This window comes from Ruminococcus flavefaciens ATCC 19208, from assembly GCF_000518765.1.
Taxonomy (GTDB): Bacteria; Bacillota; Clostridia; order Oscillospirales; family Ruminococcaceae; genus Ruminococcus; species Ruminococcus flavefaciens.
In genome coordinates this window covers 57,672-109,648 of sequence record NZ_KI912494.1, presented here as the reverse complement: position 1 = coordinate 109,648, position 51,977 = coordinate 57,672, and the positions used below count along the sequence as shown (strand labels likewise).

Genomic DNA, 51,977 nt, shown 5'->3' with positions numbered 1-51,977 from the left:
GTTGTCTTGGAGGTTGTTGTAGCTGATGTTGTAGTTTTGCTTGTTGAAGTTGTTGTCTTGGAGGTTGTTGTAGCTGATGTTGTAGTAGTTGTGCTTGTACCTGTAGTAGTTGTAGTTGAAGTTGTTGTATAGTCTTCACCGAGGAATCTAACCTTGCCGTCAATTGCCTCGTTGTTTACACCGATAGTAACATTCTTCTCCCAGTCTTCTCTTGTACTTGGATAATAAACGTTTTCTATACCGTCACAGCCGTTAAATGCATTATCAGCAATGTTTGTGAGCTCTTTAGGAAGATATACATCTTCAATACCAAGCATCTTATAGAATGCATACTTAGGAATTCTCTTGCCGCCGTCAACTGTGATGGTGTTAAGAGACTTAGGAATATATCTTGTCCAGCCGCCATAATTGGTTACTGTGAAATATTCCTCCTTGTTTCCGTTGAGGAAAAGATCTGAAAGCTGCTGAGTGCTGCCATCTTTATTTACTGAAGCAATATCAAAACCTGCAAATGGAAGTGAAATTGACTCAATCGAATCACAATCACTGAAAATATGTAAACCTATCACCTTATCATCGCCTGCGATATCAGCCGACTTGAGTGAGTTACAGTTTTCAAATGCATAATCACCGATAGAATTTACATTCTCGGGAATTACAACACTTAAAAGACCGTCACAGTTTGAGAATGCATTTTTACCGATAGATTCTAAACTGTCTGAGAACTTGACATCCTTGAAATCAGCATCGCTGCAATTTACAAATGCGCGGTCTCCGACAGATGTAAGCGTATCCTTGATTACTGAATTTTTAAGTGAAGTACAGCCTTCAAATGCAGATACACCAATAGTTGTTATATCGTCAGGAACATTGATTTTTTCCAAGCCGTTCATACGGTAGAATGCATAATTAGGAATACGCTTTCCGCCTAAAACTGTAACAGTCTTTAATGACTTAGGAATATATCTTGTCCATCCGCCATAGTTTGATATAACGTAATAATCCTTATCGTTTCCGTTAAGGAAGTAACCGGATATCTGCTGTGTGCTTCCTTCAGCATCAACATCTTTAAGTGAGAAGCCTGCATAAGGGATCGTCATGCTCTCTATAGTGCTGCACTCACTGAAGATATGATTTCCGATGCTGTTAGCACCGCCATAGATATCAGCCTTTACGAGGTTGTCACACTTAACGAAAGCGTAATCACCGATTTTCTGAACACTGTCAGGTACTGTGATGTCTGTTAAGCCGTCACAGTCTGCAAATGCCTGTGCACCGATAGATGTAAGTGTATCAGGGAATGTAACGCTCTTGAACTCAGCTAATCTGCATCCGTTGAATGCGTTGTCACCGATTTCTGTAAGAACATTTGTTAATGGCGCACTCTTGAGTTCCGAACACTCTGCAAACGCACATGTTCCTATGTAGGAAATGTCATCAGGAATGATGATCTCTTTTACACCTGTAAGACGGTAGAATGCATAATTAGGTATCTTCTTGCCGCCGAGTATCGTGATCTTCTTGAGTGATCTCGGAATATATCTTGTCCATCCGCCATAGTTTGATATAGTGTAATAATCTGTTGTATCACCGTTAAGGAAATATGTTGAAACCTGCTCCTTGCTATCTTCAGCATTTACAGCAGCAAGAGACGAGCCTGCAAATGGTAAAGTGAGCTCAGCTATTGACTTACAACCACTGAAAATATGTACTCCGATACCATCTTCGCCGCCGTAGATAACAGCAGTTTTAAGTGATGAACAGTTATTGAATGCATAAGCACCGATAGTCTTTACTGTCTTGGGAACAGTAATGCTTGTAAGACCGACACAGCCTGAGAATGCATACTCGCCTATCTTTGTAAGCGTTGTCGGGAACTTTACATCCTTGAATAATGCGCTGCTGCAATTGTTGAATGAATAATTACCAATGCTTGTAACGCCTTCAGGTATATAGCCGTCTGTAAGTGATAAGCAGCCGTCGAATGCATGATCGCCTATAGCAACAATGCTGCTTGGGATAGTTATGGATTCTACACCATTGAGACGATAGAATGCATAATTTGAAATTCTTGTACCGTCTTTGATAGTGATCTTTTTGAGTGCTCTCGGAATGTATCTTGTCCAGCCGCCATAGTTTGTTATAACGTAATATTCCTTATCGTTACCGTTAAGGAAGTAACTTGATATCTGACTTGTTACCTCAGGATCATCAGCTGACTTCGGATCTAATCCTGCAAAAGGAAGTGAAAGCTCAGCAATTGATTTACAGCCGCTGAAAATATGTAATCCGATTCCGCCTGCACCGCCGTCAATAACAGCTTTTTCTATTGATGAACACTCATTGAATGCGAATTCACCTATAGTATTTACTGAATCAGGTATAACAATATCTCCAAGGCCCTTACAGTTATTGAACGCATACTTACCGATGGATTTAAGAGTTGTCGGGAAATCAACATCACCAAATGCAGCCTTGCCGCAGTCGCTGAATGCATAATCACCGATACTTGTAATACCCTTCGGTATAAAAGCATTTTTGAAAGATGTACAGCCTGCAAATGCATAGTGACCGATCTCGGTAATAGTCTCAGGTATAACTATTGATTCTACACCGCTGAGACGGTAGAATGCATAGTTGGAAATTCTTGTACCGCCTAAAATAGTGATCTTTTTGAGCACATTAGGGATATATCTTGTCCAGCCGCCATAGTTTGTTATAGCGTAATAATCCTTCTCATTACCGTTAAGGAAGTATGTGGATATCTGACTTGTTACCTTAGCATCATCACTTGACTCTTCATCAAATCCTGCAAAAGGAAGTGTGAGCTCAGCAATTGATTTACAGCCGCTGAAGATATGTGAGCCGATACCGTCAGCACCGCCATAGATAACAGCTGATGTTATTGATGAACAGTTATTGAATGCAAATTCACCAATTGTCGTTACAGTCTTAGGAACAGTAATGCTTGTAAGACCGACACAGCCTGAGAATGCATAATTACCGATAGATTTAAGAGTTGTCGGGAATTTTACCTCATTGAACTCTGCATTGCCGCAATTGCTGAATGCATAATTGCCGATGCTTGTAACACCTTCAGGTATATAACCGTTTGTAATAGATGTACAATCTGCAAATGCATAGTGACCGATCTCGGTTATGCTCTTGGGAATAACAATAGATTCTACACCACTGAGACGATAGAATGCATAGTTGGAAATTCTCTTACCGCCTGTGATATTGATCTTCTTGAGTGCATTAGGGATATATCTTGTCCAGCCGCCATAGTTTGTTATAGCGTAATACTCCTTCTCATTACCGTTAAGGAAGTATGTGGATATCTGACTTGTTACCTTAGCATCATCAGTTGACTTTGCATCAAATCCCGCAAAAGGAAGTGTGAGCTCAGCAATTGATTTACAGCCGCTGAAGATATGTGAGCCGATACCGTCAGCACCGCCTTCAATAACAGCATACTTGATAGCTGAACAATCATTGAATGCAAATTCACCGATTGTCTTTACATTCTTGGGAACTGTGATTCCTGTAAGGCCTTTACAGCCTGAGAATGCATAATTTCCGATAGATGTAAGGGTTGTAGGGAAGCTGACCGTCTTGAAAGCAGCACTTCCGCAATTGCTGAACGCATAATTGCCGATACTTACAACGCCCTCAGGCATATAACCGTTTTCAAGTGAAACACAGTCAGCAAATGAATAGTTGCCGAATGATTTGATGGTCTTTGGAACAGAAATGTTCTTTACGCTGCCGATACGATAAAATGCGTAATTCGGAATTCTTGTTCCGCCTGTTACAGTAACAGAGTTAAGTGACTTTGGAATATATCTTGTCCAGCCGCCATAGTTTGTAATAACGTTATACTCTTCCTTATTACCGTTGAGGAAGAAATCCGAGAACTGCTGTGTGCTTCCGTCCTCATTAGCTGCTGCAAGAGAATGTCCCATGTAAGGGATAGTGATATCTTCGATAGCTGCACAGCCGCTGAAGATATGATTGCCCATACCATCTGCACAGTTTTTGATAACAGCTTTTTTAAGTGAAGTACAATCACTGAATACATAATCACCGATCTTCTTTACTGTATCAGGAACTTCGATCTCTGTTATGCTTGTGCCCGAAAATGCATATGAACCGATCTCAGGAACTGTCTTCGGGATAACGATATCATTAAATAAAGTACAGTTACAGAAAGCAGCATCTTCGATAGCTGTAACAGCCTCAGGCATTACAAGCTTGCCTTCCGGATATCTTATTTCTACCATTTTTTCCTGTACGTAATCATATACGTCATATGATACAGTAGAGAATGAAGAACAGTTTTTAAAAGCATTCTTGCCGATGCGCTTGATCGACTGCGGCAGGTTGACAGACTCCATATTGCTGCAGTTTACAAACACATTGTTGCCTATGCTTGTTATTATGCCGCCATCTTCTTCGTCACCTGTGTTTTCGATAACTACATATTTAATGATGGAAGGATCTCTGAACGGTGATGAGCCGAAATCATACATATCGCCGTATCCGCAGGCATAAAGATATCCGTCAGGATAGAGCATATATGAAATATGTTCACCAAGAGAACCTGTCTCGGCAATTACCTCATCCTTATCTGAGGAAAGTGCAGGAAGCGTACCTGTAACAATAACTCTCTTTGTTGTTGTAGCCTTTGTAACAGGAGCTCCGGTTACATCAGGATGTTTAATACCGGGTACATAACCGTCAGGATTGCCCTTATCGTCCAGTTTAACATCAGCTTCGATAGTTTTATCTATCGGACTGTTTTTTATTACTATCTGACCGCTGCCAAGATTTTTACCGTTATGTGTTACAGAGTAACTGTACGTACCGGGCAGACAATAGAATGTAGCATTACCGCTTCCGCCGATAGTCTTCTCCTTGTCGTCAAGCTTGACTACAGCTCCCGGTATATACCCTCCGTCTGAACTGCTTATAACATTGAATGTTGCCCTGAATCTGTTATAATCACATTCGCCTATTCCAAAACCGTTTTCAGAAGAGAAATACAGATTTAAGAATGGAAGGTTTATTGATAATTCGAGAAGATTAATGGTATTCTTCTTTCTTAATACACAAAGATCAAGATTTACCTTTACGACAAAATCTGTTGAAGCTTTGATACAGAATTTGCAGGCATGATACCAATCACCTTCACCGCTCTCTATAACCTTATCAGGCGGTTCATTCATGTTCTTCTCATATTGTTCATATATTTTGCCAAGATCTGCCTCTGCTCGGACACGTAGTCCGGCTTTCGCATCAATGCCGATAGCCGCGATATGCTTGCTTACAACTTCAAAATATATTTGTAATTCAAGACCTGCATATACTTCGCCTGTGATTTTCAGGCTTGCATCTATGTTTTTCTCATTAAAAAGCTGAACCGGCTTTTCAACTTTACCATTTTTATTGATATAACCAAATATATTGTCCCATTTAATTGTTAATGTAATTTTTCCCGAGAATTCAACAAAAACGCGGGGATTAACTTCTACAACAGTACCCGGAACAGAAAGCGGGATCAGGATTGTAGCAATTGATGCCGAAAGCGATCTGTTTCTTGCAGACGAAGACTCATAAAAACCGCTTCCAGAGAATCCGTCGGTAATTGTTAATGTAGGAGTGATCTTTACCGTAACTTCAATATTTGTTGTTGTGAACTTCTTATAAAAATTGAAGTTAAGAGAGATAGTAAGCGAACCGGAAGTTTTGTCAGCTCGCTTTACACTTCCGTCGTAATACGGATCATTTGGCCGTGTATCTCCGGTTTGTGGATCAAGTATAGAATCAAGACTGAAAGTTTTGCTTATTTTAACATCATATTTAGCTTCATTTCTTGGTTCTTCATACTCAAAATCAAATGAACCGTCCTCATTAATAACAACGTCACCGTTTTCATCAACATTAGGGAATGATACTCCTTCATCAGCAGTCGAAGTATCAATCTTAGCCTTTGAAAGCTCACCGTTGCCTTCAATCTTGATGAACTCGAAAGCGTCTTCGATATCTTCATCGTTACCTGATACAGTTACTTTATCACCGTCTTTTTCGACGTTTTCAACATTTACTGCAATGATATTGTCGTCATCAGGCTGAATGAAGAACAACTCTCCCTCCTGAAGTGAAGCGACCGTCTCATCTGCATTTTCAAATACGAAAACATTGTTGTCATAGTCGGCAGAAACAAGTGTATTCTGTTCCTCCGAGCTTTCCGCCTTGACTGTGTCATCGTTGAGAACGAGGAAATTAGTTGTATCATCTTCATCAAGATTAACTACCTGTTCCTCATCAAAATCGTTTATATCTGTCGCAATAATCTCCTGGATCTCCTTTGTATATCTGCTAAGAGTATACGAAGTTCCAACGGGACGGTTCAGCGCATCAAAAAGCTGAGCCTTTACAATGTAATACTGCGGAAGCTTGGATGCATCAATCTTGAGTTCGCTGTTGACAAGCTCGCCTGCTTCAACAGTGGTCTCAACACTGAGGACATTTTCCGAAGTTTCATCATTGATGAATGAAACCACGATCTTTGCTTCCGTATGCTGGGGAGATGATACACGTACTGTTCCTGTTTCGCTGTCAAATTCCAGAGCTGTGATCTGGAACTGAGAATTACAAGCTTTTTCAGCGAGCGGATTCTGTGCTTCATCTTTTGCAGCCGCTTGTTTTAAAAGGTTTCCAAGCGAATTGGTTGACTTAATGTCAAAATCGCCTGAGATAGGTTTTTCCTTCGTCGTGGCTGCATTTGCTTCTCGACCGGCATTGTTGAATGCCTGATTCGGCAGGACAGCCGAGGTACACATTACTGCACTCAGCACACCTGCTATTAGTCGGTTTCTAAGCATTTTTCAACATTCCTCCTTGACATAACTATTTGGTATTATATACCAAATATATATTATAAGGCAAAATATACAATTTGTCAATAAACTTTTTAGTTTATTTGAATTTATCTGACCAAAAATTGCGATTTGCAAAATAGTATTTTTGGCTTTAAAACCGTAAAAAGCATCAGTCCAGAAGTTCAATCGACCTCATATTGCGAAAGGTATATGTATAAGCATATACCCCCATAAAAAAGCAATTTTCTTGCCGTATAACATAAAGCAAAAAAATCCCACACATCAGAACCTTTTTTGTTCCGACCTGTGGGATATCATTTTTTGATTATATCAGCAAAAACCGCTCTAAGCATTGAAACATCACCCTGAGCCGCCTTTATGGTCGCAATTGCAAGCATATCTGCATCACAAAGCGCAAAATCAATATCATACTCTGCATTTCTGACAAGCAAAGCTACAAACAACCTTAATGTACGTCCGTTTCCCTCACGGAATGGATGGAGCATATTAAGCTCATGATACAATTCGGCTACACTTGAAACAAATTCTTCATACTCCATACCGCAAAAGAAATCCTGAGCCTTCAAGCGTTCAAATCTCAGCCTTCCCAGCCTTTCAAGCTCGGTATGATCGCAGAAAACAGTCCCCTTCTTTGAGATATTTATAGTACGGACAGTTCCTGCCCAATCGTACAGATCGCCAAAAATAAGCCTATGGATACCTTTATAGAACTCAAAATCCACATCCTTGAACAACAATTCTTTTTCTGCCTTGACAGAACAAGATGTGACGATTATGGACTCCGCTTCATACAAAAGCTCCTGATCTCTTATATCCAGCTTATTGATCAGGACCGTCGTATCGGGATAGCAGCTGTCCTGACAACCTTCAATGCTGTATACAGCCATTATGACTTTGCAGCGCACTTCTGTGCGACTATTTTTATAAGCTTATCATGGGTGATCCTGTTGTCAGCATACTCCTTTATAAGCTTGATAGCTTCCTTGCTGAAGCCCAGTCCTTCCATTTTAGCAGAAGCGACCTGATTTTTGATCGCCTTTTCAGTTGAAATACTGTGCATTTTATCAGCTCCTTACCTACACATTATAACCGAAACAAATGTATATGTCAATAGTTTATTATGTGCATAAAGAGGAATATAAACGAAATTCATTGTAAATGCTGAAAAAGCAGCTTGCGTACTATTTTCATGCCTTTTTGGTTATATTGTCATTAAGTATTTTTCTTGCAATATGAACCGTGAAGAACTCTATCAAAGGTCCCATAAAGAATGCCGTGATTATAGTTCCCATGCCTGCTACTGCAGGTATCTCCCTCAGATGACCGCCGCCCGCCATGAACATAACGACTCCGAACACAACACAGCACAGATCGGTACATACACGTATGAACTTGAACTGCCCTATCTTCCACTTATTTGCCATGATGAGCGCTACCGCATCATAGGTGGAAACACCGAGATCGGCAGTGATATACAGCGACGAACCGATGCATATTATCACTATGCCAATAATAAGGAATACTATCCTCAGTGGCATCGCAGGTTCAGGTATCAGCCATCTTAACAGCTTGTAGGAATACTCCGTAACATAGCCAAGCAGAAAAAGATTTATGAACGTTGCTATACCGATATAATGCCTGTCAAATCCAAGACTGAACGCCAGCAGTACAACATTCACGATGACATAAAGCGTACCGAAGCTTATAGGTACAAGCTTGCTTATACCGCTCATAAAGGACTGAAATGGGTCAACTCCGAATGCAGCCATCTTGAATATGGCAACACTCACAGCTCCTGCCAGCACACCAAGCACTGACATGATAATTCTTCTTTTCATGTTTTCACTCTTTTCTTTTTTTCTGATTATAGCACGAATATTGTAAATGTGTCAATTTAATTATTGCGGTAAAATAAGCATTTTTAGCTGTAAAAATCCGGATTTATCCACTTGAACAGCCGCATCGTTTACAGCATTTTCACCAGATTATAGCCCGTTGCATTGTACAATACTACAAATTGCTTCATTATCCTTGTTAATTCACAAAATGTTATCAAATTCTTTGCAATTATGTGATATTATATAATTATGATGCTATATATAGAATCGATAATATGATTCTTTTTCAAGATTGATCTGTTAACCAATACAGGGTTTTTATGTTATCCCTGAATAAATTTTCATCTTAGGGGGACTCATTGTGGGGACTATAGATTTTGAAAACTGTACTCTTGAAAATGTAGTTGCTTTTGTGACTGAGGAAGTTGACTCTGTCATTGTAGTCGACGGAAAAAATGATAGATACAAGACCATCATCCGAAAAGGCGTGTTCGTTGATTTCATAGAAGAACGAGGACTGTATAAGGACCTTATTGCCAAACTATGGTATCACTTTAACAACAGCTCAACAGGTGTTGTTGAAGATTACCAAGTCTTTATCCCTACATCCGGAAAATTCATCGGCAAATACAGCAAAAGAATAAATATCGAATGTCACGGTGTGCCTCATGTTGTCCAGATGACGATATATCCCACAGCTCAGGAAGACATATATATCTTTGTCCTTAACGAACTTGACGGAAGTCAGTACGTTGACGAAACACTTACAAACAATAAAGTAAAATCAATTCAGAATACATATCTTTTCTCAATGTATGTAGATATAGTACAGGATACCACAAACAGCATCAGTGTCACTGAAATATCAGACGAAGTTATGAATCAGCAGCTTAAATATTCAGAGTGGCGCATGATGATAGTAAATATGATATGGCCGGACGATCAGGCTCTGTTCCTTCAAAGGACTTCACCGGAATACCTCAAGGAGAATCTTGCTCCCGGCAAGACCTCCTCATATGACTGTCTTATGATGAATCTTGAAGGAAAGTACATATGGGTAAAGCTTATTTTCTCCCGTGCCGAAACCAACAATGACGAGGATTTCAGATTTGTATTCATGGTTCAGGATATACATGACAATACAGTCGAGCTTATGTCCACACTGAAAAAATATGAAGAGCTTGCTTCAAAGGACACTCTGACTTCCGTATTCAACCACGGACGTATAGAAACAGAGATGCGCAACGCCATAGAGAGCACAAAGAAAAGCAATGAAAAAGTATCTTTAATGATGATAGATATTGATTTCTTCAAGAGTGTAAACGATGCCTTCGGACACTCCGTAGGCGATGCAACTCTTGTACATTTTGTAGAAACGATCTCTGACTGCATCCAAGATCATAATGCAGTATTAGGCCGCTGGGGCGGTGAGGAATTCGTTGTTGTACTCTATGATGCAGATGAGATAAAAAGTCTCTCTCTGGCTGAAAGGATCAGAACACAGGTCGCCTCTGAAGTTTTTGAAAGTATAGGACATATTACTTGCAGTATCGGTCTTACTCATGTTAAAGCCGATGACGAACTCGATTATGCATTCGAGCGTATGGACAAAGCGGTATACGAAGCAAAATCCTCAGGCAGAAACTGCGTAAAGGTAATGTAAAAAATAACTGTTATACCAATATAGAAGATCAGCCCCGGGGCATAAAGTCTCGGGGCATATTTATTATGTTTTTTACTCAATATAAATCATAATTCAGCTTCTCTGAATTATTTTCTGAGAGTTTTCAAATTTTCATACGTCTAATATTGTAAGATAGTTTTTCATTCACGATCCTTTGTATATATGCACAAATAACTAAAAGCTCACTTGTGCACAATGACAGTGAACGCAGAATTGGTTCACTGATTAATTTCGGCATAATGTTCAATCGCCGGGTACAATATGCTTTTTTTGCCTATTTTGTGTAGAAAATACAGATTTTTCGTTGACATGGGAAATACGTAATGTTATACTGGTAATATGGAAACTGTTCCATAAAATGATCAAATTATGAAAGGGGTAATTCACTATGGAAACCATGAAAAAAATAACTAAAGTTACCGCAGGTATCCTGAGTTTTGCACTGACTCTCGGAGCTGTAGGCGGCATTTCTCCGAAAGGAGTTTATCCTGCACTCTCGGCTTCTGCCGAAGATGATTACAGATCCGACCTGCGCGAAGGAATGGATAAATACGAATATGAACTCAAAGATGTTTATATTTATAGCGTAGAATACGATGAACCTGCAAATTTTAAAGTCGTCCCCAAAACAAACGGATACTATTCAACATGGTCATATTCCAGTGTACTTGAGTTTGGAATAAATCCTGTTTTTGGTGAGCTGTCAGACTCAAACAGGGCTATGCTCGATAAGCTTACTCCCGGAACTGTAGCTACGATCAAATTCACATCAAGTGAAGACTATCCCGAGCTGCGCCTTACAGATGATGAAAGTAACGAAAGAAACAACGGCAGCAGATATTGGGTAAATGATATCACTCAGGTAAAAGCTCCCGGTATCTACTATTACGGCGATATCAACGATGACGGAGTGATCGACTCATTTGATCTTATCGGCTACAGAAAGTACATAAGCGATCCCGAAAAATCCCCGCTTTCAAATGATCTTTTCCTCAATGCGGACATAGACCAGAACGATGTGGTTGACGAAGCCGACCTCCAGCTGGTATCCGATTATATACTCGGAAAGATAGACAAGTTCTACGGTGCTCCTATGGTCGGCAGTGTACGTCTTACCGATCAGGTGGACATAAAGGCATCTGAGGGTAAGGTCACTGACGAGACATTTGCAAAGGCAGAGATGAAGTTCGGCGTTGATATTCTCAAAAAAGCTTTTGATCCTACTAAGGAAGGCGAGGAAAATCTCCTTATCTCACCTCTCTCCATATCATCTGCCCTTGCCATGACTGCAAACGGTGCTGACAAAAAGACATTGGAACAGATGGAAGCCGTACTCGGTAACGGTATGACTCTCGATGAACTCAACGAGTATATGGCTTACTATGTTGCAAATCTTCCTGATGAGCAGAAACAGAAGCTCCTTGTTGCCAATTCTATATGGTTCAGAGATGATCCTACATTCAAGGTTCTGGACGAGTTCCTTGAAAAGAACAAGAAATATTACAATTCTGAGGTATATAAGTCAAAATTTGACGATACTACAGTCAATGATGTAAACAGCTGGGTAAGCGAAAATACAAAGGGCATGATACCAACTCTTCTTAAAAAGGGTGATCTTAACCCTACAGATAAAGAGACAGCAATGATGATGCTCATTAATACACTTTACTTTGAAGCTGAGTGGCAGAATCCTTTCGGTGAATCCTATGATGGAAAGTTCACTGATCTGGGCGGCGTTGAGCACGACATAATAAAAATGTCCAGCGAAGAAAGCGAATATTTCGACCTCGGCGATGCAGACGCTTTCAAGAAGCCATACAAGGGCGGACAGTACAGCTTCGTAGGTATTCTTCCGAGAGAAAAGAATATCGTTGACTATGTAAACGATCTCGATGCTGAAAAGCTTATGGAAGACCTGAAGGAGTGCGAAGATCCGAGTTCAGTTGAGCTTCATGTTACAATGCCAAAGTTCAAGTACAATTACAGCAAAAAGCTCAAGGACATTCTCATTGATATTGGTATGAGAGACGCTTTTGACGATAAGCTTGCTGACTTCTCAAAGATAAACGATCTTACAGTTGAAGGCGCAGATCCTCTTTATATAGGCGATGTTCTCCACAAGACAAAGATAGAAGTAACAGAAAAGGGTACAAAGGCTGCTGCTGTTACAGCTGTATTGATGATGAAGGCAACTGCTTTTGAGCCTAAGAGGATAATACATATCGACCTCAACAGACCTTTCGTATACATGATCGTTGACAAGAACAACGTTCCTGTATTTATCGGTGCTGCAACTCAGCTCGAAGAAAACTAAAGCTGCTTTCATACGAGGGCTGAAAAAAGGGTTTTTTCAATGAAAAAACATTGATTATCAGAAAAATATTATTTAATACCGTCGGAATAAATAATTTCGGCGGTATTTTTCTTGCATTTTAAATAAAAACTGAGTATAATATAATTAAAATAAAAAAATAATTCTGAACCCGTTACGTTTATGTCTCCAATGGAGAATAGATATTATGAAAGCCAACATGATGCATCTTAAAGCTTTACATAAGAGGTGACCAAAATGACACATGAAGAATATAAAAAAGCTTCCGACCGCTCAAAGGAAGAAGCTCAGCGTATAATATTCAATGAGTATTTCAAATATGTTTATACAATAGTTTTCAGCCGCCTGCGCAGCTGCGCCAGCCGTGAGGATATTGAAGAATGTGTAGGAGACATTTTTGCTGATGTATATATACATTATGACAGCAGCAAGGCAGTCGGCGATGATATCTCAGGCTTTATCGGAACAGTTGCCCGCAATAAGGCTGCCGATATGTACAGAAAGCTGACACGAAAAAGATTTACATTTGTTTCTGTTGATGATGAGGACGTTCCCGAACAGGAATCTCCCGAAAACACAGAAGCAGACTATGAGAAAAAAGAACTAAGAACCAGCCTTATGAACTGTATATCACTTCTCGGCGAACCCGATTCCACTATTATAATGCAGAAATACTTCTTCATGCGAAGCTCACAGGAAATAGCAGACAAAGTGTCATTGACTCCCGAAGCTGTAAGAATGAGATGCAGCCGCGCTTTGAAAAAGCTCAGGGAAAAACTCACCGCTATGAACATATCACTTTAAAGGAGGTACAGTTATGAACGATAAGGAGTTTGATCTTACAATGCTTGAAAACGCAGACAATGAAACAATGAAACGAATCGCCGAAAACTGTCCTGCTTCCGATGAAGAAATGGAGAGGATGTTCGCTATGAGCAGAAAGATATATAAAGAAAGAACCAAAGAAAGTAATAATAAAGATAATATCGAAGTATCAGGCGTAGAGCAGTACAGAAAGCCTGTATGGCAGAAATTCACGGCTATTGCAGCTGCACTGGTACTCACAGGCGGAGTTGTTGCAGGCGGAATGTATTTTATGAAGAATAAGAACAGCTTCAATGATACTCCTGTTCCTGTAGCAACAGAGCCCGCAACAAGTCCGTCAACTCAGCCTGCTTCACCTGTTGAGGAGGGCTGCCCCTTCGGAGATATCTCCAATGATAAGGTACGTATAACATATGCCGCTATCTCACCGGGAGTTGTTGACGTAAAACAGGATTTCGTAAAGCAGCTTGCTGAAAACTTCAACAAGGGCAAATGGACAGAATTATCCGATGCACCTCAGTTTATGGGAGAATATTCAACTATTTTCATCTATAACAACGGAAACCCATATCAAGTCGACTGCTGCCTTTACAATACAGAAAACGACAAGGGCGCATATATAAAATTCAATGACGGCAAAGACTTAAAATATTACACAGGCGATGAATTTGTTGTAAAAGCGGTTCAGGGGCTTTACTCTTATGACTTCGACATGAATGAAGTTATCAAGCTTGACGAATCAGACTATGATGATCTTATCCATAAGGTATGGGCAGACCAGAAAGCTCAGACAAATGCCGAAATGGTCAGGATACCGCTTCTCGAAGGCGCAGCAAGTGACGATGCAGTAATGCAGCTTGGCAAACTCGGACTTAATGTTGCGATCGTTGAAGTAGCAGATACTACAGCAAAATCAGGCGCAGTTGTAAAAACAGAACCTGATGCCGATACTGAAGTTGCTAAGGGCTCAACTGTTACTATCTATGTGACCACAAATGAGACTGATAGCTCCGAGCCTGATACAGTAACTGCTGACCTCCTTGCAAATGCTCAAAGATTATATGAAAGAGCTATCGAAACTGACTGTAAATTCGGACGTTCAGCTCCGCAGTACTTCAATATTGATACTATGAACTGCTTTATAGTTGCTGACGGTCGTACTCTTTCCTATGTATACGATATAACTCTTGAGGAATTACGCGCTCAGTATCATGAAACTTTCAGCGACAGATATGCTGAGAACGATGCGACCATAGACAAATGGTATTCAGTAAATGACGGTAAGTTATGCTGGCTCACAGGTGACGCAGGTGTTGATCTTTACCTTGAAAGTGCAAAGGTAACAGAAGTACAGCGTCAGACAGATGATGAGATTTTCTTTACAGTTGAAAGACATTACAGTGATTTCCGTCACGTTGACCTCGAAGGAGACTTTGAACCATACACAGAAAAGGACGAATTTTCAATAATCTTGCAGACTGACGGCTCATGGAAGATAGGTAAATTCAATAATCCTAAGCCAAACTGATCAATTCACCAGAACATTAACACCTCCTTAAAGTAAATTTATATAGATGCCGTTAATTCGGCAAAATGAAAGACTCCTCATACAGAGGAGTCTTTTATTAATATCTTTCTCAGTCCAACTACGTCGAACACATCTATTGCTTCATCTTTATTGATATCATATTTTTCAAGTGTTATATCACTGTTTGCATCTGCGAAAGCACCAAGAATGAACTTCTGTAGCTTTACAAGATCGGAGACATTGTATTTGCTTTCATCAGGCTGCTGAACAGTGAGAGAATTTTTCAGATACGAGTCAATAAGCTCAGCCCAGTACTCTCCCATAAGCTTGTAGCCCTTGTTATTCGGGTGAACTCCGTCCATGAGCTGAGTTTTCACATCTGTGATAACGCTTGAAACATCGGCATTACGCAGCTGAGGACCTTTCAGTGAACTCTCATCAGGAGTCTGCTTCTCATTTTCCATATCCCAGCTGCTGAGTATCCTGACGCTCCTCATTTTCTGCACAACACTTGTAACATTTGCATTATAAGTAAGCAGAGTCTTATGAATGTTTTCCTCAGCCACATCATCGGGATAATTGGTCTGCCAGTCCGCAGAATGTCGGTAATTGCCGAACCAGTCGTAAACACCGCTGCGGTTAGGATCAACATCTGGTATAGTAGTCACCAAAAGCGTGGAGCTTTCTGGGATACTGTCCATGATATACTCAATAAGCTCCTGTAGCCTTTTAGGCGCATTATCCATGTCATGGTTGTCGATAACATCGTTAGTACCTATCTGCAATATGACAATATCAGGCTCGCATTTTGCAAGACAGTCCGTAGACTTCAGCGTTTCAAGTATACCGTTCCTGCCGGGGTACTCCTTTATAGCATAGCCGCTGTAGCCCGTATTGTCATCATCATAGGTGAAGCTCTCCCCTGTTTCACTGTCCGTAAACTCAGCCATGAAGCTATTTCCCTTAGAGCCTACCATATCAACGGAATATCCCTTTTTTGTCAGCTCATTGTACAGGTACTTCCTGTAAGAGCCTGCAACTCCGTAGCCATCGGTTATGGAGTCGCCTATTGCCATAATTTTTATCTTATCAGTTCCCTGCTCACTAATTGCGCAGGCTTTTTTATTTGTAAACTCCATTCCCGAAAAACAAACAGCCGCAGCCGCTAAAACAGATACTATTTTACGCATTTTCTTCACTCCTTCGGTATTTTTTATTATTTTACCATATAAAATATAGCATTTCAACCGAATAAAACACCGATGAAGTTGATTTTTTACAGGAAATAACTCTGCCTCTTATTGCTTTATTTCCGCTCATATGTTATAATGATATTATAATAAGTATGTGTAATCAATAACCGCAGTTAGGCGGTTATTCCCCCGAATTACATTCGGCGGACCAGCGATGATATTTACGGCAGGATTCGTTCACAAAACGTTAATAAATTGTTTACAATTTTCTTTGCACATTCCTGCCGTCTGAACAGTTATACATTAGTGAAGGGAGGTTTCAGCGTGTCAGTGGACATAAAAGATCAATACGATAAGATATTCCGCTACTGTTACTACAAGATTCACGACCGGGATAAAGCTGAAGATCTGACACAAGAGACCTTTCTCCGTTTTCTTGAAAGCTCTCATTACCACGATATGGGTAAGGAGCTCCATTATCTGTACACTATCGCAGGTAATCTGTGTGCAGATGCCTATCATCGGAAGAAAACTGAAGAGCTTTCGGAAGATATGAGCGACGGAAAAGACTATGAGGACTTCATTCTTACAAATGTGGCACTCGGCAACGCCATCAAAAAATTAACGGCCGAGGAACAGGAGATAATCCTGCTGCGATATGTAAATGAAGTGCCAATAGGCGTGCTGAGCGAGCTATACGGGGTATCACGGTTCAAGATGAGCCGCATGATTAAGCAGATACTCACGCGTCTGAAAAAAGATTTTAAAGGATCGGAGGGCTGAAGCTTGAATAAAAGAATGAAAAAGGCTGTTCAGGAATCGTTCAGATTTCCCGAGACAAAGCACAAATATGAATTTCTTATGCAGGCTGAGGTCATCTCCGCTCAGGAAATGCAGCGGAAAAAGAGGATACCTGTTGTATTCAGACTGTCTGCCGCAGCTGCGGCTTGCGGTTTGGCACTGGGTGCATGGGCACATCTCGGAAGCCGCTCAAAACTTAGCGAAAATGATTTTCGTGACGAGCCTGCGATCGTTACGACAATGATCGGCGGCAATGGTGAAAGCCAGCCGGTCACAACTGCTATCGGGAACGGCGAAACAGCAGGTGCAACAACTGTAAACGTCAGCGCGGTCACAACGGTCAGAACCGGAACTGCAAAGACAACTACGGTAACATCGGGATCAGCTCTTACTGCACTGGGAGCAAAATCTCGCAGCACTACTGCAAGCCGTTCCGACCACAGCAGAGTAACTGCGAATACAAACAGTGATACGGTCACTGTAGAATATACTATCACAAACGAAGAAAAAACATATTATATGAAGCACCTCGGCACCTTTGCCTCTGCCTTTGTTATGGGCGGAAATGCTATCCCAATAGCTTCAGCCGCCGAGTATAAGCTGCCATACACAAGAATGTATCCGAATGAAAGCGATATATTCGCGGATATCGAGTCTAATGCAGAGACTGTTGATATAAACCGCGACGGCTTTTTCAATATGCGTGACTGCTATGATCTTTACTGCTACAGCAATCATTATCAGGTATCTGATACCGTAGCTGATAAATGCAGGAAATATGGTGTCTCAAAAATAGACGATGAGGAGAATGATACTCCTCCATGGCTCAGCTATACAGAGCTTATAAGATATTTTCTCATTAAAGAAGGCGCAAAGGCTGAATTTTTCAGCACCGAAAGCTATCCTTACCGCGATACTTTAACCGATACCTATGCTCCGTTTGCGTCTGATCAGTTCGTATCGGCAGTATTCAGCGAAAGCGACCATCTTATGGCAGGTTATCCGCTGATATCAGCCGCTTACAGAAGCGGCCTCATCGACCTTGATGTAAATGCCGACGGACTCTTTGATATAAATGATTATATCGATTATTACGTCTGCACCACCAATTCAAACAAGTCAAATCAGAACAGCGGAGATTTCATTCCGTGGGAAAGACCTGAGGCTACTGTTCAGCGCTGCAATGAGCTGCGCAGCAAAGCCGAAGCTATCACCCGTGACAACTGGCTTGAAAATTACTTCGTGTGGTGTCTGCTTGAGTATACACCTTTCCGCTCGGAATATGCCGAGGCAAGCTATTATAACAGCATTATCCCCGAAAAATACGCAAGGTACTACAGTCCTGAGAGATATTTCGAGGAATATTGCGAGACTACGGGAATTGAAGAGTATCTTTTCACATTCAATACCCAGAAGTTCAACAACTGCTTTGATGAATACTGCAAGGACGTTGCCGCAGGAAGAAGATCAGCTCCGGATATAAACCTTGACGGAGTCATAGACCGCAGCGACTATGAAGCTTCAGATATTTATTTCGGTGATATCCTCAACGGAAGAAACGCTTCACAGAGCGAGCTTCCCTCACGTGTATGGAACAATATCACATCAAACTGTGATTTCAACAACAATGGCACAAGCGGTGATGTTTATGATATAATGATAACTCAGATGTACGTGCTTATAAATACAGGCGAGAGCAGTTCAAGCTCGGGCGGATCTTATAATTACGACAGCAATATGGGTATCTTATTGGATATAAACAATCCGCGCAGCGGTGACGTTAACGGAGACGGCGAGGTAGATATGGCAGATGCAGTCCTTATCATGCAGTACCTTGCAAATCCCGACAAATACCAGCTCACAGATTCAGCTATGTACAATGCTGACGTTGAAGGCGAATGCGACGGACTTAACACAAGCGATGCAAGTGCGATCCAGCGCAGACTGCTCAACCTGTGACAATAACCAAAGTGATCTCATTCCTCATATAAATGATATTTGAAAGGCTCTCCCACAGCTCTCGCTGTGGGAGAATCTTTTTACAGCATTACGCATTAACACAGAACACAGGCAGCATAATCTCGCGATCAAAGCTACAGTACGCCGAGGGCGCTGTCCCCTGCTAACTGATATATTCAATAAAAAGCCACAGCATTCTGAACTTCTCTCAGTAATGCTGTGGCTTTATTAATGCTATGTCATGGCTCTTTGGGCTCGTCTTTTTCTTCTGCACGTTCAAGTGCAGAGATAACAGCGCAGAGCTTTTTCCTGCTGCCGCTGTCAAACTCAATGGTGACAACAGTATCATCACCGATAGGGAGCGTATCCGTTACCGTACCGTCTCCGAAAAGCCGATGATGAACTCTGTCGCCTATTTTTATTTCAGTATGATCAAGCATAGTGCTTATCTCTCATTGTAGTAAATATCTACTGAGCCAATGCCATGATCTATATCCATTTTGTACTTTCCGCCGTTCTTGGAGAAATCTGTCTCAGGGTTTGTAAGTCTGAATACCATCTCACCTACGCCGCCGTCAGCGTCGATATCACCGTTTACAGTACCGCTGAACTCAAACTGTCCAACGCCATGATCAATGTCAAGACCGCCAACTGTGCTTGACATTATGTTTATCTCACCTGCGCCGCCGTCAACCTTAAGCTTTTCCTTACAGTCCAGATTCTTTATGTTGAGCTGACCTGCTCCGCAGTCGATATCGCCGCTGTTACAGATAACATCATTAAATGTCACATCTCCTGCACCGCAATCCAGCTTAAAGCTGCCGCACTTTATATCCGAAGCAGTTGTCTCACCTGCACCCATTTCAAGAATGAAGCTGCTGTACTCCTTTTCAGGGAGAGCTATATTTATAACAGCACTGTTATCTCCCCATAAGTGAAAGCTTGGAATCGAGAAAATACCTATCTTCTTTTTCTGGCATAAAGTTCTGAATGTCGCCCCCTCTGTCTTTGCAACGAATTCATCGGGAATGTTTTCAGCATCAATATGTATCATCTTATCTTTACTCTTTGTTATGGTAAGATCACCGTAAGGAATGTCAATATCTATCTTATTGACTGATTCAATACTGAATGTCTCATGCATTTCCTTTGTTTTGAAATACTTATCCCTGTCATGCGCGTTATAAAGGATAACACCGATAACAAGCAGGATTATTCCTACGACCACCATTACGAGCCACGCAAGTCCGCCGCCCGATTTCTTCTTCTGAGGAGCCTGCGGTGCCTGAGGATAAGGTGCACCCATATTCATATTCATCTCCATATTCATATTCTCATTCATTTACTTTTCCCCCTTTTTTGAAAAGACCGCCTATCCAGTTACATACACCTTTTATACCTCTGCCAAGTGCAGGTATTGCTTTGTTCATAACAGGCTTGCACAAAAGCAGTACAAAACCTGTTATTATAAGACCTGCGCCAAGAAGCATAAGTCCTACGCTCGGAACTACGAACAGTGCGGATACACCGCCTGCGATCAATCCGATGCCTGATGCAATAAATGCAAATACAAGCGAAAGTACTGTAACGATCAATGCAAATAATACAGTAACAATAACTATGAGTATCGGAAGCCATATCGGGAATGTTATTACTGCAAAGAATATCCTGAGGCCCCAGTTAGCTGACTTCTTCTGTACAGGTGCTCCCTGATACTGATACTGCGGCATAGGTCCCAGCATCGGACCTGCTGCGAATGCAGGTGCAGGCTGAGGATCAAAAGCCTCGGGGCCGCTTATCTGTATACCGCTCTCACGGAGAATATTCACAGCCACATCTTCAGGCGAACCCATAGAAGCCGCTGTCTCCTCTTCTTTCCCAAACCCTGCGTCAAGGAATACCTCTTCGTAGTAAGTAAGGGCATCATTTATATCATCAGAATTCATACCGCCCTTTTCCAGGCAGTTTCTCAATTTTGTAAGAAATTCAAGCTTGTTCATTCTCTTCAGCTCCCTCATCCATTAAAATACTGTCGATCTTCTTCTTGTGATTACGCCATTCCTCTCTGTACTCCTCCAGAGATGTTTCCCCCTGTGACGTCAGTCGGTAATATCGGCGGTTCCTGCCCATATATTCCTTATCATACGTCTCGAGCATTTCGCCCTTCTGCAAACGTCTGAGTACAGGATAAAGGGTGGATTCCGATATATCCACAGCCTTCCGCAGATACTGCGTTATCTCATACCCATAGGTATCATTGCGCTGAACTATGGAAAGCACCATAGCGTCAAGCAATCCTGCATTAATTGTAAAACCCATATACTTTCTCCTTTCCATATAGTATTTTATGGTTTGCAATATTTGCTTTCTGATAATATTATACGCCGTATAATATTGTTTGTCAATACAATATTATGATTATTACAGCAATTTGTATATCTGCACAATCAATAATACTATTTCAACGCAGTCAACTGTTGATTTTTTACTAAACTCAGCATAAAAAGCGCATATAAAAGCCCGCAAGCAGTTACCTAAACTGCTTACGGGCAATAAAACTATATCATGTATTTTCAATATAAATTACGAATTCCATTTCGGAAGTCTCTTCGAGCCGTCTGACGTACACCTTTCCTCCAAGAGCTTTTACCGTCTCACTAACAACGTACATTCCTATACCGCTGCCGTCCTTGTCGGCCGCATTCGAGCCTCTCCAGTAGCTCCTGAATATATACGGCAGCTCCTTTTCTGGCAGAAGCTCTCCGTGGTTCCTAACAGATATACAGAAGCTGTCGTCCTGCTTTGTAAAGGATACGTTTATTCCCTTTCCGTCACCGTACTTCACAGCATTTTCAAGTATCTGACTTATAGTGCGGTAGAGTGCGTATTTATCGCTTTCCATTACAGAGCGTATGCTGCATTCGACTTCAAAGGGTATCCTTTTCATAGCCATTCTGTCCTTATACTCATTTTTCACAAGCTCGGCAAGCGCCATTACGGAGAAACGGTTTATTTCAATTTCGCTGACTGCTGCCGATGAAGCAGATGACTTCATAAGCTCTGCCGCAAGGACTTCTATCTTCTCTGTATTTCTGTCTATCTTATCCGCAATACTCACTATCATATCATGTTCTGATGAGTAAAGCCCCGTCCTTACTGCGTCGGTATAAAGGCGGATATTTGATACAGGAGTTTTTACTCCATGAGCTATTGATGATACGAGAGTGCGGCGCTGTCCCTCAAGCTCGTTTATACGTTTAGTGCTTGATGCAAGCACATCTGACAGCATATTCATACCCCATATATACCTGCCGAAGTACCTGCTCCTGCTCTCGGGAAGCTTCTGTATATCACGAAGTCTTGCAAGGCGCTCGGGATAATCCGAAAGCCGCCTGAACGGAACTATCACAGCAAACCATATATACAGCGTCTGAATGAGTATTATCAAAAAGCTCACTATTATAACGATATTTCCCACAAGAAGTACATATCCAATGTCATCTTCAATGTAACGGTATTCTATAAAGCCTGTTATCTCACCCTTATCATCATATAAAGTGCAAAGAGCTCTGCTTTTATCCACAGATGCATAAAAAACTTCTTTATCATCATTTTTTGCAGGAATGAACCTGATATTCTCAGGCAGGTCATCACCGTACTCATTCGCCCATTTTATCATATTCGCCGAAATAATGCTTTCCGCATCATCTCCGCTTTCGGACATAAGCGATGTTATCTCGGAATTGATCCTGTTTATCGCAACATTTCTTCTGCTTATATGAGTTTGCATTATCTTTTTGCAGCCTATATTAAGCCCTATTGCAGCTGCGGCAAGGATAATTGCAAGCGTTATTATTATCTTTTTCATCGGCTCGCTCCAAATCTGTAGCCGACCTTCCATACAGTCTGAATTATTACAGGTGAGTTCGGATCATTTTCTATTTTTTCCCTGAGCCAGCGAATATGCACGCTTACCGTGCTCGGCTCTGTAAAGCAGTCGCAGCCCCAGACTGCATTGAAAAGCTCGTCCTTGCTGACTGCCTCTCCCTCATGCTGCATAAGATACTGCAAAAGCTCGAATTCCTTTGCATTGAGCTTAAGCTCCTTTCCGCCTGCGGTAACACGGCGTGATACTGTATCCAGTTCAACACCGCAGCTTTGCATCACTCCCGTACTGCTGCTTTCGGCAGTGCCCCTCTTCATAAGTGCCCGTATCTTAGCAGTAAGCACTCTTACCGAGAAAGGCTTGTCTATATAATCATCGGCTCCTGTCTCATATCCGAGAAGCTTGCTCTCCTCGTCAGTGAGAGCACTCATCATAAGTATTGGGATATTTCTGATGCTTCGTATAGCAGTGCAGGTCTCATAGCCGTTCATTTTCGGCAGCATAACGTCCAGAAGCACAACTCTGCACTCTTCCCCATCAAGCAGCACAAGGGCTGTCTCGGCATCAGCACAAAGCTTTACCGAGAAGCCCTCTTTCATCATAAAATCTCTTACCAGCTCCCCCATTTCGGGGTCGTCCTCAATGATAAGGATATCTGTCATCTTATACTCCTTTATTCCCAGCTTCCAAGGTCAATGAATTCGGGTTCTTCGGCAACGCCGTCTTTTCCCGTAAGTATCGCCTGAAGCGTATTTGTGGCATAGTCAGCGATCACCATATGCACCACACTGTCGCTGCGGATACATACCAGATTATTATTCAGCTTTTCACAGGTCATAAGCTCCTTGAAATGATCCAGCGTCATGTCCTTTTTTCCGCAGAAAAGCTGTTCATATCTTTTCCACCTTATTAAATTGCCCTCATTGTAAGTCAGATAATCGTTATTTCCCTCAGCAGCAAAGGAATTGACCGCACAAAGATAGTTAGGATCGCTCCATTCAACTGTTTCGTTGAGCTTTGTATCGCCCTCACGCAAAACAGTCTCTCCATCTTTTTCCTCATCAGTAACCACAAGCTCTGCTATAAAAGCATCTTTTTTATCCGTAGCAAGTATATTGACACAGAAAGGATATCTCTTTGAATTCTCTGCCAAATACTCTGCGCACTCTCTTGCGCTGCTCATATTTTCAAGAGCATATCTCATAGCATAGGTATAGCTTGTCTTGTTTTCATATGTATATTCTGTCCCGGCACTGCCTACATCAAGCTCGCCAAGAAATACGCCTTCTTCATTAACAGCACTAAGTATAGGGAAAAATCCCATATAGGTAACAGAGGTAAAGCTCTTTTCGCCGTTTTTATAGTGTACAAGAGTGTGCGCCTGACATATCTGATTTTCGCTTCCAAGCTGCCATTCAAGCACACGGCAGGTAATACGCTCTCCCGAAGCTGTTGTACTGCCGTTTGCAGTTATCGCACTGCAAGCCGTACCCCTGAGTACATCGGGGATCAATTCCATTAGTATTACCTCATCATGACTAAGTACGCCGTTCTTTTTGAATTCATTAACATCTCCGCTCAGTCCCTCTGCAAATCCTTCAAGCTCCTGTCTGTAATCTTCATCGAGAGACGTGTAGATAGCTGTTGTACGCTTTTCTATCTCTTCATATTCCTCATTTGAATCATTTGCAACCGAATTGATATTTTCGTAGAGGTACTGTTCAAGATACTCCACATAGTCAGGACGTGCAAGGAGTATAGCCTCCGCGTAGGCAGCTCCTACGTCCTTATAGCTTCCGTTTTCATAATCAAGAGTAACGTCATAATAGCTGTCCTTCTGCTCTATCCTGCACAGTCCGTCAGCCGACTCATAAACTTCCTTTGTTTCTTCCTTGGTAGGAGCTACGCCGGCATAGTGCTTTTCGGAAAAGACGTTTTCAACAGGCACAAGTTGGCTTTCGCCGCTTTCAGGAATATCAAAATCATCATAAGTAACTCGTCCGCAGCCGCTCAGCATCATTGCCGATAAGAGTACAGCGCAGACAGCCGTGATCTTTCTGCTTTTCATATTATCCCCCTTACCAGCCCTGCTCCATGAGCCAGTTTTTCAGCTTGCGCTCTCTTGCAGGGAGCTCACCGTCGTCAGCAAGCTTGCCGAGCTCCATTTCTCCCTGTATATCTCCGTCAATGAGGTAGAGCACCTTATCGCTCATTGCAGCCACCCTGACGCTGTGAGTTACCATCATTATAGTAGTCCCCTCGCGGTTTGCATCTGATATCTCCTTCATAACATCTGCGGCAGCCTTTGAGTTAAGTGCGCCTGTAGGCTCATCGGCAAATATCATCTTAGGTGAATTGATAAGTGCTCTGCACAGGCAGGCTCTCTGTAGCTGTCCGCCCGATACTTCGTTCACCTCATGCTCGGCTATTTCGATTATGCCAAGTCTGCGCATAAGCTCCTCGGCTTTTTTATTAGCAACATCTCTCGGAGTTCCTGCCTGATATGCAGGAAGCACGATATTGTCGAAAACGCAGAGCTTCTTCATCATGTACATCTGCTGAAAGATAAATCCCATTTCATTGAGCCTGAGCTTTGAAAGTTCCTTTCTTCCCATTGAACCCAGATCCTTTCCGCCGAAGTCAACAGAGCCCGATGTCATTGCGTCCATGCCGCTGACGGTGTACAGAAGTGTTGATTTACCGCTGCCGCTTGGTCCCATAACAGATACGAAATCGCCTTTATTGAGGTCAAAACTGACATTTCTCAGTACATTGTTGCTGTATTCCTTTATTATATAAGTCTTGCAAAGTTCCTTTACGGATAAAACCTTTTCCATAATGCTCTCCCTTATTCCTCTGATATTTTCCATATGCCGATATTGCGTATTCCCTTGAGTGTGACTGATACTGTCAGAAGTACCGCACCAAGCACCATAAGCGGTATAACAACGAAGCTTACAGGTATCTCGGGCAGGAAGTTAACTCCCGTCATCTCATAGCTTGCCATGAATTTTGTCATAAGCAGCTGACCGAGAGTCCTGAACAAAACCTCTGCCAGCACAACAGAGAATACGACAAGAACCGCCATTCTCAGAAGATGCCATTTTTTTATTGCACCGTCGGTAAATCCCGAGCTTTTAAGCAGAGCTATCTCAGGAGTCTCTTCCGTAACGAATATAGTCGAATAAAGATACGTTATAAGTATAAGTACGAAAATGACCGCACCGCCAAGTACATATTCAAGCAGAGCAAAGAGCCTGTCATATTCCGCCAGCATATCTTGCTTCAGGCTTTCCTGCCATGTTCTTATGACATCATCGCCGAAGCATTTCTTCATCTGCTTTACAATACCTGCTTTCTGGCTTTCGGGAGCATCAATAACATAACCGATCCAGTTCTTGGAGTATATTTTTTCTCCCTTTCGGTAATCCTTACCCATAATAATAGCAGGATCCCCTGCCTCACTATAGTCAAAGAAAGCAGTGATAACAAGCTGTCTATTTACATCTTCGCTGTTGATACCGTCCTCGCTTTCTTCATGTATGCTCATATCAATAACATCGCCCAGCTTCATGCCAAGTTTCTTTGCGGTAAAATAGCTCATAGCTGCTTCATTTTCCAGCTGAGGCATCTTGCCGCCGTCACGGTATCTGAGCTTCTCTATCTCTCCGTCGCCCCATAATACGTCAAAATTCTCTTTTTTATTTCCTTTGCTGTCAAGAAGAGTGCCCCACGAATAATTAAGTGTATCAATATATGCAGGGAATCCGTTTTCCTTGAACATTTCATTTAAAAGCACATCATAATTCTTACCCTCAGCCTCTGAGCGTTTATCCAGTTCTTCCCTGAACTCGCCTCTTATACGCACATCAAAGTCGATAGTATGATACAGGAAGAGCTTCATATATTCTTTTGAAATGATACTGTTTCGCACATTGTAGCAGAGCAGTATTATAGCCGCACCAAGAGTATAGGCGATTATCAGGAAAATGTATCTCTTGAAGCGTCCGAGTATATCATTTACCGCAAGGAAAAACGGCACTGACATCTTCTTTCTCTTGTGCAGGAACAGCGGAAAGCCCTTGCCGAAACGCTCACCGCGGTTCTCGCCGTGTATCGAGTCTATTACCGATATCTTGTTTATTCTGCGCATTACCATCAGTGAGAAGCATATCATCATGGCTATGATAGCCAATACTGCCACAATACCGATGATAACAGTCTCATACCTCTGAGGGAGTATTACATTTGCATTGAAAAGATTGACAACATATCCCGAAAGCGGTATACCTGCGGCTATTCCTATTGCTCCGCCTATAATGGCAAAAGCTATGTATTTCGCAGCAAACAGCCACCTGAAGCTGAAGGAATCGACACCAAGAGCCTTCATCATGCCTATTTCCTTTTCCTCGCTCTTCAGATCGGCTATCATGGTAAATCTGATAGTCATAAATATTATAGCGATAAGGAAAACACTGATTATCACTACAAATACCGAGACGATAGCCTGCATGATAACATCATCATCCGTATTATCATATTTCATATACATAGGACAGATCAGATCTTCTGCTTTCAGTGTATTATGCAATTCATCCATTTTAACGGAATTACAATCCTTCATATACAGACCATAATCCTTAATTTTTATTACTTCATCCTTGGTAAGTATATCATAATCCTCATCTGCAACGATTATACGCCTTCTGCCCGGGAAGCCGCTTTCCTTGAAGAAACAGGCTACCTCAAGCTCATATACATCTCCCATAGATGTTGTGAACTTCACCTTATCGCCCACTCGCAGTCCTATGCTTGTGCTGAAATCCACAGGACAGGCTATAGTGCCGCTTTTAAGATAAAACGGTTCATCATTTGTATCGTACAGAAGATCGAATTCACGCGGCAGCTTCATAAAATATGCCCGCCACTTGAAAAAGCTGTTGGTCTCGTCCTCCTCGATACGGGGGAAATCTATCCTGAGCAGATCTATCTTCGTCATATCACAGGAATGATACTTCTCCACATCTTTGTATCCGTCAAGGATACTCTCGATCTGCCTGATCTTTTCATCGCTGGCAGCAGTTTTGGCAGGCACCATCATTTCCAAAGAACAGGTATTGCACATTTCCGCCATTCTCTTTTCACCTGTCAGATACGAGAATATCTCCACAGAGCCTGCAAACACCAGCACTGATGCAACAGTTATGAAAATAAACAGTATCACATTCAGACCTTTTTTGCATTTCAGGTCTTTTTTCAGCATCTTAAAGAACATTTCCTACTATCCTCCGCTGTTGTTATTTTTGTTTTACTGTTAATATGATATCATACCAAAGTTTAAAAAGTCTTTAAATTTTAAAATATTTCTTTCGCCATATCATTATATCATAATATAACAGTAAAAACAACTTTTACTGCTAACTGCCGATATTATCATTTTTTCAGAAAGTTTTCACAAGTATTTCATCTTAATCTGCCAAAATAGCAATAAGAGAGATGACAAAATAACTTTTATGTGATATAATAAATGTAATAATTCATTATATTTTATCTGAATAACTTTGACAGATAATAAAAATCCGGAGGTCATAATATGAAAAAGCTAACAGCTCTTTTATGTATAGCTGCGCTTCTTTGCGGATGCAGCTCAAAAAACGAAAAGGAAAGCGGTGAAAATACAACTTCAGCCACAGCTGCCACCACTGCTGTTACAAGCGGTGATTCCGCCGAACCAACGACCGAATTCGATGATATGTATATAGATACTTCCTATGAGGACCCTGTAGAAGGAGAATCCATAGATGTAACTGAAATGGACGACGTAAGCTGGGACAAATTTTATCGTCAGGAGCTTGAGGATTTCAAGAAATCCGCTGATTATGATGATACAGCCCGTTTTACAATATACGATATAAACGACGATCAGATACCGGAGCTTATTATCTCCTACGGTCCTATGGGCAACAAGACCTACCTGTTAAAATCCCTTAACGATACCGATTACACAGAATTCAACAAAATCGAAAACTGTGCTGATCTTTGCTATGTAATGGACAGAAGTCTTCTCGTAACATACAGATACAATGACGCAGAGCATATCCAGACCGTTCAGCTCTATCGTCTGAAAAATACAAAGCTTCCAAACGTGTACACCTATCAGATAACTGACAACACCTGCAAGGTAAACGGCAAGGAAGTAACTGAGGACGAGTACACAGAGGAATACAACCACTTCATCAGCGGCGTTATAAAATCAGTAGGTATGGATCACAGCTTCAACGATGATATCATCAATGCAGCTCTTGGTCAGGCTAAGGACTGGAAGGAAGCATACTGTGCAATCCTAAACGATTACCTTAAATACAAAAAGGAAAACGACGATAACCACTTCTCACTCATGGATATAACAGGCGACGGAGTACCCGAGCTTTTCGTATCGGGAGGCTATCACTACGCTCCTTATGTTGATATCTACGCATGGAACGGCTGCCCCGTACCTGTAGGCACTTTCGGTGCTGACGGCACTGTTCTTTTCGACGACGAAAAGAATGAGATCTCGACCAGATTTGACGGTCCGAGCATTACATCGGGAAGTGTTTACAATTTCACTAATATGTTTAAGTTTGAAGAGACCTTCACCTACGGCAACAACGAAAACAGCAAGAAAAACGATGAGAACGTAGAGGTAGTATATTACCTCAACGGCGAAAAGACCGACAAAGATAATTACGAAAAGACTGTCAAGGAACACACCTCCGGCAAGTATTATATACTCGGTCAGGATAACGACATAACGGAAGATACCATAAAGGCTCTTGCAGAAGGTAATTACACTGCACCTGAAAAGAAATAATACTATAAAGGGGGATATGATTTAAGGGATATGTAAAATAAAACCATAGTATCGTAATATCTATGGTGCTGCAATTAATGTATTAGAATGTCATTTTTCAAATAATACTTTCCGATTCACACTACAATTGACTCAATTTTTTTAGTAACACACTCATAATGAAGCTTGTCTTTGGACTTTCATTTTTTATCAACTGATATTTATGAGACAACAAGTTTCTGTCATAATAAAACATACTATATTCAATTAAACAAGGAGAAAGCTATGAAAACCAACATTCAATGCAACGGCAAACCATACCCTAATGACATCTCGTTTATTCGCATCAAGGATCATAATAATATCAAAAGGACTCTGCTGGAATTCAATGACGGACTTCCGCCGCTTCAGGGAGAAGAGGCATATGTCGACTCTGTTTCCGAAAAAATAGCAGCCAACGGTATTGTATACTGCATTCTGGCAAATATGAAGCGTATCGGTTTCTTTTCGATATACGCAAATGACCTTGAGACAAAAACAGCGTTTATTTCATTTATTGCCATAGGCCGTCAGTACAGAAACTCGGGATATGGCAGCAGATTATTAAATAAAGCTATACTTACAGCAAAAGAAAACCAAATGAAAACACTTAAACTCGAAGTATTGAAGTATAACACCAATGCTCAGCATTTTTATAAAAAACATGGTTTTTCCTTTGCAGGCGAAAGTGAAAACAGCATATATCTTGAAAAGGCAATTTAAGGATCACCCTAATTGTCTCCCGCAAACATCAAACAATACAATAATAAAAGACCGCGCTTCAATCAAGAAACGCGGTCTTTTTTATAGGCAAACACCTATTTGGCATTTATAAGCGATCACTGCTTGTTGTAAGTAGCCCACTGATAACGTGCTGTGAGAGGAGTCTTTCCGTCGTATGGACCAAGCCAGTCATCAACACCTACACCCGGCCATGCGTTCATCATGATCTTACCGGGAGTCTGAGGAATGTTATCATAAGCTGTATATACTGCCTTGCCGTCAACATACCATGTTATGTGGTCGCGCTGCCAGTCAAAGCCAAATGTGTGGAAGCCCTGTGAAGAGTCGAATCCGAGATCGTACATCTTCTCATGATTTCCCTGTCCGTTTGTATAGTAGTTGAACTGAACCTTTGTAGTATCCTTACCGAGAATCTCAATATCTATCTCGTCCCAAGGATTGTTGTCTGAAGGACCTGTATATGTGAAGAATGATGAGTTAACACCTGTGTTCTTCATAGCCTGCATTGAGGTCTCATAATAGCCGAAACCATAGAAATCATTGGTTCTGTACTCAGCACCTGCATAGTGATACTTGCCTGTGTTGTCTCTGTCGATAGTAAGCTCAAGAGCTCCGTTTCTGAAAGCTGTCTGTGACTTGTACCAGCCGCAGTCGAAAGGATCGCCGTTTGTCCAGCCGTCAGAAGCAATGAAGTAACGTGAAGAACCTGTTCTGAAGTCGTCTGCCATAGTAGCATTGCTGTTGAAGCTGCCTGTTGACGCACTGTTATTATTGCCCTGATTCTGGTTATTGTTCTGATTCCAGTTATTGTTGTTCCAGTCGTTATTTACAACGCCGTTCCACTGGTTATTGTTCTGATTATTCCAGTCCCATGTGTTGTTCTGATTCTGGTTGTTCCAGTTATTCCAGTCGTTATTCTGGTTATTCCAGTCGTTGTTCTGGTTCCAGTTGTTATTCTGGTTGTTCCAGTCGTTGTTCTGGTTCCAGTTGTTATTCTGGTTGTTCCAGTCGTTGTTCTGGTTCCAGTTATTATTCTGGTTGTTCCAGTCATTGTTCTGGTTCCAGTTGTTCTGATTATTCCAGTCCCAGTTATTATTGTTCCAATCATTGTTTACAACGCCGTTCCACTGGTTGTTATTCTGGTTATTCCAGTCCCAAGTGTTGTTCTGGTTCTGATTATTCCAGTTGTTCCAGTCGTTATTCTGATTCCACTGGTTGTTGTTATTCCAGTTATTATTCTGGTTCCACTGGTTATTGTTGTTCCAGTCCCAATTGTTGTTCTGGTTGTTCCAATCGTTGTTTACAACGCCGTTCCACTGGTTGTTGTTATTCCAGTTATTATTCTGGTTCCACTGGTTGTTGTTATTCCAGTTATTATTCTGGTTCCACTGGTTATTGTTGTTCCAGTCCCAATTGTTGTTCTGGTTGTTCCAATCGTTGTTTACAACGCCGTTCCACTGGTTGTTGTTCTGGTTGTTCCAGTCCCATGTATTATTTTTGTTCTGGTTGTTCCAGTCATTATTCTGACCCCAGTTGTTCCAGTCATTGTTCTGGTTCCAGTTATTGTTCTGGTTCCAGTTGTTGTTCTGGTTATTCCAGTCGTTATTCTGCTGTCCCCAGTTGTTCCAGTCATTGTTCTGGTTCCAGTTGTTGTTCCAGTCGTTATTCTGTCCCCAGTTATTCCAGTCATTATTCTGGTTCTGATTGTTCCAATTGTTCCAGTCATTATTCTGCTGGCCCTGGTTGTTCCAGTCGTTGTTCTGCTGCTGACCGCCCCAGTCATTTGACTGCTGGCCGCCACCGCCGCCTGCACCTTCTGTAACAGTTACACTCTTTACATTAGCAGAACCGTTTGATCTGTAACCTTCAATGTTAAGGGATACCTCGTAAAGTGTACCTGACATGTCAAGACCTGCTTTTTCCCAAGCCTCGAAGTGCTTAGATACGTCGATAGTGCCCTTCATATAGTTTGTCTGGTTATTAGCCGAACCGCTTGTTGTACGAACACTCCAGTACTGTGGGAATGTAGCTGTACCATCGAGTGATGGCTGATTGTAACGCATTGACTTGCGTATATCATATGTATTTCCGTTAAGAGTTACAGTACCCTTATTTTCACCGTCATTTCCGGGTGGTCTCCAGTCGCCCCAGCCTTCAACGATGTAATATTCCATAAGAGGATTTCTTGTCCATCCGTAAACGCACATATAAGAATTTCCTCTTGGTGTGTATTCAACATCGTATGTGAGGACGATATTTCCGAAAGCCTTATAGTTCTTCTTCTGGCTGTCGTAGTTTTTACCCATACGTGCAAGGAAGTTTTCAATATTGCTCCATGAGCAGGTGAAAGAGCCTGCACCCGGATTCATTGATGCCTGACCCTGACCGTTCTGGTTCCACATTTCGTAGTCGTATCCGCCGATATTACCTCTTGTCTGCTGGTCAGCAGCTGATGCAACAGCAGGGATAGCAGCTGCGATCATCATTGCGGATGCACCTGCGCCGATGATCTTTTTGATCTTATTAAGCTTCAACTAAATCACTCCTTTTTTAAAATGAGAAATTGGATTTTGTAATACCCTCGGTATAATTTGCTGTTTTTATTTCTAACTTAATTATAATTAAATTACTATAACTGTCACAAGTCATTTATTGCGGTCAAAAACATAATCGGTCAAATATTGCGGCCAAAATAGCAATAAAAATCAAAAAGTATAATTTTTTCGACCCAATTTCACACTGCTGAAAAATGTCTGTTTTTAGCTTTATACTGTTGATTGTCACTTTCAGCATTAAAATACAACATCTTTTAACTATACCATTTTTTGTCATAAGCCGCTTTTAGTGCGATTTTTTAAATAAGGTATTCAGATTACTATTTTTTATAAAATACTGATATTTCGTAAAGACTGTATTTAAATTCAAAGATTATTTATTGATATCAGTAAACTAAATAGTCGGCTGTATACCCTCCTGTTCATTTAAATAATGCTCTTAATACATTATAAATATAAATTTAAAGACACAAATGCCCATATTTTTAAAACTATATGTTATACACATCTTGCTATTTTATACTAAAAGCATTGATTTTTCTTCAATAATATGCTACAATCAACTTATTAATTCTGTTAGGAGTTTCTGTTATGAATAAAATAAAAAAGGCATTATCGTTGTGCCTGTCAGCCGCATTTCTGTTCGGCTGTTCCGCAAACAAGAAAGCGGAAGAAAAGATCCCCGAATTTGCTGCAAGTTCAGTATCGGAGGACCTGACTCTCCCGCTTTTATCAATACAAACCAAAAGTCAGGACGAAAACGTAATGGACTTCGTGACTAAGCCCATTGCCAAGCACGTTGCGGAAAGTATGGCTCCATTTGAGCCGAGCTATGCAACTACTCCCGAGCCATACTATGAGGACTGCTACGTAAAGCTGTCAACAAAGGACGGAAGCAGCACACTTGAGCCCCGCGCCGCTCAGGTAAAGGTCAGAGGCAACTGGACCACAAATTATCCCAAAAAGCCGCTGAGGATAAAATTCGATAAAAAGGCCAATCTTCTCGGACTCAACGACGGTGCAGAATTCAAGAACTGGGTACTGCTTGCCGAATACAAAGACGGCTCAATGCTCAGAAACAAGGCCACGCTTTTTGCTGCACGTCAGATACTAAAGGAGGACGGTCTTTATTCTGCCGATTCACAGCTTGTAAATGTGGAGATCAACGGCAAATACATGGGCGTTTACCTCCTCACCGAGCAGCAGCAGGCGGCTGAAAACAGAGTAAATATCAATACTCCGAAAAAGGACTACACAGGCACAGATACAGGATATTTCCTTGAATTTGACGGATATTTCGAGAACGAAGAAGAGCTTCAAAGCTTTCCCCTCGACCTTAACAATAATGCCCTGCTCAAGCCTTATGACGGCAATGACGGAAGCGGAAGAACTATAAAATGTCTCAGCGCAGGCGGAACTATCAAAAAGCCTCTTGGCGTAACAATAAAAAGTGATATCAATTCTCAGGAGCAGCACGATTTTATCGAGAATTTCGTAAATAACACCTATAAAATAATGTACGAAGCCGCCTATAATGACAAAGCCTTTGTGTTTGATGACGAATACAAAAACATAGCAGAGACAAAATCCATAACTCCTCAGCAGGCTGTAGAGAATGTAGTCGATGTACAGTCCCTTGTGGATATGTATATTGTCAGCGAGCTTGCCTGTGATGCTGATGTAGCGTGGTCAAGCTTCTATATGGACGCTGATTTCAGTGCTGACGGCAGCAAAAAGCTGAGATTTGAAGCTCCGTGGGACTTCGATTCCTCTATGGGCAACAGACCGCGCTGCACCGACGGTTACGGCTATTATGCATCGAATATCGTTCCCGATCCTGATGTGGGAAAGGATTCAATCAATCCATGGCTTGCAGTCCTTGCTTATGAGGACTGGTACCGTGACATGATAAAGGATACATGGACACGAGCTTATGACAGCGGAATTTTCGAGCAGACCTGCAAGATGATACAGAACGAAAGTGAAAGCCATCAGGCAGATTTCAAGGAAAACTATAAAAAATGGAACAATATAATTATGAATCAGCAGTTTGCATTCGAGCTTTCAGATGAAGCTCTGGACTGCCTTAACGAAAAAGATGCAGCAGATTATCTTTTAAAGTGGCTGCAAAGCCGAATAGAGTTCCTCAACTCCGAGTGGCACAAATGAAAAAAGACCGGTGAAACAAGTTCACCGGTCTTACTTTTTAATCTTTTCTGAAAAGCTCTCTCAGCACCATGCCGCCGCCTGCTGCCACAAGTCCAAACATTATTATAAACACATAAGCGTTCGTACTGCGCCATCTCAGGTGAGTCGTCATCATTACACTGAGAAGTACGATAACTATTCCGATAGAAAGAACTACCCAGCCGAATATCTTCCTGTCCATAAGGAAGAGCATTGCTATACCTGCAACTATCGGAAGCATTATAAGTCCGTTCGGAAGCCCGAAGCCGCCTATCCTGAAGAAATAGCCGCCGTATCCCCACGTACTCTCTACTTGTATATTCTGGAATATCATGAACAAGCCGCCGCCCAGCATGAGCAGTCCCACAAAAAATTTAAGCAGTCTGCTGCCCTCATCTTTTCTTGCGTGGATACTGTCACGGCTCTCAAGGAGATCCTTGTACATTTTATCCAGCTCTTTATCTTTTGTTGTTTTTGGCATAATACCGCCCCCCTATATCAAATTTACGAGTATATTATACACGAAAACTCACCTATTGTCAAGTATATCGCGCACAAATCATAAAGCCAAGAAAATGAAAGTTATATGAAATTAACACGGGGCACTTGACACAGCCTGATAAATAAAGTATAATATGATTTGAAAATGATTATCATATTCATATGATACGGACTTATTATCCCCGCCGCAGGCGGGGATAACCTACGGTTAAAGGAGAATGGAATGACATCAAAGAAAAAAAGCGCTGCGGCACTGCTTGTTCCCGTGTTACTTTCTGCCATGCTCATAGGCTGTGCAGCTAAAAAGCCCGCAGGAGACGGCAAGCTGAGCATAGTATGCACAAATTTCTCGGAATACGACTGGACAAGGGAGATAATAGGAGATACCGACAGTGCGGACATCACCTATCTTCTTGAAAGCGGTATGGACATACATAATTATCAGCCCAGTGCTCAGGATATAATGACTATCTCGGACTGTGATATGTTCATATATGTAGGCGGCGAGTCGGAAAGCTGGGTAGATGACGCTCTCAGAACAAAGACCAACAAAAATATGAAAATAGTAAAGCTTTTTGAAGCTGTAAATGATAATATAAAACTCGAAGAACACAAGGAAGGCATGGAAGAAGAACACTACCATGACGAAGATGAGCCGGAGTACGATGAACACGTATGGCTCTCGCTCAGAAATGCGGAACTGATATGCAATGATATCTGCAATAAACTGTGCGAGCTCGACTCTGCAAACGCTGATACATACAAGGCTAACCTTGCAGCCTACACAGATAAGCTCAAAGCTCTCGACAGTGACTACACAGAAATGGCTGAAAAGGCAAAGGTTAAAACACTGCTTTTCGGCGACCGCTTCCCTTTCCGCTATCTTGTTGAGGATTACGGACTCGACTACTACGCAGCATTCACAGGCTGCTCAGCCGAGACAGAAGCAAGCTTCGAGACTATTGCAAAGCTTGCGGAAAAGCTTGACGATTTCAAGCTTGATACTGTATTTATAATAGAAAACTCAAACGACGCCATAGCAAAGTCTATAATAAGCAGCTCTGGCAGCAACAACGCAAAGATAGAAAAGCTCAATTCCCTCCAGTCCGTAACTTCGGACGATATAAAGAACGGAGCCACCTATCTTTCGCTGATGAATAATGACCTCGAAACTTTAAAGAAGGTGCTTGATTAATATGGGAGCATTGTTAAAATGCGAAAACGTCTCTCTCGGCTATGAGGGAGATGTTGTTACGAAAAACCTCAATTTCACTGTAAACAGCGGTGATTACCTTTGTATCGTCGGTGAAAACGGCTCGGGAAAGAGTACGCTCATAAAGGCGCTTCTCGGATTAAAACCGCAGCTCAGCGGCAGTATCACTCTCTGCGGCGAAGTCGGCAAGAACGAGATAGGCTATCTGCCGCAGCAGACAGTCGTACAGCGTGACTTTCCTGCCTCTGTACGTGAGATAGTGCAGTCAGGCTGCATGAGCAGATGCGGCTTCCGCCCTTTTTACAATAAGGAAGAAAAGAAGCTCGCCCACGATATGATGCACAGACTTGAGATAGAGCCCCTTGCCAAACGCTGCTACAGGGAGCTTTCGGGCGGACAGCAGCAGAGAGTCCTTCTTGCAAGAGCACTGTGCGCAGCAAGAAAAATGATACTCCTTGACGAGCCCGTAACAGGTCTCGACCCCAAGGCTACCAATGAGATGTACGAGCTTATCGACAGCCTCAACAAAAAGGACGGTATAACCGTAATAATGGTATCCCACGACATGAACGCGGCTGTGAAGTACGCTTCCCATATCCTTCATGTAGGCAGAAAGCAGCTGTTCTTCGGCACTAAAGAGGACTACCTCACCAGCAAGACAGGACAGGCTTTCCTCGCTGTAATGGGAGGTGATGACGATGAGTGAGATGATAGACAAGCTCCAGATGTACTTCCAGTACCCCTACGTAAGATACGCCATGATAGTAGGACTTCTCATAGCTCTCTGTTCCTCGCTCCTTGGCGTTACTCTCGTAATGAAGCGTTTTTCATTCATCGGTGACGGACTTTCCCACGTTGCATTCGGCGCAATGGCAGTCGCAACCATAACAGGCGTAACCAACAATATGCTCATCATCATGCCTGTTACTATAATCTCAGCCGTACTGCTCCTGCGTACAGGCAGCAACACAAAAATAAAGGGCGATGCGGCAGTAGCAATGATATCCGTAGGCGCACTCGCCGTCGGCTATATGATGATGAATATAGCTGCTCAGAGCGGCAATAAGCGAATGACCAGCAATGTTTCCGCAGACGTATGCAGCACCCTTTTCGGTTCAACATCAATACTCACCCTTTCACTTACAGATGTGTGGGTATGTGTTGCAATGTCAGTGATAGTCGTAGCAATTTTCCTTATATTCTACAATAAGATATTTGCAGTTACATTTGATGAAAACTTCGCAAAGGCTACGGGAGTACGTTCTGATATGTACAATCTTCTGATTGCCATTGTAATTGCAGTTATTATCGTTATTGCAATGAATTTCGTCGGCTCGCTGCTTATTTCGGCACTTATAATCTTCCCTGCCCTTTCGGCAATGCGAATTTTCAAGAGCTTCAGAAGCGTAATAATCTGCTCTGTGGTCATCTCGCTCATATGTGCAGCAACGGGAATAATCGTATCAATACTTGTGGGAACTCCCGTAGGCTCGACTATAGTTTCCGCAGATATATGCGTATTTTTCATATTCACCATTACTTCAATGGTGCTGAAGAGAGGAAAATAATGCTCACAAAACATATATACCGAAAATACTTCCGCATAATACGGAAGTATTTTTTTGCAGTATCGCCTGATTACTAAGTGCAAAACCTTGACAAGCCTTTACAAAAAATGGTATAATAAAAGTTACATACACAGAATAAAAACTGATTGTCTGATTTTAACATAAAAATGCATGAAAAGCATAAAACTTCTTCCATGAGGCAGGATGATCAGCTATCTGCTGTTAATAATTATTCCAAAGGAGGTCACGCTATGGAACCTATCAATGAGATCACCGCACGTATCCGCGAGCTCCGCGAGATATGTGACTACACACAGGAAAAGCTTGCAAAGGAGCTGGGACTTACTACAGAGCAGTATGCAGGCTATGAAGAAAATGGTGATTTTCCCATAAGCGTCATCTATGAGATCGCAAACAAGTTCGGAGTGGACTTCAATGAACTGGTCACAGGCGAACCAAGCCGTATCGACACATTCCACGTCGTCCGCCGCGGCAAGGGCAGAAGTATAAGCCGTTACGAGGGATACCGCTTCAAGGATCTTGCTTTCCGCTATGCAGATAAGGTAATGCAGCCTCTTCTCGTAACTCTTGAGCCTTCCGATGAACCTGCAAAGCTGGTTTCTCATTCGGGACAGGAATTCAATCTTGTGCTCAAGGGCACTATAGCCGTCACGTTTGAAGATCAGGAGATAATCCTTAACGAGGGCGACTCTATTTACTTCAACCCTACATACCTTCACGGACAGCGCTGCGTCGGAGACAGCAAAGCAAGATTTCTTACCGTTATTGCCGAATGATCGGCTGTATTACGCTTACATAAAAAGGAGTATTTATTATCATGCTTTTAGACCGCTACCTTCCCCGTATAGAATTTGATTCTTACGAGGATTTCAAGGAAAATTACCGCGTTAATGTTCCCGAAGACTTCAATTTCGGCTGGGATATCGTTGACGAATGGGCTAAGCAGGAGCCTGAAAAGAAGGCTCTCATCTGGCTCAGCCACGATAAACAGGAGCGCACCTTTACATTTACAGATATTTCCAAGCTCTCGAACCAGACTTGTCACTATTTCAAAAGTCTCGGGCTCAAAAAAGGCGATGTTGTCCTTCTGATACTTCGCCGCCGCTGGGAATACTGGGTAATAGCTACTGCACTTCACAAGCTTGGCGTTATCCTTATCCCGGGAAATCTTCTGTTCACCACACATGATATCTCATACCGCGGAAATATGGCAGAGATATCAGCTATCATCGCCTGCGATGACGAGTATATCCGCGGACAGATAGATGCAGCTGCTCCCGAGATAAAGACTCTCCGCAAGAAGATAGCAGTTGCAGAGCCGCGTGAAGGCTGGGACTATTTCGAGGACGAGATTGCAAAGTACCCTGATACATTTGAGCGTCCTACAGGCGAAGAAGCTACAAAGGTAACCGATACTATGCTGATATACTTCACATCGGGCTCAACAGGTATGCCCAAAATGGTATGTCACAACTTTGCACACCCTCTCGGTCATATCGTTACCGCTAAATACTGGCATCAGGTACAGGAAAACAAGCTCCATATGTCTATTTCCGACTCAGGCTGGGCAAAATTCGGCTGGGGCAAGATATACGGACAGTGGATATGCGGTGCTATTCAGTTCGCTTATGACTTCACAGGCAGATTCAATGCAAAGGATATCCTTGAGGTTATCAGCCACTACAAGCTGACTACTTTCTGCGCACCTCCTACAATGTACAGATTTATGCTTCAGGAGGATATGACAAAGTACGACCTTTCATCTATCCAGAACTTCTGCAACGCAGGTGAGCCTCTCAATCCTGAGGTATTCAACCGTATCTATGAGCTCACAGGCAAGAAGATGCGCGAGGGCTTCGGTCAGACAGAGGGTACTGTACTTATCGCAAACTTCCCGTGGATAGATCCTAAGCCGGGCTCAACAGGAAAGCCTTCACCTCTTTATAATATCCACCTGCTCCGCGCTGACGGAACAGAGGCTGAGGACGGTGAAGAGGGCAGCATCATGGTATGCGACATCGACAAGGAACGTCCTACAGGACTCTTCTGCGGCTACTACAAGAACCCCGAGCTCACAGAGGCTGTTCTCGGCGGAAAGAATTACGATACAGGCGACGTAGCATGGCGCGACTCCAAGGGATATTACTGGTTCGTAGGAAGAAACGACGATGTTATCAAGTGCTCGGGCTACCGTATCGGACCATTCGAGGTAGAGAGCGCACTTCTCACTCACCCTGCTGTAGTTGAATCAGCTATCACAGGTGCTCCCGATCCAATCAGAGGACAGGTAGTAAAGGCAACTGTCGTACTTGCTGAGGGATACACTCCTTCGCCCGAGCTCACAAAGGAGCTTCAGGATCACGTTAAGCGTGAGACTGCGCCATACAAGTATCCTCGTGTTATCGAGTACGTTAAGGAGCTGCCAAAGACTCTCGGCGGCAAGATAAAACGTGCCCAGATACGTCATCAGGACGAAGAAAACGTTCAGAAATAATCATGTACTTTCAGGCAGCCATAAAGAAGCAACCGCATCTTTATGGCTGTTTTAGAATAAACACAGTGATCAGTTGTTAGTGGTTAGTTATACTATGCACTAACAAATAAAAACTTTTTTCGCAAATACCCCGTTTTTCAAATTATCAATGCGTAAACTATAAGTAATATTGGGGGTGGCAAATATGAATTTTGATGCGCATCAAATCATATCCCGGGTCTACAAGGCAAAAGAAGACAGCCACGCGGCAGACGAACTTATCTCAGATTATATGCCGTTTATAAAATCAGAAACCGCAAAATTCCTCAATCGTCCGCCCGAACAGAGCGATGACGAGTTAAGTATAGCTATGTTCGCATTTTATGAAGCTATAAAGAATTATTCAAAGCTTCGCGGCTCTTTCCTTAAATTTGCAGCATTGCAGATAAAGAACCGCCTGATCGACAACTACAGAAAAGAAAAACGTAATAAAGGACAGATCTCGCTTGACGTTTCTGATGACGAAAAAACAGACCTGAAGGATACAATTCGCGATGAGCACGACGACTACGAAGAAAATGAGATTCGCGAGGCGACCAAACAAGAAATAGAAGAGCTTTCTGCACAGATGAACGACTTCGGTGTATCCATGACCGATGTTGCTGAAAACTCTCCCCGTCAGCGGCGCACTCTTGAAATATGCAAGAAAGCCGTTGCATACGCCAGAAACAACCCCGATATTCTCGAGGATTTTCTGAGAACGAAACGTGTTCCCCTTGCAAAGATAGCAGAGGGAGCAGATGTGGAAAGGAAATCACTCGAAAGGCACAGAAGATATCTTGTAGCTGTACTGCTCATATGTACAAACGGCTATGAGATAATGCGCGGACACATCATGCAGGTACTCAAAGGTGGTGAAAAAGTATGAAATATATAGTTATGGAATGTCATGAAGGTTACGCAGTTCTTATGGACGAAGAATCACGTTTTGTAAACGCTGCCAATATGCACTATGAGATTGGACAGTCCGTCACAGATCCGATCATTATGAACGAAGAACATACGGCAAGAAGAATATCATTCACCGCAGGAAAATTCATTGCTGCCGCAGCTTGTCTTGTCATCTTCGCTTCTGCCGGCTCGATATATTATTCACGCAACCTGAAGCCTCATTCGACTGTACTTATCTCATCTGATGCAAATATCAGGATGGAAGTAAACAAGAAGGGCAAGGTATTACATATCATCACCGACAGCGAAATGGGAAAAGACATACTTAAAGACTACGACGGCAAAGGCAAGGATAAACTTACAGTTGCAAATGAGATAATAGAGCTTGAAAAGGAAAAAGGCTATATCTCAGACGGAGATACCATAGATGTATATATTTCGTCTGATAATTCCGATGATTACCGCAGCATAAAGTCAGACCTTGAAAATGGTATCACCGATATGAAGGTAGAGGTACACGGTATAGACAGCCTGAAAAAGAATACAAAACCCACAGAAGCTGTCAAGAAGCCTGATCCGCCTAAGCCTGAAACTGAAAAGAAGCCTGATATAAAGGATACAGATAAAATAGATACACCTGAAAAGTCAGCTCAGACAGCAGTCACACCTCCTGCTCCTGCAGATCCTCCTGCACCACCTGCTGTACAGCCTCCAAAGACTGACAACAGCAAGTCAGACACACCTGCTCCTCCTGCACCAGAACCCGAGCCTCCAAAGGCTCCCGATGCAGGCAAAAACGAGGCACCGAAGCCTGAGACTCCTGCTGAGCCTGCAAAGCCTGCTCTCCCAAACGAGAGCGAGCTCCCACACCCTGAACATGAGATTCACGAAAAGCTATCCGCTGAAACAGATAAAGACCTGCGAATAAGCTTCAGTGGTATAAATCCTGTAATGCTCCTGCCCGAAGCAAAACAGGAGGAAGAATCCTTAACAGCGGCTGAAACTCCAAAGGCAGATACTCCTGCTCCCGAACCACCCTCTCCGGAAGCGGAGCTCCCGCCTAAGCCGCCAATAACCCCGTAAGAAAACATGAATATATATAAATAAAAAGTTCCCGAATTGATCCACCGATCACTTCGGGAGCTTTTTTATACATTATAAAATCATAAGGAAATGTATCACATCACTTCTAACTAATAACTAACAACTAATCACAATCTACTAAAAAATCTACTTCTCAAAAAAATATTATCACGTTTTTTAAGCTATATACCGAGATATTACAGAACTTTGAATTTTTTTTGAAAAAAATTTCCGTAATACCCCTTTTTTTTGTATCCCACTTCGTAATCTGTTTATGTAAAGCAAAACAAAGCTTTTAAACTCCCGGCACGGAGTTAAAAATAATTAAATTGTAAAGGAGTAACCCACAATGAGAAACAAGAAAATCTTTTCCGCAATCGCAGCTGTTTCTGTTCTTTCATTAGCAACAGGCGTAACTGTATATGCAGCAACAGCATCACCGGAAGCAAAAACTACTGATGAGGTAGTAGTAGAAGAGACAACAGCAGAAGCTGTTGAAGAGACTACTGCTGTAGCTGAGGAAGCTAATGAAGAGACAGAGGCAACTGAAGAGACAACAGCTGAGGCAGTTGTAATTGCACCTGTAGAGGCTGAAAAGCCACTCGGTCCTGTAGATCTCGATGTTACAGAGTTCTTCAACAACATCAAGGATCTCATCAACGTTGAGAAGTATGATGTTATCACAGATACTCTCAAGGAAAACTGGGACAAGATCGAAAAGGTAAAGGTTCACGTTGACTTCACAAAGCCTGTTAAGGAAGAAGTTGAGAAGCCAGAGCCACCTGTACCGCCTGTAGCTCCTGCTGAGCTTGAAGACGGTGAGAAGCCTGAGCCACCTGCTCCGCCTGTAGCTCCTGCTGAGCTCGAAGATGGCGAGAAGCCAGAGCCACCGGCACCTCCTGTAGCTCCTGAGGATGGCGAAAAGCCAGAGCCACCAGCTCCTCCTGTAGGACCTAAGGACGGCGAGAAGCCAGAGCCTCCAATGCCTCCACACCTCCGCGAAGCTGCTGAGAAGGCTGCTGCTGCTGAGACAACAACAGAGGCTGAGGCTACAACTGACGCTGAGATCAGCGAATAATTGCTGATTAAATAAAACTGTCCTCTCTATCATATAGATTCCCCATAGGACAGATGGTTTTCTATCCAATCCCCTATCCCCATTTACTCTTGAATGCTGTATTTACGGTAAGGTACAGCAAAAGGAATAATCAAAAGAACACCTCAGGATCACTTTCCTGAGGTGTTTTTTTGCAGCGTGACGCTGCCCCCTTCTCCGCATACGTATTTTTTAAGTTACACAGGCGAGCGGAATTTATTCCCGACAGTTGCACGGGACGTCGAGGACGCCGTCCCCTACGATCGCTATTACTTGCGGACTGCCACAGGCAGCCCCTACACCACATTCATGTTACTTGCATCGTTTTTTCGGAACGCCGTGGGCGACGTTCCCTACATTCTCAACTTTACTTCCTCTGTTGCTTTTTTAGCAGAATTATGTTATAATATAATTACTCGATAGATAAAGACAGCCAAATGGCTGACACAAGGAGGTAATACAGTGAAAGTAAGATTTCATCTGCCTGATTTTGCACGCCTTTTTAAATTCAATTCAGTTTTTCTCACAATGATGGAGAACAGTCCAGAGTTTTTCCGTGAGGGAGTTGAAGTAGCTTCAATATACGGTGTATTCCCACCGTCAATGTGGAACGGCGGCAGAGTTATGCACGGTATGTGCCATAAGGACTTCGTAAAGGGCGTTACAAACTATTTCAACAAGAAAGGCATACCGCTCCGTTTTACATTTACAAATCCAATGCTTGAAAAGAAGCATCTCAGTGATGAATTCTGCAACATGGTAATGCATATCGCAGATAACGGACTTAATGAATGTATCGTTATGTCACCCATACTTGAGGACTACATAAGAAAGAACTACCCTAATTTCAAGCTGACAAGCTCTACCTGCAAGCGTATCACCGATCCCAATACTCTTTACGAGGAAGTCTGTAAGGATTATCACATAGTTGTCATAGACTACGACCTTAACAACAAGTTCGATATCCTTGAAAAGATACCGAACAAGGAAAAGTGCGAGATACTTGTAAATGCCTGTTGTAATCCGGGCTGCGTAAACCGTTCTCTCCACTATCAGACCATAGGTACAGAGCAGATAGCATATGCAAATCACGTAAGGAAGTACCCAAATGTACCATTTGACTCAAATAAATTTGCAGCAGACCACCCCGAAGCAAAGGCAATATTTGAATGTAAGTGTGAGCACAGAAGTCTCTTTGATATCAAGGATCTGAGCACACACATCACTCCCGATGATATCTGGAACAAATACGTTCCTATGGGCTTCAATCAGTTCAAGATAGAGGGACGTACCTTCGATATGTTCAACCTTATGGAGCACTACCTCTATTACATGGTAAAGCCCGAATGTATCGAAAAGGCAAGACTTACCTTCCTGCGCAACCTCAGCCTCAACGGAGCTATAATCATACCAGATCACAGCTGATAACAGTAAATTATTACAGTTTTACGCCTCCCAAGTGGGAGGCGTTTGTATTTATCAATGATTTTTTCGCGGAATATCGTGTATTCACACGCTTTTCACATTTCACTGCTATAATACCCTTGTATCTTATCCGAGAACTCGGAAAGGTAACATCTTTTAAGGAGAAAATTGAATATGAAGAACACTGTTTCAACCCTTCTGAAGCAGAAGCAATCAGGTGACAAGATCACGATGCTTACTGCTTACGACTACACAACAGCGAAGATAATCGACGAGTGCGGCGTAAATGCAATACTCATCGGCGACTCTCTCGGCATGGTGATGCTCGGCTATGAGAACACCTTACCTGTAACTATGGAGGATATGATACATCATACTGCCGCAGTTTCAAGAGGAGCAGAAAACGCATTCATCGTAGCTGATATGCCATTCATGTCATATCAGGTAAGCGTTCAGGAAGCTGTTGTAAATGCAGGACGGCTCATCAAAGAGGGCGGTGCAAATGCGGTAAAGCTTGAAGGCGGCGCAGAAGTCTGCGACCGGATAAGAGCTATCGTAAACGCGTCTATCCCTGTTGTGGCTCATCTCGGACTCACTCCCCAGTCAGTAAACGCATTCGGCGGCTTCAAGGTACAGGGCAAAAGCCTTGACAAAGCAAAGAAACTCATCGACGACGCACTGATGATACAGGAGGCAGGTGCCTGCGCAGTAGTGCTTGAGGGTATACCTGCAAAGCTTGCAGATATCATCACAAAGAAGCTGTTCATTCCCACTATCGGTATCGGTGCAGGAAACGGCTGTGACGGTCAGGTGCTGGTATATCAGGATATGCTGGGACTCAACACAGGACATACAGCAAAATTCGTGAAGCGTTTCGCAGAGGTCGGCGTACTTATGCGACAGGGCATCTCGGACTATATAAGCGAGACAAAATCAGGTGTATTCCCTGCTGAAGAGCATACCTACGCTGTAGATGATGATGTTATCAATGAGCTTATGAAGGAGTGTTAATGATATGAAGATAGTAAAGACTATAGATGAAGTACGCGCACAGGTAAAGGAATGGAGAGCGCAGGGGCTTACAGTAGGTCTCGTACCCACTATGGGCTATCTCCACGAGGGACACGCAAGCCTTATCGACGCTTCCCACAGAGACAACGACAGAACAGTCGTATCCGATTTCGTAAATCCAATGCAGTTCGGTCCTACTGAGGACCTTGAGAGCTATCCCCGTGATATAGAACACGATGCACAGCTTGTTGAAGCCCACGGCGGCGACCTTATCTTCAATCCCGAGCCGTCAGAAATGTACCATGAGGGCTTCTCCTCATTCGTGGATATGACAGTTCTCACACAGGAGCTCTGCGGACTCAGCCGCCCTGTACATTTCAGAGGTGTATGCACAGTCGTATCAAAGCTTTTCAATATAGTAAAGCCTGACAGAGCCTACTTCGGTAAGAAAGACGCTCAGCAGCTTGCAGTTATCCGCCACATGGTAGACGACCTGAATATGGACATCGAGATAATCGGCTGTCCTATCGTCCGCGAAACTGACGGACTCGCAAAGAGCTCACGCAATACATATCTCAATGATGCCGAAAGAAAGGCTGCACTTGTACTTTCACAGGCAATATTCCTCGGCATGGATATGGTAAAAAGCGGCGAAAAGAACTGCTCTGCGATCATAGCCGCTATGAAAAAGCACATTGAAGCCGAGCCCCTTGCACGTATCGACTACGTAAAGATAGTTGACTGCGCAACAATGCAGCAGATAAAGGCTCTTGACCGTCCGGCACTTTGCGCAATTGCTGTATATATCGGCAAAACTCGCCTTATCGACAACTTCTTCACCGAAGACGTATAAGGAGGCAGCAATGGAAATATCAATGCTCAAAAGCAAGATACACCGCGCTGTCATAACTCAGGCTGAGCTCAACTACGTTGGCAGCATAACTATTGATGAGGAGCTTATGGAAGCTTCGGGACTTTATGAATACGAGCACGTTCACGTAGTAAATGTCAACAGCGGCAGCCGTATCGAGACTTATGTCATCGCAGGTGAACGCGGAAGCGGAGTTATCTGCCTCAACGGAGCAGCAGCCCGTGCAGGACAGAAAGGCGACCATGTTATCATTATGGCATACGCTGCAATGACTACAGAGGAGATAAAAACTCACCGTCCTAAGGTAGTATTTGTAGGTGACAAGAATGAGATAATCAAGGTTGCGGACTACGAAAAACACGGCGTTTTAATGTAATATACAAATTCAGCCCCGAACAATGTTCGGGGCTTTTACGTTTTTAATCGCAGTTATTATGCTTGTAGGGACGCGCATTGCGCGTCCCTGTTCCACAAATCAATAATTTACGCTGTAACCATGTGTAGGGGCGCATCCTCGACAGCCCGTTCATGTTATTTTTATCGTAAGATCACGGGCGGCGAAACGCCGCCCCTACAATCAGTTAAAGGCTTCATTCAGCCATTTTACAAGGCGTTCCCTTGAATACGGGATATCATCGCAGTAGATGCTCATTACCTCTTCCACGTCCGCTCCCTCAGCCATTTTGCGGATATCCTCCGTACTGCTTCCGAAGCCGCTGCTGCCCTGAGTTGCGATAAGATAAAGCTTCTTACCGCTGAGATCGCAGCTCTCAAGGAATGTAGCCACAGGCATTGGAACTGTTCCGCACCACAGCGGATAAACCAGTATCACCGAATTATAACCGCTTATGTCGATAGGCTCTATTTCGGGACGAGCGTCATCACGAAGCTCCTTCAATGATACCGTTACTGTACTCCCATAGCTTGACGGATACTTCTTACCTGTCACCGTTATCGCCTTAGTTTCGCAGTCTGCCGCATTTTTTATCATCTCAGCAAGCAGCTGATTGCTTCCCATAAGCTCGCCGTCCGCAAGCAAAAGCGAAGCTCCCGATACAGCGTCCACATCTTCCTCAAAATCCGTATTGCCCACTCTTGTGAAGTATACAACGAGAGGCTTTTCGCTGAGCTGTACTTTTTCGCCGTCTACAGCCTCATTAAGACTTATATCCACTAATTTGAAATGGCGGTTGAGATAAGGCACAAGAGCAAGTCCCACAGCTGCCGCAGCTATAGTTGCCAAAGCAATAAAAATGCCTGCTTTTTTCTTTTTCTTCGCCCTTATATAGCCGCGCATACCGCCGTGAAATACGGACAGTGCCAGCACAGCTGTGGCAAGATATTTATGCAGGTCACTGCTTCCCAAAGCTCTGAACCAAGGAAAAATAAGCCTTGAAACGCCCATGCTGCTGACCATAAGAACAATACTGCAAAGCATTAGCAATATCGTTGAGATATTGAATATCTTACGTGGTACAGGCTTTTTTGAGCCGTTAAACAGCGTTGCATACCATTTTCGCTTTATGATTATGTGTACTGCAAGACACACAAAAAAGCCTATCCCAAGTAATTCATGGACTGTATTTCCAGTAAATACGTACAGCATCTGTGCAAGAAGCAGTCCATACATCGCTATATCAACAATTATTCCGACTGTTTTTTTAGTTTTTGCTTTATCCACTGACACCACTCCTATACAACATCAAAGCTGTAATCCCCGTGTATGGGGATATTTTTTTCATCTATGCTTTCGATGCTTCCCCATGAATGATTTTCGAGAGCTTCGATAAGATCTGAAATATCTCTTTCCGTACCCTCTGCTTCCATTTCAACAGAGCCGTCAGGGAGATTTCTCACCCAGCCTGAAATACCTAATCTGCGGGCTGTATGACTTGCCTTCCAGCGGAATCCCACTCCCTGAACATATCCGTAAAAAATAAGATGTTTTCTTACCTTTTCCATTTTTTACACTCCTGCACACTTTTTATAATATTATACAGCATAGTTTTTATGCAGTCAAGCATATAAAATGAACATCTGTGCCGTTCTTTACTTTTCGGCTGTATCGTGATATAATTATCTATATTATTGCAGGAGGGCGAATTATGAGATATTTCAAGGTCGAAGATGAAGTAATAAAACTTACAGATGAAAACGAAGCATTCAGATACAGCTTCGGTGAAGAAAAATGGGATCATTCTGATATTGCTGACAGCTGCACTGAGATCACAGAGCAGGAAGCACTCATTCTTCTTGATAAGCAGCGTACAAAGCTCAACGCTCTTTTAGAACTTGCGAAAAAAACTGCTGCCGAGAAACACAATGGGCAGTTTGATAAAGGCGGCAATCCCTATTTTACACACCCTCAGGCAGTTGCTGCCCAGCTTCAAAATACCGAATACAAAATAGCTGCATATCTTCACGATGTATGCGAGGATACCCCCACAACCTTCGATGATCTGCTTGAAATGGGCTTTACTATGAGGATAGTAAATTCAATAAAGCTCCTTACAAAATCAGATGATATCTCATATGAAGAATATCTTGAAAAAATAAAACTTGATGAATGTGCAAGAAATGTAAAAATGGCTGATATCAGGCATAATATGGACATTTCGCGTATTCCCTGCCCTACAGAAAAGGACTTTGCAAGAATTGAAAAATATAAAAAAGCTCTGAAATTCCTTGAAAAAAATGACATTTAAAGTCTGCAAGCTGCGGACTTTTTTTGATTTGATTTTTTTTCGTCTTTGTGTTACACTTGAGGATTTTTTTGCAAGTAAGGTTTATGAAAGCACATAACAAACCGATCGGAAGCTTTTTAATAAATCTAACAACTCAGAAGAGGTGGTAATATGACAGATAAAGAATACCGTACTATGTACGGAAAGTCACCGCAGGCAGCTCAGACTGCTCTGTTTGACGAGTATCTCAAATATGTATACGCTATAGTTTACAATAAGCTCAGAAGCTGCGGAAGCCGCGAGGATATAGAAGAATGTGTGGGAGATACTTTCTCCGCAGTATTTATAAGCTATGACAGAGAAAGAAAATTCGACGGAGACCTTAAAGGCTTTATAGGCACTGTTGCAAGCAGAAAGGCTATACAGATGTTCCGCAAGCTTTCTTCCAAAAGCAATTCCACTGTTTATATCGAGGACGAAACTACGGAATTTGCAGACAATGAACGCATGGAAGAAAATGCAGAACGCTCCGAAACTCGCAGTATACTGCTAAAGCTAATAAAAAATCTCGGAGAACCCGAGTCTACAATGATAATACAAAAGTATTATTACAACATGAATTCCACTGAAATAGCGCAGAAGCTTAGTATGTCACCTGCTGTTGTAAGAGTGAAATGCAGCAGAGCACTGAAAAAACTGAAAGAACTGCTTTCTGCGGAAGGCTATGACCTGAAGGAGGGAAATATATGAAGGATAACAAAATAATAGGCTTTGATGTCCTTGAAAACTCCGATATCAATGACCTTGAGAAAATAGGTGCTGATAATATGATGATAGACAAGTCTGCAAGAGACCGTATGCTAAAGATCACAAATAAGAAATACAAAGTGGAAAAAGAAATGCTTGACAAAGAACAAAGAAATGAAAATATATCAGAAAACGAGGACGCTGTTACAGGCGTTGAAAACTACAGCCGCAAGGGCATTTCAAGGATAATATATACTGTCCTCTGCTCTGCTGCTGCACTGACACTGGTTTGCGGAAGCATTTATATGTTTGGCAGAAACAACGGAGATTCACCTGATACTCCCGAGCCCCTTGAAAAGGCTACTACTACCATAGTTTCCGGAACTACCGTAAATACAACTGCGACCGAAACAGGTACAGCTGCTTCAACCAAGAGTACAGCAGCTGCAAAGACTACTGTTACAGATACAAATGTGAACACTGTTACTTCTGCCGAAATTACTACAGCCGCAGCTGCGAATGAAGCTCCTGTAAATAATACAGAACCTGTCGTAACTGAAATTGATCCGAAATGGATATCGAAATATGACTCAATAGATCCTGCCGAGGCTACTCAGGAAAAGCTCGATGCGGCTTTTCAGAAAGCTATGGATAAGTTCATGTTCGGCAAGAACTTCTATGGTTACGGTAAATCGACCAGCCCATATGAAGTTGAGATAGACACATCACCTATATGGGACATAAAGGCTGATATGCGCGACATCAACGGCGATTCAGTTCCTGAACTCTTTATCTCTTATGATATGAGAGGCGAAAGCGGAGCAAGAACAATAATGTTTATCTATGACGGAAATGAGTTCATAGCTCCAACAGTAAAAGGCTGCGACATAGACGGCTACGAAATGATCCTTTATATAGATGCTCAGTGGATGACTTACAATCAGGAGGATAAATGTCTTTACCTTGAGGACAAGTCAGGATACAACTTTACACGAAAAATAAAATTCGACAGTGATAATTCGTTT

Annotated in this window: 42 protein-coding genes (1 of these 42 only partly in view); 24 read left to right on the top strand and 18 right to left on the bottom strand. The window is 42.4% G+C overall.

Annotation, left to right across the window (positions count from 1 at the left end; all coding sequences use genetic code 11):
• The 4 genes from L870_RS18125 to L870_RS0116080 form a co-directional block, all read right to left on the bottom strand.
• On the bottom strand, positions 1-6,887 hold a 6,887-nt coding region (locus tag L870_RS18125), incomplete at its 3' end, for a leucine-rich repeat domain-containing protein (RefSeq protein ID WP_037272814.1).
• 311 nt (positions 6,888-7,198) lie between these two features.
• Positions 7,199-7,792: a Fic/DOC family protein gene (locus L870_RS18120; protein WP_037272811.1), complete on the bottom strand. Its 594-nt coding sequence runs from the start codon at positions 7,790-7,792 to the stop codon at positions 7,199-7,201.
• Positions 7,792-7,965 carry a hypothetical protein gene (locus L870_RS19450; RefSeq protein WP_155250228.1) on the bottom strand — a complete coding sequence of 58 codons (174 nt, stop codon included), beginning with the start codon at positions 7,963-7,965 and terminating at the stop codon, positions 7,792-7,794. Before L870_RS19450 ends, L870_RS18120 begins: the two co-directional genes overlap by 1 nt.
• A gap of 127 nt (positions 7,966-8,092) precedes the next feature.
• Entirely contained in the window at positions 8,093-8,743 is a 651-nt protein-coding gene (locus L870_RS0116080) for a YczE/YyaS/YitT family protein (protein ID WP_037272808.1), read from the bottom strand.
• A 361-nt stretch (positions 8,744-9,104) separates the two neighbouring features.
• Between L870_RS0116080 and L870_RS0116075 the strand changes: the two genes are divergently transcribed.
• From L870_RS0116075 to L870_RS0116060, 4 genes are all read left to right on the top strand, one after another.
• A complete protein-coding gene (locus L870_RS0116075) occupies positions 9,105-10,406 on the top strand; it encodes a GGDEF domain-containing protein (RefSeq protein ID WP_037272805.1) in 1,302 nt (433 codons plus the stop codon).
• A gap of 409 nt (positions 10,407-10,815) precedes the next feature.
• The gene (locus L870_RS18815) at positions 10,816-12,741 is read left to right on the top strand and encodes a serpin family protein (RefSeq protein ID WP_051411619.1); all 1,926 of its coding nucleotides are present in this window, start codon (positions 10,816-10,818) and stop codon (positions 12,739-12,741) included.
• 255 nt (positions 12,742-12,996) lie between these two features.
• The gene (locus L870_RS0116065; protein WP_028519019.1) at positions 12,997-13,563 is read left to right on the top strand and encodes an RNA polymerase sigma factor; all 567 of its coding nucleotides are present in this window, start codon (positions 12,997-12,999) and stop codon (positions 13,561-13,563) included.
• Positions 13,564-13,576: 13 nt separating this feature from the next.
• Positions 13,577-15,112 (top strand): PASTA domain-containing protein, encoded by a 1,536-nt coding sequence (locus L870_RS0116060; RefSeq protein WP_028519018.1) that lies wholly within the window; start codon positions 13,577-13,579, stop codon positions 15,110-15,112.
• A 77-nt stretch (positions 15,113-15,189) separates the two neighbouring features.
• On the opposite strand, the gene L870_RS0116055 is transcribed toward L870_RS0116060, so the two are convergent.
• Complete coding sequence (locus L870_RS0116055; RefSeq protein ID WP_028519017.1) at positions 15,190-16,302, bottom strand: SGNH/GDSL hydrolase family protein; 1,113 nt, start codon at positions 16,300-16,302, stop codon at positions 15,190-15,192.
• Positions 16,303-16,629: 327 nt separating this feature from the next.
• Here L870_RS0116055 and L870_RS0116050 point away from each other — a divergent pair, with 327 nt between their 5' ends.
• Entirely contained in the window at positions 16,630-17,088 is a 459-nt protein-coding gene (locus tag L870_RS0116050) for an RNA polymerase sigma factor (protein ID WP_037272803.1), read from the top strand.
• 3 nt (positions 17,089-17,091) lie between these two features.
• A complete protein-coding gene (locus tag L870_RS0116045; RefSeq protein ID WP_028519015.1) occupies positions 17,092-19,065 on the top strand; it encodes a dockerin type I domain-containing protein in 1,974 nt (657 codons plus the stop codon).
• A 239-nt stretch (positions 19,066-19,304) separates the two neighbouring features.
• On the opposite strand, the gene L870_RS0116040 is transcribed toward L870_RS0116045, so the two are convergent.
• The 9 genes from L870_RS0116040 to L870_RS0116000 form a co-directional block, all read right to left on the bottom strand.
• On the bottom strand, positions 19,305-19,505 hold the full coding sequence (locus L870_RS0116040; protein WP_028519014.1) for a hypothetical protein: 201 nt from the start codon (positions 19,503-19,505) through the stop codon (positions 19,305-19,307).
• A gap of 5 nt (positions 19,506-19,510) precedes the next feature.
• The gene (locus L870_RS0116035; RefSeq protein ID WP_028519013.1) at positions 19,511-20,407 is read right to left on the bottom strand and encodes a DUF4097 family beta strand repeat-containing protein; all 897 of its coding nucleotides are present in this window, start codon (positions 20,405-20,407) and stop codon (positions 19,511-19,513) included.
• Positions 20,400-21,065: a DUF1700 domain-containing protein gene (locus L870_RS0116030; RefSeq protein ID WP_028519012.1), complete on the bottom strand. Its 666-nt coding sequence runs from the start codon at positions 21,063-21,065 to the stop codon at positions 20,400-20,402. The genes L870_RS0116035 and L870_RS0116030 overlap by 8 nt, the downstream gene beginning before the upstream one ends.
• Positions 21,052-21,384 (bottom strand): PadR family transcriptional regulator, encoded by a 333-nt coding sequence (locus L870_RS0116025; RefSeq protein ID WP_028519011.1) that lies wholly within the window; start codon positions 21,382-21,384, stop codon positions 21,052-21,054. Before L870_RS0116025 ends, L870_RS0116030 begins: the two co-directional genes overlap by 14 nt.
• Positions 21,385-21,628: 244 nt before the next feature.
• Positions 21,629-22,933, bottom strand: coding sequence for a sensor histidine kinase (locus tag L870_RS0116020; RefSeq protein ID WP_028519010.1), 1,305 nt, complete (start codon positions 22,931-22,933; stop codon positions 21,629-21,631).
• Positions 22,930-23,613 (bottom strand): response regulator transcription factor, encoded by a 684-nt coding sequence (locus L870_RS0116015; RefSeq protein ID WP_028519009.1) that lies wholly within the window; start codon positions 23,611-23,613, stop codon positions 22,930-22,932. Before L870_RS0116015 ends, L870_RS0116020 begins: the two co-directional genes overlap by 4 nt.
• Before the next feature lie 11 nt (positions 23,614-23,624).
• Positions 23,625-25,019, bottom strand: a complete 1,395-nt coding sequence (locus L870_RS0116010; protein ID WP_028519008.1) for a C45 family autoproteolytic acyltransferase/hydrolase — start codon at positions 25,017-25,019, stop codon at positions 23,625-23,627.
• A 10-nt stretch (positions 25,020-25,029) separates the two neighbouring features.
• Positions 25,030-25,788, bottom strand: a complete 759-nt coding sequence (locus tag L870_RS0116005; RefSeq protein WP_028519007.1) for an ABC transporter ATP-binding protein — start codon at positions 25,786-25,788, stop codon at positions 25,030-25,032.
• Between the two features lie 11 nt (positions 25,789-25,799).
• Entirely contained in the window at positions 25,800-28,226 is a 2,427-nt protein-coding gene (locus tag L870_RS0116000) for an ABC transporter permease (RefSeq protein WP_028519006.1), read from the bottom strand.
• Positions 28,227-28,544: 318 nt separating this feature from the next.
• Between L870_RS0116000 and L870_RS0115995 the strand changes: the two genes are divergently transcribed.
• Positions 28,545-29,804 (top strand): hypothetical protein, encoded by a 1,260-nt coding sequence (locus L870_RS0115995; protein ID WP_028519005.1) that lies wholly within the window; start codon positions 28,545-28,547, stop codon positions 29,802-29,804.
• Positions 29,805-30,068: 264 nt separating this feature from the next.
• Positions 30,069-30,545 carry a GNAT family N-acetyltransferase gene (locus L870_RS0115990; RefSeq protein ID WP_028519004.1) on the top strand — a complete coding sequence of 159 codons (477 nt, stop codon included), beginning with the start codon at positions 30,069-30,071 and terminating at the stop codon, positions 30,543-30,545.
• A gap of 116 nt (positions 30,546-30,661) precedes the next feature.
• On the opposite strand, the gene bglS is transcribed toward L870_RS0115990, so the two are convergent.
• Positions 30,662-33,100 (bottom strand): beta-glucanase, encoded by a 2,439-nt coding sequence (gene bglS, locus L870_RS20175; protein WP_051411618.1) that lies wholly within the window; start codon positions 33,098-33,100, stop codon positions 30,662-30,664.
• Between the two features lie 612 nt (positions 33,101-33,712).
• Between bglS and L870_RS0115980 the strand changes: the two genes are divergently transcribed.
• Positions 33,713-35,290: a CotH kinase family protein gene (locus L870_RS0115980; RefSeq protein ID WP_028519003.1), complete on the top strand. Its 1,578-nt coding sequence runs from the start codon at positions 33,713-33,715 to the stop codon at positions 35,288-35,290.
• A 37-nt stretch (positions 35,291-35,327) separates the two neighbouring features.
• Here L870_RS0115980 and L870_RS0115975 read toward each other — a convergent pair whose 3' ends face one another.
• Positions 35,328-35,789: a hypothetical protein gene (locus tag L870_RS0115975; RefSeq protein ID WP_028519002.1), complete on the bottom strand. Its 462-nt coding sequence runs from the start codon at positions 35,787-35,789 to the stop codon at positions 35,328-35,330.
• 243 nt (positions 35,790-36,032) lie between these two features.
• Between L870_RS0115975 and L870_RS0115970 the strand changes: the two genes are divergently transcribed.
• From L870_RS0115970 to panD, 12 genes are all read left to right on the top strand, one after another.
• A complete protein-coding gene (locus L870_RS0115970) occupies positions 36,033-37,004 on the top strand; it encodes a metal ABC transporter substrate-binding protein (RefSeq protein WP_028519001.1) in 972 nt (323 codons plus the stop codon).
• Position 37,005: 1 nt separating this feature from the next.
• On the top strand, positions 37,006-37,728 hold the full coding sequence (locus tag L870_RS0115965) for a metal ABC transporter ATP-binding protein (protein ID WP_028519000.1): 723 nt from the start codon (positions 37,006-37,008) through the stop codon (positions 37,726-37,728).
• Complete coding sequence (locus tag L870_RS0115960) at positions 37,721-38,590, top strand: metal ABC transporter permease (protein ID WP_028518999.1); 870 nt, start codon at positions 37,721-37,723, stop codon at positions 38,588-38,590. The genes L870_RS0115965 and L870_RS0115960 overlap by 8 nt, the downstream gene beginning before the upstream one ends.
• A gap of 251 nt (positions 38,591-38,841) precedes the next feature.
• A complete protein-coding gene (locus L870_RS0115955) occupies positions 38,842-39,387 on the top strand; it encodes a helix-turn-helix domain-containing protein (RefSeq protein ID WP_028518998.1) in 546 nt (181 codons plus the stop codon).
• 41 nt (positions 39,388-39,428) lie between these two features.
• Positions 39,429-41,105, top strand: a complete 1,677-nt coding sequence (locus L870_RS0115950; protein WP_028518997.1) for an AMP-binding protein — start codon at positions 39,429-39,431, stop codon at positions 41,103-41,105.
• A gap of 184 nt (positions 41,106-41,289) precedes the next feature.
• Positions 41,290-42,012 (top strand): sigma-70 family RNA polymerase sigma factor, encoded by a 723-nt coding sequence (locus L870_RS0115945; protein WP_028518996.1) that lies wholly within the window; start codon positions 41,290-41,292, stop codon positions 42,010-42,012.
• Entirely contained in the window at positions 42,009-43,118 is a 1,110-nt protein-coding gene (locus L870_RS20095; RefSeq protein WP_028518995.1) for an anti-sigma-I factor RsgI family protein, read from the top strand. The genes L870_RS0115945 and L870_RS20095 overlap by 4 nt, the downstream gene beginning before the upstream one ends.
• A 349-nt stretch (positions 43,119-43,467) precedes the next feature.
• Entirely contained in the window at positions 43,468-44,196 is a 729-nt protein-coding gene (locus tag L870_RS0115935) for a hypothetical protein (protein WP_028518994.1), read from the top strand.
• Positions 44,197-44,676: 480 nt separating this feature from the next.
• On the top strand, positions 44,677-45,639 hold the full coding sequence (locus L870_RS0115930) for a hypothetical protein (protein WP_028518993.1): 963 nt from the start codon (positions 44,677-44,679) through the stop codon (positions 45,637-45,639).
• A 174-nt stretch (positions 45,640-45,813) separates the two neighbouring features.
• Positions 45,814-46,650 carry a 3-methyl-2-oxobutanoate hydroxymethyltransferase gene (panB, locus tag L870_RS0115925; RefSeq protein WP_028518992.1) on the top strand — a complete coding sequence of 279 codons (837 nt, stop codon included), beginning with the start codon at positions 45,814-45,816 and terminating at the stop codon, positions 46,648-46,650.
• 4 nt (positions 46,651-46,654) lie between these two features.
• Positions 46,655-47,503, top strand: coding sequence for a pantoate--beta-alanine ligase (gene panC / locus L870_RS0115920; RefSeq protein WP_028518991.1), 849 nt, complete (start codon positions 46,655-46,657; stop codon positions 47,501-47,503).
• A 10-nt stretch (positions 47,504-47,513) separates the two neighbouring features.
• Complete coding sequence (gene panD / locus L870_RS0115915; protein ID WP_028518990.1) at positions 47,514-47,897, top strand: aspartate 1-decarboxylase; 384 nt, start codon at positions 47,514-47,516, stop codon at positions 47,895-47,897.
• 201 nt (positions 47,898-48,098) lie between these two features.
• Here panD and L870_RS0115910 read toward each other — a convergent pair whose 3' ends face one another.
• On the bottom strand, positions 48,099-49,202 hold the full coding sequence (locus L870_RS0115910) for a flavodoxin (RefSeq protein WP_028518989.1): 1,104 nt from the start codon (positions 49,200-49,202) through the stop codon (positions 48,099-48,101).
• An 11-nt stretch (positions 49,203-49,213) separates the two neighbouring features.
• Positions 49,214-49,483: an acylphosphatase gene (locus tag L870_RS0115905; RefSeq protein WP_028518988.1), complete on the bottom strand. Its 270-nt coding sequence runs from the start codon at positions 49,481-49,483 to the stop codon at positions 49,214-49,216.
• A gap of 143 nt (positions 49,484-49,626) precedes the next feature.
• On the opposite strand from L870_RS0115905, the gene L870_RS0115900 reads away from it, so the two are divergent.
• From L870_RS0115900 to L870_RS0115890, 3 genes are all read left to right on the top strand, one after another.
• Positions 49,627-50,226: an HD domain-containing protein gene (locus tag L870_RS0115900; protein ID WP_051411617.1), complete on the top strand. Its 600-nt coding sequence runs from the start codon at positions 49,627-49,629 to the stop codon at positions 50,224-50,226.
• A gap of 150 nt (positions 50,227-50,376) precedes the next feature.
• Complete coding sequence (locus L870_RS0115895; RefSeq protein ID WP_028518986.1) at positions 50,377-50,955, top strand: RNA polymerase sigma factor; 579 nt, start codon at positions 50,377-50,379, stop codon at positions 50,953-50,955.
• Positions 50,952-51,977, top strand: partial view of a hypothetical protein gene (locus tag L870_RS0115890; RefSeq protein WP_028518985.1) — the 5' portion only. The gene runs 216 nt beyond the window's last position; 1,026 of the gene's 1,242 nt are visible here — the first part of the coding sequence; it begins with the start codon at positions 50,952-50,954; its stop codon lies beyond the right edge, outside the window. The genes L870_RS0115895 and L870_RS0115890 overlap by 4 nt, the downstream gene beginning before the upstream one ends.

Bases quoted from the DNA above. Each gene is read 5' to 3' on its own strand.
- L870_RS0115950 (WP_028518997.1), top strand. From the start codon at position 39,429: ATGCTTTTAGACCGCTACCTTCCCCGTATAGAATTTGATTCTTACGAG.
- L870_RS0116015 (WP_028519009.1), bottom strand. From the start codon at position 23,613: ATGACAGATATCCTTATCATTGAGGACGACCCCGAAATGGGGGAGCTG.
- panD (WP_028518990.1), top strand. From the start codon at position 47,514: ATGGAAATATCAATGCTCAAAAGCAAGATACACCGCGCTGTCATAACT.
- L870_RS0116025 (WP_028519011.1), bottom strand. From the start codon at position 21,384: ATGGGTTTTACAATTAATGCAGGATTGCTTGACGCTATGGTGCTTTCC.
- L870_RS0115975 (WP_028519002.1), bottom strand. From the start codon at position 35,789: ATGCCAAAAACAACAAAAGATAAAGAGCTGGATAAAATGTACAAGGAT.
- L870_RS0116080 (WP_037272808.1), bottom strand. From the start codon at position 8,743: ATGAAAAGAAGAATTATCATGTCAGTGCTTGGTGTGCTGGCAGGAGCT.
- L870_RS0116005 (WP_028519007.1), bottom strand. From the start codon at position 25,788: ATGGAAAAGGTTTTATCCGTAAAGGAACTTTGCAAGACTTATATAATA.
- L870_RS0115955 (WP_028518998.1), top strand. From the start codon at position 38,842: ATGGAACCTATCAATGAGATCACCGCACGTATCCGCGAGCTCCGCGAG.
- L870_RS0115960 (WP_028518999.1), top strand. From the start codon at position 37,721: ATGAGTGAGATGATAGACAAGCTCCAGATGTACTTCCAGTACCCCTAC.
- L870_RS0115905 (WP_028518988.1), bottom strand. From the start codon at position 49,483: ATGGAAAAGGTAAGAAAACATCTTATTTTTTACGGATATGTTCAGGGA.
- L870_RS0116060 (WP_028519018.1), top strand. From the start codon at position 13,577: ATGAACGATAAGGAGTTTGATCTTACAATGCTTGAAAACGCAGACAAT.
- L870_RS0115970 (WP_028519001.1), top strand. From the start codon at position 36,033: ATGACATCAAAGAAAAAAAGCGCTGCGGCACTGCTTGTTCCCGTGTTA.
- L870_RS19450 (WP_155250228.1), bottom strand. From the start codon at position 7,965: ATGCACAGTATTTCAACTGAAAAGGCGATCAAAAATCAGGTCGCTTCT.
- L870_RS0115995 (WP_028519005.1), top strand. From the start codon at position 28,545: ATGAAAAAGCTAACAGCTCTTTTATGTATAGCTGCGCTTCTTTGCGGA.
- L870_RS0116030 (WP_028519012.1), bottom strand. From the start codon at position 21,065: ATGAACAAGCTTGAATTTCTTACAAAATTGAGAAACTGCCTGGAAAAG.
- L870_RS0116065 (WP_028519019.1), top strand. From the start codon at position 12,997: ATGACACATGAAGAATATAAAAAAGCTTCCGACCGCTCAAAGGAAGAA.
- L870_RS20095 (WP_028518995.1), top strand. From the start codon at position 42,009: ATGAAATATATAGTTATGGAATGTCATGAAGGTTACGCAGTTCTTATG.
- L870_RS0115935 (WP_028518994.1), top strand. From the start codon at position 43,468: ATGAGAAACAAGAAAATCTTTTCCGCAATCGCAGCTGTTTCTGTTCTT.
- L870_RS18120 (WP_037272811.1), bottom strand. From the start codon at position 7,792: ATGGCTGTATACAGCATTGAAGGTTGTCAGGACAGCTGCTATCCCGAT.
- L870_RS0116020 (WP_028519010.1), bottom strand. From the start codon at position 22,933: ATGAAAAAGATAATAATAACGCTTGCAATTATCCTTGCCGCAGCTGCA.
- panB (WP_028518992.1), top strand. From the start codon at position 45,814: ATGAAGAACACTGTTTCAACCCTTCTGAAGCAGAAGCAATCAGGTGAC.
- L870_RS0116035 (WP_028519013.1), bottom strand. From the start codon at position 20,407: ATGAATGAGAATATGAATATGGAGATGAATATGAATATGGGTGCACCT.
- L870_RS0115965 (WP_028519000.1), top strand. From the start codon at position 37,006: ATGGGAGCATTGTTAAAATGCGAAAACGTCTCTCTCGGCTATGAGGGA.
- L870_RS0115945 (WP_028518996.1), top strand. From the start codon at position 41,290: ATGAATTTTGATGCGCATCAAATCATATCCCGGGTCTACAAGGCAAAA.
- L870_RS0115900 (WP_051411617.1), top strand. From the start codon at position 49,627: ATGAGATATTTCAAGGTCGAAGATGAAGTAATAAAACTTACAGATGAA.
- L870_RS0115990 (WP_028519004.1), top strand. From the start codon at position 30,069: ATGAAAACCAACATTCAATGCAACGGCAAACCATACCCTAATGACATC.
- L870_RS0115980 (WP_028519003.1), top strand. From the start codon at position 33,713: ATGAATAAAATAAAAAAGGCATTATCGTTGTGCCTGTCAGCCGCATTT.
- panC (WP_028518991.1), top strand. From the start codon at position 46,655: ATGAAGATAGTAAAGACTATAGATGAAGTACGCGCACAGGTAAAGGAA.
- L870_RS18815 (WP_051411619.1), top strand. From the start codon at position 10,816: ATGGAAACCATGAAAAAAATAACTAAAGTTACCGCAGGTATCCTGAGT.
- L870_RS0116000 (WP_028519006.1), bottom strand. From the start codon at position 28,226: ATGTTCTTTAAGATGCTGAAAAAAGACCTGAAATGCAAAAAAGGTCTG.
- L870_RS0115895 (WP_028518986.1), top strand. From the start codon at position 50,377: ATGACAGATAAAGAATACCGTACTATGTACGGAAAGTCACCGCAGGCA.
- L870_RS0116010 (WP_028519008.1), bottom strand. From the start codon at position 25,019: ATGAAAAGCAGAAAGATCACGGCTGTCTGCGCTGTACTCTTATCGGCA.
- L870_RS0116040 (WP_028519014.1), bottom strand. From the start codon at position 19,505: ATGCTTGATCATACTGAAATAAAAATAGGCGACAGAGTTCATCATCGG.
- L870_RS0116055 (WP_028519017.1), bottom strand. From the start codon at position 16,302: ATGCGTAAAATAGTATCTGTTTTAGCGGCTGCGGCTGTTTGTTTTTCG.